The organism is Mycolicibacterium alvei (genome assembly GCF_010727325.1).
Lineage (GTDB): Bacteria > Actinomycetota > Actinomycetes > Mycobacteriales > Mycobacteriaceae > Mycobacterium > Mycobacterium alvei.
The window spans coordinates 3,939,239-3,995,617 of sequence record NZ_AP022565.1 but is presented as its reverse complement, the minus strand read 5'-3'; the positions used below and the strand labels follow the sequence as shown (position 1 = coordinate 3,995,617).

The window sequence follows — 56,379 nt, the reverse complement described above, 5'->3', positions numbered from 1 at the left end:
TGGGCTGCCGGCTCCGGGTGAGGTGCCCATCTCGGCTCCGATCGGACTGGATCCCAGCGCAGGCACCTATCCGCTCCTGGGCGCCGACCCGTCGCTGGCCGCGATGCCGGCCACCAGCAGCGGTGGCGGTGGACTGTTCGGCGACCTGTCCAGCGCAGCTCAGCAGCTCGGTGCCGGCCAGGCCATCGACCTGCTCAAGGGCATGGTCATGCCGGCGATCACCTCGGCGATGAAGCCTCCGGTGCCCGCGCCGGCCCCGCTCCCGGTGCCGCCGCCCGCATAAGTACAGACCTGCTGAGAAGAACGGCACCGCAGAAGCCCACGGCTCTGCGGTGCCGTTGCGTGAATCCGAGTTGCGCAAAAGAAGGCGCACGCGCCGTGTCGAATCATTCGTAACACCAGACCCATACGTAACATCAGTCCGTGCAGTCCCGCCGTTCCGCGCCGTCGATTCTCTTCACCGCACTCGCGGCGACGGTCATGATCGTGCCGTGGGCCATCTCCGGATCCGACTCGGGCGAACAACATGACCCAGCCGACACTGCACCGAAGCTGACACAGCAACCACTCGACAAGCTCGCGGTCGGTGAGAGCATCCGCGAGATCCACCAGGACAGCCCGTTCTCGATGGTCGCGCTCACCTCACCCGACCTGCGCGGCACCTCCGCCCGGGTCCGCGCGCGCCAGGACGACGGCACCTGGGGTCCCTGGTACCAGGCCGAGAACCTCGACGGGGTCGGCGCCGACACTCCCGGCCCGCGAGGCACCGAACCGGTGTTCGTCGGCCGCACCACCACCGTGCAGATCGCCGTCACCCGTGCACCCCAGACGCCCGCCCCGCCACCGCGCGGGAAAACCGGTCCGCCCAAACCGGACCTCGGCTACCTGCCGGCGAACGTCGAAGCACCCATCGGCCAGAACGTCACCGCGGTGCTGATCAGTCCGCCCCAATCCCCCGTCGACGTCGGACCGCTGCCGACGGCCGCGATCAACCCCGGCCAACCACCGACCATCATCGGCCGTGCACAGTGGGGTGCCGACGAATCGATGCGATGCGGAAACACCGTGTACGACAGAGGCATCCGGGCCGGCATCGTGCACCACACGGCAGGTAGCAACGACTACGCCCCCGAGGACTCGGCCGGCATCATCCGGTCGATCTACGAGTACCACACCCGCGAGCTGGGCTGGTGCGACATCGCCTACAACGCCCTGGTCGACAAATACGGCCAGGTGTTCGAGGGCCGAGCCGGAGGCATGGACAAGCCCGTCGAGGGATCGCACACCGGCGGCTTCAACATCGACACCTGGGGTGTGGCGATGCTGGGCGACTTCGACGTCGTGCCACCCACCGAGATCCAGGTGCGCAACACCGCACGCCTGCTGGGGTGGCGCCTCGGACTCGATCACATCGACCCGCACGGCACCGTCGTACTCACCTCCGCCGGCGGGTCGTTCACCCATTTCCCCCGCGGCGCCACCCCGACGCTGCCTGCGATCTTCACCCACCGCGATGTCGGCATCACCGACTGTCCCGGCAACGCGGCCTACGCCCAGATGGACCGCATCCGCGACATCGCCGCGCGTTTCAACCGGCCCCCCGGCCCCGAGGATCTGGCCGACCAGATGCGCGGCGGCGCGATCTATGCCCGCTGGCAGGCGGCGGGCGGACCGGCCGGGCTGCTCGGAAACCCGACCTCACCCGAGACCCCCGGCGAAGGGGCCGCCCGCTACGCCACCTTCGAACGCGGCGCCGTGTACTGGTCACCGGTCAGCGGTGCACAACCGGTCACCGGCGCCATCTACGAGGCCTGGGGAACCCTGGGCTTCGAGCGCGGAGTCCTGGGCCTGCCGACCAGTTCGGAGATCCCCGAGCCCCAGTGGATCGTGCAGAACTTCCAGCACGGAACATTGAATTTCGACCGCGAGAAGGGCACCGTCACCCGCGTCGTCGACGGCGTGCCGGTGGAACTGGCCCCGCCGTCACCCGAACAGCAGCCGGTGCAATTGGAGCGTTTCACCCCGATCACCTGATCGGTCAGGACCACCAGCGTTCGAGCACCCGGGCCACCCCGTCCTCGGCGTTGGTCACGGTGACCTCGTCGGCGGCGGCCAACGCCTCGTCGTGGGCATTGCCCATCGCCACACCGCGCCCGGCCCAGCTCAGCATCGGTACGTCATTGGGCATGTCGCCGAACGTGACGACGTCGGCCGCGGTGAGCCCCAGCGGGGCGGCCAGTTCCTGCACACCGGTGGCCTTGCTGATTCCCAGCGGCAGCACCTCGAGCAGGCCATTGTTGGTCGAATAGGTGATATCACCTTGCAAACCAACATGTTTGAGCAACTCCACAGCCATATCGGCGCTGCGCGCACCGGGCATTCGGATGAGCAGCTTGACCGCAGGAGCGCTCAGGAGATCCTCGACCGACACCTCGGTGTTGTCCGGGTTGAGCCAGGCGTGCTCGTAGCCCGGCGAGCTGACGAACTGCGGGGTCGCCGCGTCGTGCGCCGAGGCGCCCACCCGTTCCACTGCCAGCCCCGCGCCCGGGATCACCCGCGTGGCGATCTCGGCGAGCTCACCGAGCGCCTCGGGTGAGAGCGTGCGCGTCGACACGATGCGGTCGGTGGCCGGGTCGTAGATCACCGCGCCGTTGGCGCACACCGCCATCGGCGCCATGCCCAGTCCGTCGACTACCGGCGCGATCCACCGGGGCGGCCGTCCGGTGGCCAGGACGAACGTCGCCCCTGCCTCCACCGCGGCCCGTACCGCCGCCCGCGTGCGCGGCGTGACCTTCTCGTCGTCGTCGAGCAGCGTTCCGTCCACGTCGGTGGCGATCAGCCCCGGCGTCCGCTCGGTACCCGTCACGTTCTCCCCGTCGCTTCACGCTCGGCACGCTTGCGCGCACGTTCGGCCAGTTCGGCCTCGTCGAGTTGCTTGGCCTGCGCCGGCGTCGGCGCGCTTCCACCCAGTCGCTGGGGAACCCAGTACGCCCCGGCCGGCGCGGGGTAGTCCCGCTGAGCCCGGTCCAGCATCGTCGACATCCGGGCCCGCAACAAGGCATCGACCTCGACCACCGAACCGGTCGCCACCAGCGGCTCGCCCACCACCACCGTCACCGGAATTTTCTTGTGCCCCAGCGACTTCGGATGATCCTTGGTCCAGATGCGCTGGGCGCCCCAGACGATCAGCGGGACGATCGGCACCCCGGCCTCCTGCGCCATGCGCGCCGCACCGGTCTTGAACTCCTTGAGCTCGAAGCTACGACTGATCGTGGCCTCCGGATACACCCCGACCAGCTCGCCGTGGCGCAACGAGTCCACCGCCACGGAGTAGGCGCCGGCTCCGGCTTTGCGGTCCACCGGAATCGCACCGGTGTGCTTGATCAGGTAGTTGACGATCTTCACCCGCCCCATCTCGGCCTTCAACATGAAGCGCATCCGACGGCCACGTTCGGTCGCAGCCAGCGCGGCGGGCAGGAAGTCGACGTAGCCGGTGTGATTGATGGCGACGACGGCGCCGCCCGTGGCCGGAATGTTGTCCAACCCACGAAAGGTGATCCGGGTTCCGGTGACCCTGACCGCGAGCCCTGCGGCAATCTCCAAACTTCGGAAAACCGGTTCCATCCGACGGCTTACCCCGGTGCCCCGGTGGGGTCAGAAGACTCAGAAGGCCCGGCGGGTCCCGCCTCAGCTCGCCTGGCCGCCTTCTCCGCGGCCTCCTCGGCATCCATCCGGTTGGCCTCGGCCAGTGTCGGAGCCGAACCACCGAGCCGGTGCGGCACCCAGAACTCACCGGGCGGGTACGGCCCATAGGCGTCCTGCACCTCCGCCAGCAGATGCTGCATGCGGGAATGCAGCAGCGCCGTGAGCTCGGGTGCGGGCAGCGTCGGCTGGATCGGCTCGCCCACCGCGATCGTGATCGGCACCTTGGGCCGGTACAGCGTCTTCGGGTGCCCCTTGGTCCAGATGCGCTGCGCACCCCACACGATGTGCGGCACGATCGGCACGCCGGCCTCGATCGCCATCCGCGCCGCGCCGGACTTGAAGTCCTTGATCTCGAAGCTGCGGCTGATCGTCGCCTCGGGGTACACCCCGACCAGTTCACCGGCCTTGAGGTAGTCGACTGCCGCCTCGAACGAGGCCGCCCCGCTGCCCCGGTCCACCTCGATGTGGCGCAGGCTGCGCATGATCGGCCCGCCGAACTTGTTGTCGAAGACCTCCTTCTTTGCCATGAACCGCACCTTGCGGCCCCGCTTCTGCAGGTAGGCAGGTAGGCCGGCAAAGGTGAAGTCGAAGTAGCCGGTGTGGTTGATGGCCACCACCGCACCGCCGGTGACGGGGATGTTCTCCACCCCGGTCACGGTGAACTTCAGCCCCTGAAGACGCCAGGTCAGCCGAGCGAGTTGTATGACAGTCCCGTACACCGGTTCCACGTGGCCAGCCTAATCCCAGCCCCGATCAGCACGTCACCCAACTCGGGCTAGGCTGGGCGGGCATCAAAGCACTCCGTCGAAAGGCCGTTTGTGCAGGTCACCAGTGTCGGGCATGCCGGCTTCCTGATCGAGACCAAGTCCGGCAGCATTCTGTGCGACCCCTGGGTCAACCCCGCGTACTTCGCCTCGTGGTTCCCGTTCCCCGATAACACGCAGTTGGACTGGGCGGCTCTCGGAAATGTCGACTACCTTTACGTCTCACACCTGCACAAGGACCACTTCGACCCGGAGAACCTGCGCCGCCACGTCAACAAGGACGCCGTGGTGCTGCTGCCCGACTTCCCGGTGCCCGATCTGCAGCGTGAACTCGAGGCGCTGGGCTTCCACCGTTTCTTCGAGACCACCGATTCGGTGAAACACACCGTCAGCGGCCCCAAGGGCGATCTCGATGTGATGATCATCGCGCTGCGCGCACCGGCCGACGGCCCGATCGGCGACTCCGGCCTGGTCGTCGACGACGGTGAGACCGTCGCCTTCAACATGAACGACGCGCGCCCCGTAGATCTAGAGGTCCTGGATTCAGATTTCGGCCAGATCGACGTGCACATGCTGCAGTACTCCGGGGCCATCTGGTACCCGATGGTCTACGACATGCCGGCCCGGGCCAAGGAGGCCTTCGGCATCCAGAAGCGGCAGCGCCAGATGGACCGCTGCCGCCAGTACATCGCCCAGGTCGGCGCGACCTGGGTGATCCCGTCGGCCGGCCCCCCGTGCTTCCTGGACCCCGAACTGCGTGATCTCAACGACGACCACGGCGATCCGGCCAACATCTTCCCTGATCAGGTGGTGTTCCTGCACCAGATGCAGAGCCACGGCCACGACGGCGGGCTGCTGATGATCCCCGGCAGCACCGCCGATTTCACCGGCTCCCAACTCAATTCACTGGCCCACCCGGTCGAGGACCCCGAGACGATCTTCACCACCGGCAAGGCCGCCTACATCGAGGATTTCGCGCGGCGCATGGCTCCGGTGCTGGCCGCGGAGAAGGCCTCGTGGGCGCCTGCGGCGGGCGTAGCGCTGCTCCCCGGACTACGAGCGCTGTTCGAGCCGATCATGGGCCAGAGCGACCAGATCTGCGACGGCATCGGCTACCCGGTGGAATTGCAGCTGTCCGGCCCCGACCACAGCGAGACCGTGGTCCTGGACTTCCCGAAACGCCTTGTCCGCGAACCGATCGCAGATGAGAAGTTCCGCTACGGCTTCGCGATCCCGCCCGAGTTGGTGCGGACCGTGCTACGCGACAACGAACCGGACTGGGTGAACACCATCTTCCTGTCCACACGCTTCAAGGCGTGGCGCGTGGGCGGCTACAACGAATACCTGTACACGTTCTTCAAATGCCTCACTGATGAGCGCATCGCCTATGCCGACGGTTGGTTCGCCGAAGCCCACGACGACACCTCGTCGATCACCCTGGACGGCTGGGAGATCCAGCGCCGCTGCCCCCACCTGAAGGCTGATCTGTCGAAATTCGGTGTGGTGGAGGGCAACACCCTGACCTGCAACCTGCACGGCTGGCAGTGGAACCTGGAGAACGGCAAGTGCCTGACCACCAAGGGGCACGAGTTGAGGTGTGAGAAGGCATGAACGCACCCCGCCAGTACTACGACGACGGCCTGGTCCAGCTGGATCGCGAGGCGATCACGTTGCGCCGCTACCACTTCCCGTCGGGCACCTCAAAAGTGATCCCGTTGCGGTCGATTTCCGGCTATGAGGCCACCCCGCTGGGCCTGTGGATGCAGCGCTTCCGACTGTGGGGTAGCACCGACCTGCGTCGCTGGCTTCCGTTGGATGTGCACCGTCCGCTGCGCTCGACGCTGATCACCCTGGAGGTGCACGGAACCTACCCGAAGCCGGCGTTCACCCCCGCCCGCCCGGAGGAGTTCGTCGCCCGACTCGACGAGCTGCTCGGCGGCTAGCGCGCCGAGACCACCTGCCGCAGTTCGGAAGCCGCGCTGGAGGCGCTGTCGTACACACGCACGATGGCCTCGTCCCCGGGCTTGAGGTAGGTGGACTCACCCAGCGGCGTGTACCGGGTGGCACCGATGCCGATCAGCACGTTCTCGGGATGACCGCTGGCCACCATCAGCGCGCCGACGTCCTCCAGCGGCGTATCGGACGAGCCCTTCTGGTTGGCCAGCCGTTCGACGATCCAGTCCAGCAGCACCTCGCCGTAGTACGAATAGCCGACCAGGGGTGAATCCACCCCGTAAGCGTGCTGCTGACCGCCGTCCTCCCTCAGGTAGCAGACCAGCCGCATGCTGGCGGTCGGACCGTCCGGGGTGAGGTCACTGATCTCGAAGAATTGCGGTGCAACACCTTTGGAGGCCGGGCCCCAGTTCTTCTTGTAGCTGATCTTGGGTGCGCCCGGCCTGCGGATCGAGCAGTCGTTGAAGGCACCGAGGGCGAACGGTTCGAGCCGTACCACGGTGTCGCCGTTCCACACCACCCGGCAGGCCACGCCGACCTCGGGCTCGATCTGGAGGTTGAGCGGGCCGTCAACCGCGCCGGCCTCCGGCAGCACGAGGGCATCGCTGGACAGCGGGAACTCGCCCAGAAAATCGTCCCGACCGGGGGCGTACCACGGGAAGATACCTTTGGGCGCATAACCTTCGGTCACGACCTTGACGAAATCTCCGGCCTCACCGGCCTGTTCGAGGTGCCCCGCGAAGTTACCGGCCACGCCGAAGCCGAACCAGTTGCGCAATTCGGCAAGGTCGATGTCGATCATGGCTGCAACCCTACTGTGGCCGCGACAAGCCGGTGACAAGTCGCGCTTAAGTCGCCAGGACCAAGCTGTGCTCCGCGAGTGCCGATCCCGCCGGATCGGCCGAACCCGAGGAGTATCCCGTGCCGACAACCACTTCAACCACCAACGCCTCACCTCGTCGTGCGGGCGATCCCGCCCCGGACCTGCTGGGCATCACCTCGGCACACCGCGTGATGCTGGCCGACTTGCTCCGCCTGAGTGACCTGGCCGCCGCGGTGCGCGACCGGGATGTGATCTGCACACCCGGCCGGGCCCGGGCCATCTCCCGATACGTCGAGTTGTTGTGCGATTCCATCCACCATCACCACACCATCGAGGACGCGGTGCTGTGGCCGGTGATCCTGGCCGCCGCCGGCGACCATGTGGATCTGAGCGAGCTGATCGAGGACCACGCTGCGCTGGCCCCCCGGTTGGATCAGCTGCGGGCCCGCGCCGCGGCGTTCCGGCTGTCGATGGGTGACCGTCATATCGCCGGCCTGATGGCCGTCGAACTGACCGAACTGGCGGCCTGGGTGACCGAGCACATCAACGACGAGGAGATGGAGGTGTTCCCGCTGATCACCGAACACGTGTCGGTGGCCGACTGGGCGACGGTGGAGAAAGCCGCCCGGGCCGGCCGGATGTCGTTCGACGCTCCGCGCGTGGTGGCGGTGATGACCGACGACGAGCGAGCAGTGTCGGCACAGCACACCGGAATCGGACAGCGGGTCCTGCTGGCCGGGTTGACGCTGCTGCACCGGCGCCGGGAGCGGGCGGTGTTCGGTAGGCGCGGTGTCAGTCGATGAAGCGCTGCGCTTCGTCCGCCAGTCGGTCCCGCAACACCGCGGCGGCCTCCCGGTAATCACGCGCCTGGTCCGGCCGGCCCAGCACGTCGGCAGCGGCGGCCAGCGCCTCGTCGACCGGGCCCATCATCAGCCCGTCGACACCGAGCCCGGCGATACGCCCGGAATACGGATACAGGTCGGCCGCCCGCGCCTCGGCCTCCGCGACATCCCCGAGCGCCACGGCCGCGTTGACGCGCAGCACGGTGAACGGCAGCCAGAAGTACGCCCGCTCGATCGGCTGCCGATCCCGCCACAGTTCGCGGGCTTCGGCCTCGCGGCCCCGCGCGATCAGCGCGAGCACTGCGGCGTCGAGTGCGGCCACCGACACCTCCCGGTAGAAGAACACCAGCTCGTCGGCCAGGACGCCGAGGTCTCCGAGGCAGAACTCGCCAGTCACCCGGCCCACCATCGCCAGCTTGGCCCCATTGGCGGCCCCGTTCTCGACCATCCGCGCCGCCAGGTCGGTGTAGGCGCCCACCGCCTCGTCCAATCGCGCGGCCAGCAGATACATCCGGGCCCGGAACAATCCCAGCACCCCGAGAAGGTGGACGAGCTGCCCGGTTCCGGCCCGGGCCACCGCGATGTCGACGTGCCGTTTCGCGGTGGCCAGATCAGACCGGTGACCGGCCGCCAGCGACAGCATCCAGTGCGCCACCGCCTGATAGTCGGCCTGCTCGGTGGCCTCCGCGGTCTGCAGCAGTTCGGCGGCGGTTGCGTCCCGTTCGGCGTCGAGGTCCGGTCCCAGTGCGCAGTAGGCCCGCACATTGAGCGCGGTACACAGCAACCGGCCCGACGATGCCGGGTCCTCGGCGTAGGCGCGTCGCGCCAATTCGAGCAGTTCCGTACTGGCGGTCAGTGCCCCTTCCGGATCGGTGCCCTCCAACTCCACATACAGCGCCTTGAGCAGCCTGATCCGTTCGGCCACAGAGACGTTCACCGAACTGCCGTCCAGCAACCGGCGCAGCAGGCCGATCATCTGCGCATCGGATTCGTCGTACTCACGGTCCCGCCACACCAGCGGTGTGTCCCACGCCGTGAGCACCTGAACCAGCAGATCGTCCCGCGACGTCCCGGGCGGCAACTGCAGCGCAGCCTTCAACTCGATGCGCGCGGCGACGGCGTCTCCGGACTGGGCCAGTGCTGAGATCAGCCCGCACCGGGCGTCGATCTCGCGTTCCAGGTTCCCGGCACTGGACCGCAATCGGCGACTGGCCGCCAACTCCAGCATCTGCACGGCGGCACGCCATTGCCTGGCGGCTTCGGTGTAAGCACCCACCGAGTCCGCGTCGCGAGCCGCCACTGTCGCGAAATCCGCTGCGGCCAAGGCAGTTTCTGCCGTCGCCGACGCGACTGCATGGTGCGCAAGGGCGGCCGGGTCGACCGACCGACCGGGTGCGCTCAGCAGTTCCAACGCGGCGCCGTGCAACCGGGACCGCCGCAGCTTTGAGATGTCCTCGTAGAGGGTGTCGCGAACCAGCGAATGGGCGAACCTCAAACGGCCCGGCGCGGGCTCGTCGAGCAGACCGAGCAGGACGGCCGGTTCCAGCGCGTCGAGCAAATCCTCGGGGTCGTTGCGCCCCAGTTCTGCCAGCAGGTCGACGTCGATGTCACGGCCCAGCACGGCGGCTTGACGCAACGCGGTAACCGTCGGGCCGGGCAACCGGGCTACCCTGCGGCGCAATACATCTCGAACCCCAACCGGTACCGATGCCCACACCGCATCCGACCCCTCGGCGACCATCAGCCGGGCCAGTTCGCGGACGAACAAGGGGTTGCCGCCAGTCCGCTCACGCAGCAGCCGCAGCGCCTCGCCGCTGGCGGCAGTCAGTCCGCAGTCGGCCGCCAGTGCGGTCGTGGCCGCCGCGTCGAGACCGTCGAGGATGAGATGGGCCGCGGTGTGCACCGTCAGCGCCGCCCGGGCCACCTCGAGTTCGCCGCGGTCCTCCGACGGGCGATAGGTGCCGATGACCAACACCGGAAGATCCTTGATCCGGTCGGCGACCAGTCGCAGGAGCTCCAACGTCAGGCCGTCGGTGCGGTGCAGGTCGTCGAGGACGACGGCCAGCGGTTGACTGCCGGCGACCGCGCTCAATACGTCGGCCACCGCATGCCCCAACCAGAACGTCCCCGGCTCGACCGCGGCGACGTCGTGCAGCAGCGGCGCCAGCGCCTGCCTGCCGTCGTCGTCCACCGTGGCTCCGGCGTCCAGCAACTCGCGCAGCACCTCGGTCCACGCCCACCCCGCCGGCGCACCGTGGACCTCCGGGCAACGGCCGAGCACGGTGCGCCAGCCCGCGGCGCGCAAGCGCGCCGTCGCGGCAGCAGCCAGGGTGGACTTGCCAGATCCCGCTTCTCCGCCGATCCACAGCACCGCGCTGCCGCCGACCGATGCGACAGTGCTTGCCGCAAGGTCGATTTCGGCAAGTTCCTCGGCCCGGCCGTGGGCCGCCGTCGCGCCCCGGTCGCGGATGGCCAATTCAGCACCGTCGGGCCCGGCCACCTCCGGTATCACCGGCTGCAGCGGTCGGGACGGCTCCAGATGGTCAGCCTGACGCAGGATGTCGCGTTCGAGGTCGCGCAGCGCCCGGCCCGGCTCCAGACCAAGCTCGTCGACGAGATGATCCCGGGTGCGGCGCAACACCTCCAGCGCGTCGGTCTGGCGTCCGGTCCGATACAGCGCCGTCGCCAGTACCGCGGCGGCGCCCTCCCGGTCCGGACGCCCACCGACGTGTCGTTCCAGCGAGGCGATGGCGGTGCTGTACCGCCCCAGCTCCACCAGCGCCGCCGCCCGCGCTTCCACGGCAGCCAAACGTAATTCGGTCAGCCGGGCGACCTCCGGTGCCGCCCACAACACATCGCCCGCCCCGGCGAACGGATCTCCCGACCAGTCGGCCAGCGCCTCGTCGAGCAGAAACACGCGCCGCTGTGGATCCGATTCCTCGTACGCTGCAGTGACTTTCGCATCGAACCGCCAGGAATCGACGGCATCCACCGGTAGTCGCAGACAATATCCGGGTGCCGCACTGACCAGGATCCGCGCCGGGGCCCGACGCTGCCGCCCCGGCTCCAGCGCCCGACGCAGATGCGAGACGTAGACCTGCAGGGCCGACAGCGCCTTGGGCGGTGGCTCGCCCTCCCACAGATCGTCGATGAGTCGGTCGACCGACACCGTATGGCCATGTGCGGCAACCAGACGCGCCAGCAGGGCGCGCTGCAGCCGCGCACCCAGATCCACCGGATCGTCACCGATCCACGCCTGTACCGGGCCGAGCACCCTCACCCGTACCGGGTCATCCGCAGTCATGGCCGCGGGCGTTACTTACCGGGGTTCCAGCACCGGGGTGCCGACGAACGGCACCAGCGCTTCGGGAACCCGCACACTGCCGTCGGGTTGCTGATGGTTCTCGAGAATCGCGACCAGCCAGCGGGTCGTGGCCAGCGTGCCGTTGAGCGTGGCCGCGATCTGCGGCTTGCCGTTCTCGTCGCGATAGCGGGTGGACAACCGCCGCGCCTGGAACGTCGTGCAGTTGGAGGTGGAGGTGAGTTCCCGGTAGGTCTGCTGGGTGGGCACCCACGCCTCGCAGTCGTACTTGCGCGCCGCCGAGGAACCGAGATCGCCTGCGGCGACGTCGATCACCCGGTAGGGCACGTCGATCGCCGCCAGCATCTCGCGCTGCCAGCCGAGCAGCTTCTGGTGCTCGGACTCGGCGTCCTCGGGTTTGCAGTAGATGAACCCCTCGACCTTGTCGAACTGATGCACCCGAATGATGCCGCGGGTGTCCTTGCCGTAGCTGCCTGCCTCGCGCCGGAAGCACGACGACCAGCCCGCATACCGCTTCGGACCCGCGGACAGGTCCAGGATCTCGTCGGAGTGGTAGCCCGCCAGCGGCACTTCCGAGGTGCCGACCAGGTACAGGTCATCGGCTTCCAGTCGGTAGATCTCGTCGGCGTGCGTACCGAGGAATCCGGTGCCCGCCATGACTTCCGGGCGCACCAGCACCGGCGGGATCATCAGCGTGAATCCGTTTCGGACGGCCACCTGGGTGGCCAGCTGCAGCAGGCCCAGCTGCAGCAGGGCCCCGGCGCCGGTGAGGAAGTAGAAGCGCGAACCCGACACCTTGGCGCCGCGCTCCATGTCGATCAGCCCGAGCGCCTCGCCCAGCTCGAGGTGGTCCTTGGGGTCCTCGATCGCCGGCGGCGTCCCGACGGTGTCGAGCACCACGAAGTCGTCCTCGCCGCCGGCCGGCACACCGTCGATGATCACGTTGCCGATCGCCATGTGGGCAGCGACGAAGGCACTCTCGGCCTCGGTCTGGGCCGCCTCGGCGGACTTGACCTGTTCGGCCAGGTCCTTCGCCTGTTGCAGCAGCGCCGGACGTTCCTCGGGGGTCGCCTTGCCCACAAGCTTGCTGGCGGACTTCTGGTCGGCACGCAGGTTGTCGGCCGTCGAGATCGCGGCCCGCCGCGCCGTATCGGCCTGCAACAGGGCATCGACGCGCGCCGGGTCCTCTCCGCGGGCCCATTGCGACGCACGGACGGAGTCGGGATTCTCACGCAGCAGCTTGAGGTCGATCACGGGCGCAACCCTACTTTTTGAAGTGCGGCGACGTACATCTGAGGTGGTCGATCAGGTGGTGCCGACCGAGGACGACAGCCGTCGGGCACAACCTCGCAACTTTACAACTGCATCACTTGTCACAGAGCCTGACACGCCTGTCACAATGGAGGGCAATGTTGGAAGCACCCGAGCACCCCGAAGACCCCGAACACGGGGGCCTGCTCGCCGAGCCTCTGCCCGACGAACAACCCGGGCAGGAACGGTGGTGGCAGAGTCTGGCGGCCGCGTCGACGCGGCGCGCGCTGCTGCTGACCGCGCTCGGTGCGCTGCTCATTGCCGGCCTGATCACCGCCTTGCCCCGGAGCGAGGGATCCAGCTCCGCGCCGGGCGCGATCGCCCTCGGTCCCCGCGGCAACGACACCTTCAACCACGTCAAACGTGGCGACTGCCTGAACTGGCCCGGGCGCAACCCCGACGCCGCACGCATCGTGGACTGCAAGGACAACCATCGCTTCGAGGTCGCCCAGGCCGTCGACATGCGCACCTTCCCCGGCAGCGAGTACGGACCGGGCGCGCCGCCGCCGTCGGTGGAGCGCATCAAGCAGATCAGCCAGGAGCAGTGCACGCCCTCGGCCCGCGGCTACCTGGGCCCCAAGTACGACCCGAACGGTAAATACACCATCGGTCTGCTGTGGTCCGGTGAGAAGGCCTGGAAGCAGTCCGGTGAGCGACGCATGCTGTGCGGGCTGCAACTCCTCGGCCCAGGCGACAGCCAGTTGGAGTCGGCGGGCAAGGTGGCCGATGTCGACCAATCGAAGGTCTGGGCCGCGGGCACCTGCCTCGGTATCGACGCCGCCACCAACCAGCCCACCGATGTCCCGGTCGATTGCGCGGCGCCGCACGCCATGGAGGTCACCGGAGCGGTCAACCTCGCCGAGAAGTTCCCCGGCGGGCTGCCGTCGGAAGGCGATCAGGACAACTTCATCAAGGATGCGTGCACTGCGCAGACCGACGCCTACCTGGCCCCCGTCCAGTTGCGCACCACCACACTGGCGCTGAGCTACAGCACGATCTCACTGCCGAGCTGGTCGGCCGGCAGCCGCCAGGTGTCGTGCAGCATCGGTGCCACACTGGGCAACGGCGGCTGGTCGACGTTGGTCGACAGCGCCAAGGGACCGCTGATGATCAACGGTCAGCCCCCGGTCGCACCGCCCGACATCCCGGAGGAGCGGCTGAACATGCCGCCCATCCCGATGCCCGACGTCGACGAGTCCTCGTCGTCTGGTTCGTCCTCGTCCTCGTCGTCGGGATCCGGTTCGTCCGGATCGGGCTCCTCGAGTTCGTCGGGGTCCGGATCCTCCGGTTCCTCGGGGTCCTCCGGGTCCTCCGGGTCCTCGTCGAACGGTCAGCACCTGCCGCAGGCCTCGACCACCGAGGCGCCGGCTCCCGCGCAGTCCAATACCTTCAACCCGCCGCCGCCCGAGCAGGCCCCGGCCCCGGCGCCCGAGCAGGCTCCTGGTCCGGCTCCGGCCCCCGACGGCGCGGCGCCACCGGCCGGGCCGCCGCCGGGTGAGCCGGCCCCCATACCGCCGGCGCCGTAACCGTGCCGGTGCGGATGAGCTCGCAGCGTTTCGACGAGTTGGTATCCGATGCGCTCGACCTGATCCCCCCGCGGTTGGCGGCCGCGCTCGACAACGTCGTGATCCTGGTGGAGGACCGTGATCCCGACGAACCCGAGATCCTGGGCCTCTACCGGGGCATCGCGCTGACCGAGCGGGATTCCTGGTACGCCGGCTCATTGCCGGACACCATCACGATCTACCGCGGGGCCCTGCTGGATTTCTGCAACAGCGACGCCGAGGTGGTCGACGAGGTGGCGATCACCGTGATCCACGAGATCGCGCACCATTTCGGGATTGATGATGAGCGGCTGCACGAGCTTGGCTGGGGATGAGCCGCGCGGCAACCGGGTTTTGTCGGCCCGCAGTGCTATCAACGGGTTATGACCATCCAGTGCCGGGAGTGCGCAGCCGGTCTGGAGCATTGCCACGGCACCGTGATCCACCACGTCCGGTTCCGCACGGAATGCACCGACGACACCTGCACCACTCCGGAAGCCGCGCATACGTTCAGCCTCGATTGTGAGGCCGTGGGCTGCCCGTGTGCGCAGGACGGTGCGCTCTCGATCCAGCGGGCCGGTTAACCCATCGGGTCGGTCTCGGACTCCACCGCGTCGACGACCGGTGTGGCACCGGGCTCCGGGTAGAAGGGCGGTGCCGCCGCCGCCCATTGCACACAGCTCCAGCGCCCGTCGGTAATCGGCGCCAGTACCACCGATTCGGTGTTGGCCAGGTGATGGTCAAGGGCGAAACTGCCGTCGACGCCGCCCAGTACGGCACCCACCAGCCGGATCGCTGCGCCATGGCTCACCAGCACGATGTCGCTGTCGAAGTCGTGGTCGTCCAGGTAGCGGAGCCGCAGGTCGGTGAGCACCGGCACGTATCGGTCCAGTACCGCCTCGGCGCTTTCGCCACCGGGCATCGGCACGTCCAGTTCGCCCCGATGCCAGCGTTCGTAGATCCGGTTGAACTCTGCGACGGCGTCATCGTCGCTGCGGTCTTCGAGTTCACCGACCTGGACTTCGTGGATCCCTTCGAATTCGAATGGGACAAGGCCGGTTTCGACACCGATACCGGCGGCGGTCTGCGCCGCGCGCCGGGCCACCGAGTGCGCAAGGATCGACGGACGCTGGCGAAGTGTTCCGGCGAACCTCCGGGCCTGGTCGTGGCCGAGGTCGGTCAGCTCGGCGCCGGGAGGCAGGGTGTCCAGGCGCCGGGCGACGTTGCCGTGGGACTGCCCGTGCCGGACGAGGACCAGCCGACCGCTCATGAGTCGTCCGTTCCCACGCGCAAGCCCGCCAACCACCGTGAGGCCTCATCGAGGCGGGGCGGTGGTGCACCCGCGCTCGATCCGGTCGGCCAGGAACCTAGATATCGCACATCGGTACAACGTCGATATAGCGCTTTGAGTGCCTCGGCCACCGGATCGTCGTCGATGTGGCCGACACAGTCCAGGAAGAACATGTAGGTGCCCAGCTCGGTTCGGGTGGGCCGGGATTCGATCCGGGTGAGGTCGATGTCGCGGATCGAGAATTCGGTCATCGCCGCGACCAGGGCGCCCGGGGTGTTGTCCAGCCGCAGCACCACCGAGGTGCGATCGGCGCCGGTGGCTGCCGGCGGTGCGCCGGCCGGCCCGGCCAGGACGAAGCGGGTGCGGGCGTTGGCCTCGTCGACCACGTCGGCGGCAAGGATGTCCAAGCCGCAACGCTCGGCGGCCAGTCGCGTGCTCACCCCGGCATCGGCGCGGCCCTCGGCCACCTCGTGGGCGGCGGCGGCATTGGACGTGGCCGGGACGATGTCCGCGTCAGGCAGGTTGGCGGCCAGCCACTGGCGCACCTGCGCTAGTGCGACCGGGAAAGCGGCGACGGTCCGCACGGGCCCGGTGTGTCCGGGCCGGGTCACGATGGTGAAGGCGACATCGAGGGTCAGTTCGGCATAGATCTGTAGTGGCTTCCCGACGGCCAGGCTGTCCAGCGTCGGCAGCACCGATCCCTCGATCGAATTCTCGATCGGCACGCACGCGTAATCGGCCCGGCCGTCGCGCACGGCGGTCAACGCGCCCGGGGTGCTGTCGGTCAGAACCGGGGTGAACCGAGCGTGGCCGTCGCCGGGCGCCGAAGACAGTCCGGGCACCAACTCATGGGCCACCATCTGCAGTAACGCCACTTCGGTAAAGGTTCCCTCGGGCCCGAGGTAGGCGATGCGCGGCACATACCAACACTATCGGGTCGGTGGCGGCGCCATCGGACGTCTTGCCCACCGGATACCTTCCAGTTAAGTTAGGCTTACCTCACTTAATCAGCTCCCCTAGTTTCGAAGGCGGCGAGATGGCCATAACGACACCGACGACAGCCGAGCGGATCCGTAGCGCATGCGCACGAGGCGGCGGCGCCATGGTCGCGGTCGAGGGCATCGAACCCGTCGTGTCCCCCGTTCATCACCTGCTCGACGACGGGTCGTTCGCGATCACCGTCCCCGAGGCGGGGCCGTTGGCCGGCATCGCGGTGACCGCCGGTTCGGCCGGCGTGCAGGCAGTGTTGGAGATGACCGATTACGCCCCGCTCCCACTGCGCGAACCGGTGCGCTCCCTGGTGTGGATCCGGGGCCGCCTGCAGCACGTGCCGAGCGACGAGGTTCCGGCGCTGCTCGACGTGATCGCCTCCGAGAACCCGGATCCGGCTCTACTGCAGGTGAATTCCAGTACCCACGACCAGAACGACGACAACCACACCCTGATGCGCTTGGAGATCGAGTCCGTCGTGGTGGCCGACGCCACCGGCGCCGAGTCGGTCGGCCTCGGGGCTCTACTGCAGGCTCGCCCCGATCCGTTCTGCGCGCTGGAATCCGGTTGGCTGCAGCACATGGAGTCCGCGCACCGCGACGTGGTGGAACGCCTGGCCACCCGGTTGCCGATGACGCTGCGCCAGGGGCGGGTACGGCCGCTGGGACTGGACCGCTACGGCGTGCAGCTGCGCGTGGAGAATGAACACGGCGACCACGACGTACGGTTGCCGTTCCCCAAGCCGGTCGACGACATCACCGGCCTGAGCCAGGCGATCCGGATACTGATGGGCTGCCCGTTCCTCAACGGCCTGCGCGCGCGCAGGATCTGAACCGCACGATCGGCCACGCCGACCGGGCGCCGCTACCGTAGCTTCGGTGAACGGGCCCCACGACCAACTCGAGCCGCAACGCCGGACGCTCAAGATCGAGATCGCCGTCGTGCTCGCGGTGACCTTCGGGCTCAGCGCCTACACCGCGGGGCTGCGGCTCGTCGAGGCGGTGCTGCTCGGTCTGTCCGGACAGACCGTCGCTCTCAACCCGAAACGCTCCCCGTTCGACCTGATCGACCTCGGCTTGCATCTGGCCGTCGTCCTGCAGCTGCTGGCGTGGGGCGCACTGGCCCTGTACCTGTTGTGGCGCAGCGGTTTCGGACCATCCGCGATCGGGCTGTCCCGCCCGCAGTGGCGCACCGACGGTGTGGGCGGGCTCGGCCTGGCCCTGCTCATCGGCCTGCCCGGGCTGGGGTTCTACCTGCTGGCCCGGGTGCTCGGCCTGAGCGCCGACGTGGAACCGGCCGAGCTGTACGACACCTGGTGGCGCATCCCGATGCTGCTCGGCGTGGCGTTCGCCAACGGATGGGCCGAGGAGATCATCGTGGTGGGGTTCCTGCTGACCCGGCTGCGTCAACTCGACGTCAGTCCCGGACGGGCCCTGGTCATCTCCAGTCTGCTGCGCGGCGCCTATCACCTGTACCAGGGCTACAGCGCGGGTCTGGGCAATGTGGTGATGGGCCTGGTGTTCGGCTACGCATGGCAGCGCACCGGGCGGTTGTGGCCGCTGATCATCGCCCACACCCTGATCGACGCGGTGGCGTTCGTCGGCTACGCGCTGGTGGCAGATCATCTCGGTTGGCTGCGATAACGCCTCCGGCACGTACATTTCTGCTGTGGACGACATCACCGGTTCCGGCGGATCGCGCGACCCGCGCTCGCGGCGTCCGGGACCGCGCCGCCGTGACGCCGAGCCGTCGCAGGTGATCCGACGCGACCCGAACTACCGTCCGGCCTGGCCGCCGAATCCGCCCACGCCGCCACGACAACCCCCGAGACAACCCCCGCCACCCAGGCAGCCGCCGCCCAGATCCGCCCCACCGCCACCGCCACCTGCACCGCGTTCCCGCCGGGTGTCGCACCCGCCCAGGCCCGCCGCGACCCGTCCGTCGGCACCTGCACCCGCGCCGGTGCGCATGCCGCGCCGACGACGCCACTGGGGACGTCTGGTGTTGGTGGTGCTGCTGGTAGGTGTCCTGGCCCTGATCGGCGGCGGTGCGTGGGTCGACTCGTCGCTGCACCGGATTCCGGCGCTGGCCGACTATCCCGAGCGGCCCGGGGTGGCACACGGCACCACCTGGCTGCTGGTCGGATCGGACAGTCGCCAGCATCTCAGCCCGGAGCAGCAGGCCGAGCTGGCCACCGGCGGGGACATCGGCACCGGCCGCACCGACACGATCCTGTTGGTGCACATCCCCGGGATCGGCTCAGGCGCACCGGCCACCATGGTCTCCATCCCCCGGGATTCCTACCTGCCGATTCCGGGCTACGGCGAGGACAAGGTCAACGCCGCGTTCTCACTGGGCGGGGCGCCGTTGCTGGCGCAGACCGTCGAGCTGGCCACCGGCCTGCGACTCGACCACTACGCCGAGATCGGTTTCGACGGTTTCGCCGCGCTCGTCGACGCCGTCGGCGGGGTGACGATGTGCCCGGCCGAGCCGATCAGCGACCCGTTGGCCGGGATCGACCTGCCGGCCGGTTGCCAGGAGTTCGACGGCCGCAACGCGCTCGGATACGTCCGCAGCCGCGCCACGCCACGTGCCGATCTGGACCGGATGATCAACCAACGGGCGTTCATGTCCGCACTGCTGCACCGGGCCACCAGCCCGGCGGTGCTCCTCAACCCGCTGCGGTGGCAGCCGATGGCCCGCGCGGCCACCAACTCGGTGGCCGTCGACCAGGACGCCCACGTCTGGGACCTGGGTCGACTGGCCTGGGCGATGCACGGCGACATGGTGACCACGACGGTGCCGATCGGCGAGTTCACCGGAAGCGATTCGGGTGCGGTGGTGGTGTGGGACAGCGACGCGGCCAGCCGGTTGTTCAGCGCCCTGGCCAACGACACAGCCGTTCCGGACGATGTCATCGAACAGCCCGAACCTTGAACTCAGGCGACGCTAAACAAAGCAATAGCAAATTACGGATGGCAAATGTAATGCCCGCCACACGACTAAGGTAAAGCTGGCCTCAATGAGGTCTACCTTCGATGACAATGCACTCTGACCTGCTATATCCTCGCGATCATGACCATGACCGGTGAGCACGACACCAAATTCCATGCACTCGTTCAGGATCAGATTCGCAGCGAGTTCACCGCGTCACAGCAATACGTCGCCATTGCGGTTTATTTCGACGGTGCCGATCTCCCGCAACTCGCCAAGCACTTCTATGCGCAGGCGGTCGAAGAGCGCAACCACGCCATGATGCTGGTCCAGTACCTGCTCGATCGGGATATCGACGCCGAGATCCCGGGGGTCGACGCGGTGTGCAACCGTTTCGAAGCGCCCCGTGACGCACTGGCGCTGGCTCTGAACCAGGAACGCACCGTGACCGAACAGATCAGCCGGCTCGCCAGCGTCGCCCGCGAGGAGGGCGACTACCTCGGCGAGCAGTTCATGCAGTGGTTCCTCAAGGAGCAGATCGAAGAGGTCGCGTCGATGGCGACGCTGGTGCGCATCGCCGACCGCGCCGGTACCAACCTGTTTCACATCGAGGACTTCGTGGCGCGGGAACTGGCCGGTAGCGCCGGCGTCGACGCCGCGGCACCGAAGGCCGCGGGCGGCAACCTCTAGCCCTCAGTCCCGGCCCGCACCGGTCAGGCCGTTCTGCAGCCAACTCTTGGTGCGGCCGGGATGATTCGTGGCCACCCACCCCACGCCGATGTCGCGGCAGAACTGGACGTCCTCGTAGTGGTCCACCGTCCAGCAGTACAGGGCGCGTCCCTGCGCGGCGGCTCGGTCCACCAACTCTGGGTGCTCACGCAGGGTTGCAATGGACGGACCGACCGCGGTGGCCCCGACCGTCGTGGCGGCACTGCCGCCCAGGTAACGCGACGTCTCCCCGAGCAGCACCGTCGGAAGCATCGGGGCGGCCCGCCGAATCCGCCACACGGCTGCCGCCGAAAAGGACATCACCACCGCGCGTGACAGATCGGCCGAGGCCGGGGCCGCGATTCCGTACCGGTGCAGCAGTGCCAGCACCTTGTTCTCCACCAGCGCGCCGTAGCGCACGGGATGTTTGGTCTCGATGAACAACTTGACCGGCCGGTTCCAATCCAGCACCAGCGAGACGAGATCGTCGAGCGTCAGCAGCCCGGTGTCGCCGACGGCGCCCTCGACATCTGGGGCGGCTTCGTCTGCGTCGTCATCGTCGGAGCGTCCACCGGCATGCCACGACCCATAGTCCAGCCTGCGCAACTCGGCCAGCGTCATCTCACTGACGAGACCGCTGCCCGTCGAGGTCCGGTCCACCCGGCGATCGTGCACGCACACCAGGTGTCCGTCGCGGGTCAGCCGCACATCGCATTCCACGCCGTCGGCACCCTCACGGAGCGCCAGGTCGTATGCGGCGAGCGTGTGTTCGGGCTTCGCGGCGGATGCTCCCCGGTGGGCCACCACGAACGGATGCCCCGGCCCCGGTGTCGCCTGCGCAGCAGCGCCGCCGTCGCCCGTTTCCATACGGCCTATGCTGCCGGGTTCTGCCCTTGGGGCTCAACCGGAACGGCGGATTCAGCGGAATCCTCACGATTCTGCGACGTATCGGCCGCGTCGGTTCCGGTTGGACCGGACTGCTCGGGCTCGATCACCACCCAGCGCCGGACACTGCGCTCAGCCGTCGCACCGCTGCCCTCGAACCCGACGAACACCTTGGCGGTCAACAGGAATGCCGCCAGCGCCAGCAGGTATCCGACGATCACGGTCACGGTGTTGTTCGCGATGTTCTGCGGGGCGCCGTTGAAGAACGTCACGTACACGGTGCTCACCATCGACGCGAACGCGACCACTGCGCTGAACACCCAGACGATCCACCACACCACGATCTGGCGACGCAGGTGCGAGAGGCGCCCTTCCAGAGCGGCCAGTTCCCACACGAACACCGGCGCCATCACGACGTTCACCCCGGGCAGCAGGCAGCACAGCCACAGTGTCCTGGTGCTGCGCGGATCCACCTCGCCGTGGACGGCGTAACCGGCGGCCCGCCGCGTGATGAGCCACCGAACCAACGTCACCACCGCGACGACTACGACGCCCATCGCCACCACGCTGGCCAGCAGCCCGATAACCACACCACCGGTCGCGATCAGCGGATGCAGCAGCACGCTGCGGTTTATCAGCAGCAGCACATAACGAATCACGTGGGCGAAGGCGGCGATTCCCAGCACCACCATGGCCACGACGAGCATGGCGCGCACGTTGCCGACATCGGTCTCGCGGTCGGTTTTCTGAGGCTGCTCCTCGAGATCGAACTGCTGGTGCAGCCCCCAACTCGGAATCGAGCGGTAGTGCGGGGTCGGGCCGAGCGGATGTCGCTGCCGGCGCTGGTGTGGCGGAGGGCCGGGGCGCAGGGCGACCCAGCGATAGCCGGGGGCGCGATGCGGTGGAGTGCGCTGCGCCGCCGCCGAACCCGGCGCCGAAGGCCGGGCAGTGGGTCCCCACTGGGGCTGAGACACCGCGGGTACTGCGGGCGCCAACAAAGAACCGCCGCACCGGGGACACCACGACCGCTGCCGGTCGCGCACATTCCAGCGCGTCTCGCACTGCGAACACACCTGGATCATCCGACCAGCCTAGTCACGATCTCCGGACAGGTACCCGCGCTCAGACGGTTCCCGGGCCGCCGGTGTCGGTGATGACCGGGCGCCCGGCTCCGGCCCAGGCCAACATTCCGCCTTCGACATTGGTCGGGGTGTATCCATTACGGGCCAGATAGTTCGCCACCCGCAGGGAACGCCCACCCGAGTGGCAGATCACGTACAGCTCGGCGTCGGGGTCGATCTCGGCGATTCGCGTCGGCACATCACCCATCGGGATGTGCTGGGCTCCTTCGGCATGACCGCGTTGCCATTCGTCGTCCTCGCGGACGTCGAGCAGCACGACAGCCCCATCGAACGCGGCGGGTACCGCGGCGATATCTGCCTGCCCGACTTCCACATCGTCCATGCGATCAATGCTCGCATGCTGACTCAGCAACGCAAAGCTATCCACAGTTTCCACAGGTTCATCCACAGGCCCGGCACCTGCGGAAAAGCCTCCGAGATGCACGTTACTGTGCGGTAGCTGTCCATCACTGTGGATAAACCTGGGGCTTTCACGGCAGCGATCAACAGCTGCCACCTACGCGGAGCGAAATTAAGCACTCGGCTAAACCGCGGCCACCGGGACCGATCGGACCGGTTGGGATCAGCCCGATTCCGAGCGCTGCGCGGGCCGGCCCCAATTTTCCCCCGGCCATTACACGGGCTATGATCGGCGTCACACCAGCTGTTGTGACAGATCTCACTGCGGGGAACATTGATCGTGCAGGTCAGGAGGGTTTGATGGCGTCACATCCGATCGGATCGGGATCAGCCTTTCCGCAGCCCGAATGGCAGTCATCGGGATATCTGCACACCCGCAATCAGTCGATGTCCTTCCTTCGCGCCGGCGTGATCGCCCTGCTGCTACTCGGCGTCCTGGCCGTGATCGTCTTGTTCTGACCAACGCCCGATCGGGTATACGTGAGGTCGGCGCGCGCGTCCTTGCGGTGCGCCTTGCGATGGAGCAATGTTGGCAGCGATCTTGAGCGTCGAACTACACGATCCGAAGATCACGCTTTGCTCCAACGATCGATAATGAGGAAGGAATCTCGTGGCTGAATACACCTTGCCGGACCTGGATTACGACTACGGAGCGCTGGAGCCCCACATCTCCGGGCAGATCAACGAACTCCACCACAGCAAGCACCACGCGGCGTACGTCAAGGGTGTCAACGACGCCGTCGGCAAGCTCGACGAGGCGCGGGCCAACGGTGACCACGCGGCGATCTTCCTCAACGAGAAGAACCTGGCCTTCCACCTCGGCGGCCACGTGAACCACTCGATCTGGTGGAAGAACCTGTCCCCCAACGGCGGCGACAAGCCGACCGGCGACCTCGCAGCGGCGATCGATGACCAGTTCGGCTCGTTCGACAAGTTCCGGGCGCAGTTCACCGCCGCAGCCAACGGGCTGCAGGGTTCAGGTTGGGCCGTGCTCGGCTACGACAGCCTCGGCGACCGGTTGCTGACCTTCCAGCTCTACGACCAGCAGGCCAACGTGCCGCTGGGCATCATCCCGCTGCTGCAGGTCGACATGTGGGAGCACGCCTTCTACCTGCAGTACAAGAACGTCAAGGCCGACTATGTCAAGGCGTTCTGGAATGTCGTGAATTGGGAGGACGTGCAGAACCGCTACGCGGCGGCCACCTCCAAGACCAACGGCCTGATCTTCGGCTAGCTCTGGTCTCGATCCGAGTTCGAGGGCTGGATCGGTTTCTGATCTCTCATCAAGGGGCGTCGCGCACACTGCGTGACGCCCCGCCCTCGTTTCTTGGCCGACTCGTTATCGGGTCGGAGCCCCGTGTCGCCTTGCACCTCCCCCGCTGCTGCCGCATTCTGAACTGATCGACCCACAGACGTGTCGGAGTTGCCGGCCAGCCGGCGAGCCAACATCGATGTCCCGGAGGCGATATGGATACGACGGGGTCCGGCCGGGCCATAGAGATCGCCCCCTTCCATTCCGGCGGTGCACTCAAAGGGTTCGTGGTGCTCGGCCGATGGCCCGACTCCACCAAAGAATGGGCGCAGCTGCTCATGGTCACCGTCAGAGTCGCCTCGTTACCTGGATTGCTCTCCACCACAACCATTTTCGGTGTCCGCGAGGAATTGCCCGAGACGCCCCGCCCCGGCACGGTCGGCATCGTCATCGCAGAGGGACCGGTGGTCGGCGAGTCTGCGGTTCCGCCCGGGTATTTCGCCGACCATCAACCCCCGGCACTACTGATGCTGCATCCGCCCTCGGAGACAACTCCGTCACTTCCCGAATGCACCGGCGCCGCTTCGGGCTGCGTGTTGCTGCCCGGACTTCCACATCTCGGATTGGAACACCGCGCGGCCTGGGTGGAAGCCGAATCCGACGGCACCGTCACGTCGATGGTCAGCAGGGTGGGCGTCGACCCGATCAGTCATCCCGACACCGCGATCCTGGCGATGCTGTTGGCGGCGTGAGCGCACCAGCAGCGGCCGCCCTCTCCGGCACGGAGAATACGGCTACCGGAAAAGGGGAAGAAACCTAGCGCACCGGGCGGACAACGGTTAGTGTGCTCTTGATCAGCGGAGGGCGGAAGCCCGCAATCGTCGCGTCGACACGCTGGCTTTGAGCCCGGCCGACAGCCTGCGATGCGGTGGGCGACACCTTCGACCGTATGTAAGTAAGCCGCGCAAGCGGCAGGTATCGCGGTGTGTCGAAAGGTCGCCATGTCCGCAGACGCAGACATCAGCGTCTCAGCAGGATCGCCGAGATCGGCGACCCGATGTGGGCTCCAGATTGCCGTGACAGCCCGCCGCAACCGTCGCCGTCGCTGCATTTGTACCGGCGATTGTCCGGCGGCTCCGAAAGACTCCACCCGTTTCCACCCCGTAGTCGCCGTCCGGAATCGGAGTCAGATCCCACCCAGGCCCGTCTGGCTATCGCGGTCGAGGGGGTCGACGGGCATTCCCCCGCCCCACCTGTAACGTGTTCCAACGTACTCCGACGACGGCGTCGCGCGCCATCCTGCGCGACCCGGATTCCGCACCCTAGCAAATGCCTGATTCTGCTAGTCACGGCACCGTCTCAGTTGCCGGTCAAGACGTTACTCACAATCGAGCGCACCTGTGCCCGCAGCTCATCGCCTCCAATACAACGCAGGCGTCACCTTTTGCATTGTCGGACGGCACAATCCCGCCACCCCCCTACGGCGAAGGCTGCTGCATCCGCAGCCGGAGCGCTCTAAACGCAAAGCCCGTTTAACTTTTGTGGCGTTTGCACTTGGTTGTCGTCACAACACTCGCTACGATAGTCAGCAAATACGCCGCCTATTCGTACCGCTCAAGATCATGTGGAGGTCAAATCCATGAGCAAGACGTTCGCCGCCCGCCTAAACCGCCTGTTCGATACGGTTTATCCACCCGGCCGGGGACCCCACACCTCTGCCGAGGTGATCGCAGCGCTGAAGTCCGAGGGCGTCACCATGTCGGCCCCGTACCTGTCCCAGCTCCGTTCGGGCAACCGGACCAATCCGTCAGCGGCAACCATGACCGCACTTGCCAACTTCTTCCGGATCAAGCCGGCGTACTTCACCGACGATGAGTACTACGAGAAGCTCGACAAGGAACTGACCTGGCTCGATAGTGCCCCTTGGGGTGGTGGACTTCGGATCGGCGTGGGTTCACGCGTGGTGATCAACGAGTCGTGGTGAATGCTAGGCGATTTGGCGTTGTTCGGGAACCGGTTCGGTCTCTGTTTGGGCGGCGGCGTGTTTGGCGGCGATGACTTTGCGCAGTTCAGCCATGGAGACCTCGGATAGGTAGCGGCGGGTGACTTGCCATTCGTCGTGGGCTTCGATGACCACGGCGGTGGCCAACCGCAGGAATGCTGCGGGGTTGGGGAAGATTTCCACGACATCGGCGCGGCGTTTGATCTCCTTGTTGAGGCGTTCGATGGGGTTGTTCGACCAGATCTTTGCCAGTGTCCGCGTGGGAACGCCGTGAACGCCAGCACGTCAGTTTTCGCTTCGTCCATCATTGTGGCCACTTTCGGGAAGCTCGACGACAGCGTGTCGGCGACCTGGTCCCATTGGGCGGCGACGTCGGCGGGTCGGTGTGGGCGAAGATGGTCTTGACCGCCGCGGTCACCGCCGGGCGTGTTTGGCGGCCACCGCGCCGTGCAGGTTGCGCATGAAATGGACCCGGCACCGCTGCCAGGAGGATCCGGCGAACTGCTGGGCGACGGCGGCCTTGAGCCCGGCGTGGGCATCGGAGATCACCAGGTGCACCCCGGCCAACCCGCGGGCCTTGAGGGAAGCCAGGAACTCCCGCCAGAACTCGAAGGACTCGCTGTCACCAACGGCGGTGCCCAGCACCTCGCGGGTGCCGTCGATGGACACCCCGGTGGCCACCACCAAAGCGTGGGATACCACATGAGCCCCGATACGGACCTTGCAGAACGTCGCGTCGCAGAAGACGTACGGGAACTGGGTGTGGGTCAGGTTGCGGGTGCGAAAGGCCTCGATCTCCTTGTCAGGCCGGCGCAGATGCGTGAGACCTCCGACTTCGAGACCCCGAACCGACACCGAGCGCTGCGACGAGGTCATCGACGTTGCGGGTCGACACCCCGTGCACGTAGGCCTCCATGATCACCGCGTGCAAGGCCTTGTCGATACGGCGTCGCCGCTCGAGCAGCGACGGGAAGAACGATCCGGCCCGCAGTTTGGGGATCTGGACTTCGATATCCCCGGCGGTGGTCGACACCGTCTTGGGACGGTGCCCGTTGCGATGCGTACTGCGATCGCCGCTGCGTTCGTAGCGGCCGGCGCCGATCGCCTCGGTGGCCTCGGCCTCGATCAACGCCTGCAGCCCGGCGCGGATCAGCTCGGCGAACACCGCCCCGGCATCAGCGGACTTGAGCGCATCGAGCTGGGCGAGCAAGGCAGAATGGTCCTGGGTCATCGCGTGGTGCGTCCTTTGCTTGAGTCACTTTGGTCGGTAACTCAATGACCACTACGCGATGCCCCACCCCAAAGCCCTCAACGACACACCGAACAGAGTCCGGCCGGGTCAGCCTCAGGCCCGAAACCCCACCACCCCAGGGGACTTACCCCCTGGCTCGCCAGCATGCGCGACGAGGGAATCCGCCGGATCGCCGCCCGCACCGTCGGACTGTCCAACGAAGCTCAGCAGGATCTGGTGCAGAAGGTCGATGAACTGCGCCGCCGGGAACACCTCGACGGATAAGTCGTCGGTTTCGGCCGGCACCTTCGCGCGCTGAAGCCCACTCGCGCGGGCTTCAGTTGCGCGTCGCCGCGCGGTCCAATTCCCGGTACTGCTCGGCAATCGCCAGAATCCATTCCCGGTCGGAATACGACTCGGGTTGACTCAACCAGGCCAACCCCGGGAACGCCGAATTCTTGTCACCCTCGCGGGTGTCGTAGATCCACTCAGCGACCGCCTGGGCCTGGTCCCGGGGTGGTACCTGAGGTCGCTCGGTATCCCCCGATTGTGTTGTGTCGCTTGATCCTCCGGATCTGTGACGCGCATCGGCAGCCGTGGCCTCCAGATACAGTGCATCGGAAATCAGCGACATCCGTTCGGCGACGCGGAACACCAATGGTCCGCGCGGACGCACACCGATCCCCACGTCGGGTTGACGCTGGGCCAATTCGCCCAGAAGCGGTTTGATGGTCCGCAGCTCGTGGTGCGCACCGAACCAGTCTTCGACACTCGGCAGCAGCGATCCGGCGGCAACGACCACCATCGCGCAACCGAGGAGGGTGGCCGCGGCGCCGACGCCGGCGGGTTCGGTCTGTCCCGCTGCCCGGAGCAGGACGAAGCCGGTGGCAGCCACGATCAGCACCATGCCGGTGGTGAACAGGAACAGCGCCCGCCCCCGCCGACTGCGGTTCGAATAGCGCAGGCCGGCCCAGACCACCAAGGTGAGCGCCAGAAACACGTAGAGCAGTGGGAGCAGCCACGAGCCACCGTGCGGTCCCAGACCCCGCCTCAGATACTCAGCGGGCGCCATCTCCGGTTGCCGCCCGGCGCGGAAGAAGATCACCAGGCTGACGACGATGACGACACCCGCGATGCCGTATTGGATCAGCGCGATACGCCGGGTGAGGGCGGCCGAATGGCCCGAGGACGCGGTCGTGATCATGACGCAACTGCCTGCCGCACAGGCGATCAGCGCCACCTGGCTCAGGCCGGCCGCGATGTTGGGCCAGTGCACCACCGTGTCGATCAACAGGGCGAGCGGTTGCCAGTTCAGCGCGGCCACCACGCCGAGGCTGCCCAATGACAGGATCATCGCGGAGCTCACCAGGGATTGTTTGTTGACCAGAGCCCAACCGATACGCACGCCGGTAGCCAGGCCGAGCAGGCCGGCGATCACCCAGACGATCAACCAAATGCCTCTCCGAGGCGAACCTGGACGATCGACGACCGGTCGGAGGGCAGCCGGCCGAGGCGGTACAGCAGCAGCGCGGCGAAGTCCTCGGCTTCCTGCTCGATGTCCTCACCGTTGGGTCCCATGCAACCGGTGCGCTGATTGAGCATGTAGCTGATCAGGTCGGAGGTCGCCACCTCGGCTGTTGCCGCGGCCGCGTCGACGATCGATATGCCCTCGTGGCCAAGGACCAGATGACCGAGCTCGTGGGCCAGCGTGCGATCCCAGGCCGGTAACCCCTGCTGGATGAGGAACACGTCGCGGTCGGTGTATTGGCGCCACTGGCCGCAGACACCTGTCGGAAGCTCGGCCATGCTCAACTCGATCGGCCTGCCGCGGTCCTCGGCCACCGCGTCGACCAGGCAGGTCAACGTGATTTCACCCCTTCGCGGAGCGAGGTCGAGCACCTCGTTGACAGCACGCGTGACGCTTCGACTGGCGGACATGTCCCCCCTTCACCCTTTCCTAGCCACGCTGGACAACTCCAGCCATCTGGATTCTCCCAGGCCACCCCTAACGCATGAACCTGGTGGCGTCGATTGGGACCGTACGGCCGGCTTTCGCCTGCCGGAAACCGACGAGCCCACCCAGGCCGGTCAGGGCCATCATCCCGGTGACGCCGGGCAGCGTCACGGCCACGAGCTCCTTTATGCTCGCCACACGCAGGTAGTCCGCGTATCCGGCCCTGAAGTCCACCGACGTCGACGCGTCCAAGCCGACAGCGGCCGGAGGCCGCGACTCGGTGCGCATCTTGGTATTGGGTTGCACGTCAGGTCCCGACCGTGGCCCGTACTGCGGCCCGTGGTCGTCAGAGCCTGGAGCGCTCAATGGCACCGCGACCGGCGGCACGATCACCGGCAGGGCGACGACCGGAAGTGCGATCGGCGGCACCCCGGCCGCTGCGGCCAGGCCCGGTGGAGGTGGTACGGCCTCGTCGGGCAACTGCATGTCCGGTGGGCGCGGGGAGTTGAACATGCCCCGGGCTCCGCCTCCCCCGCCACCACCGCCGGCAGCGTCGCCGACGAAGGGCCCGATGGTCTCGGACGTTCCAGAGGTCGTCTCGGTGGTGGTCTCGGTCGTCTCGGTCGGCTTGGTCGTCTCGGTCGGCTTCGTGGTCTCGGTCGGCTTCGTGGTCTCGGTCGGCTTCGTGGTCTCGGTCGGCTTGGTCGTCTCTGTGGGCTTGGTCGTCTCAGTCGGCTTCGTCGGCCTGGTCGTTTCGGACCTGGTCGGCGACGGCGTCTGAGAGCCCGACGGTTGCCCGGTGTGGGTCGGTTCTCCGGTTCCAGAAGGTTTGCCGGTTGTCTTGGTCGGCTGGCCCGTGGTCTTGGTCGGCTTGGTGGTCGGACGGTCGGTGGTCTTACGGGACGTCCGCGTGCCCGTCGAGCCGCTGCCGTCCCCATTTTCGCCTTGGTCGTCGCCATCCTGGGAATGGCCTTGACCGTGGTCCTTGCCGTCGCGCCCATCGTGGCCGCTGCCGACACTGCTCGACGATCCCTGACCGGTGTCAGGCCGACCCCGATCGGGGTCGGCAAATGCCAATGCCCCTCCGACACCGGCGATGATCAGGCCCGTTAACACCAAACCGGTCGAGGCGGCGACGCGCAACCGCGAACGCACGTTTTCACCACCCTTTCGCGCACCGCCCAACAGCTCCAACTGATGAATCTAATTCTTACACAACCGGTCAGTTCAAATTTGCTAGCTGGCCCGATTGCCCGTGCTCATCGCGGGGAGCCGCAGCGGAGCAAATCCGCCGGACGATACTGTGGGTCTGCAGCAGTTCTGCGGTGACCACGAACACACGACGAATTGACCGGGAGGCAACCGGAATGGGCCTGTTCACGCGACGAAAAAGCCGCGCCACCCGCCGCGCCGAAGCTCGCGCCATCAAGGCCAAGGCCAAGCTGGAAGCCCGGCTCACCGCAAAGAACGATGCCCGTCGCATCAAGGCTGATCAAAAATCAGCGCAGCGGGCCCTCAAAGCTCAGGTCAAAGCGCAGCGGGACACCGACCGCAACACCCTCAAAGTGGCCGAAACCGAGTTGAAGGCAGCCCGAGAGGGGCGTCTGCTCGCCCCCGCTCGGATCCGCCGCCTGCTCACCGTCACACGTTTGCTGGCGCCAGTGCTCGTGCCGTTGATCTACCGTGCCGCCACGGCCGCCCGGGGCGCGCTGGACGAGCGTCGTGCCGATCGTCTCGGCGTCCCGCTGGCCCAGCTGGGTCAGTTCTCCGGGCACGGCGCTGAGCTGTCCGCACGGATTTCCGGGGCCGAGCAGACGCTGCGACAGGTGGCCGAGAAGAAGCCCAAGGACGCTGAGACCAAGCAGTTCGTCTCGGCGATCAGCGAGCGGCTCACCGATCTGGCCGCAGCAGTGACTGCCGCCGAGAACATGCCGACCCCACGTCGCCGAGGTGCCCACGCGGCGATCGCCGCCCAACTCGACGGCATCGATGCCGATCTGATGGCTCGGCTCGGGTTGGTCTAGCTCAGTTCCATGACCGTCGACCGTATCGACTCCGCAGCCTCGCTGCGTGGTACGGCCGTCGGCTCACTCACGGCCGCATTGGCCATCGCCGCTCACGGCGTCGCCGGCGGTGCAGTGCCGGGCGGGGCCGTCGCCGTCCAACTCGTGGTCCTTGCGGCGACGTTGGGAACGGTGGCTGCAACCCTGACCGGCGCACACCGCGTGCCGGTGTTGTGGGGCCTGCTGAGCACCGGCCAGCTGCTGGCGCACGGGGTGTTGTCCACGGCCGGTCACGCGCACGGCGCGCCCGGTCTGGCGATGTTCGGCGCGCATGTGGCGGCGGTATCGCTCGGCGCGGGTCTGATCGCATGCGGCACCCGCCTCTCGGCAGCGGTCTCCCGGGTAGTGCGGGTAATGGCCAGGGTGTGCCGGGTCGCGCCGGGATCGACGGCCTGCGTCACGGCACGCAGCGCTGATCAGCCGTTGCACTCAGCCCTTCTCCTGGCCGTTTCGGTGTCTCATCGAGGACCGCCGGTCCGCGTCGCAGCCTGACCATCCGACCCGACCAACTCCAGAAAGACACTCCCGAATGCAACCCTTCAACGGGGCGTCGTCGCGCGCCCTCTTCGCGACCGCCGCGGTAGCCGCCACCGGTCTGCTCACCGCCGCGCCGGCCTGGGCCCATGTCCACGTCGACGCCGATAATCCGACTCCGGGGACCACCTCGGTACTCACCTTCCGGGTGCCTGGCGAGTCCGAAACCGGCGCGCTGACAACACAGTTGACGGTCGACCTGCCCGACGTGGCCTCGGCCCGCGCCGAGCTGATGCCCGGCTGGACCGCCAAGCTGGACCGCGACACCTCGGCGGGCACAGTCCGGTCGGTGACGTGGACCGCGGCACCCGGGGTCGGCATCTCGCCCGAACAGTTCGCCCTGTTCCGGGTGTCGGTCAAGCTTCCCGACGCCGCGACGGTGAGCTTTCCGGTCACCCAGACCGACTCCGACGGTTCAGTGGTCCGCTGGGATCAGCCGCCTCTGCCCGACGGCAGCGAGCCTGAGCATCCGGCTCCGCAGGTGACGCTGACCGGCGCGCCTCCCGCAGCGGGCGCCACCGAGCACGGCACCGACGTGCCCCCTGCGCCCACCGCTGCGCCCACCGCGGCCGCCGCGGAGTCCGCGGCCGGCGCGGATAACTCGGCCCGGTGGCTGGCCGGCGGGGCGCTGGTCCTGGCAGCCGTCGCTGTGGTCGTAAGCCTGCTGAACCGGCGCCGATCATGAGTCGGCTGTTGGCTGCCACGCTGACCGGGCTGATCCTGGCCGCCTCCGCCTTGCTCGGGGCGCCTGCGGCGTCCGCGCATGCGGCCCGGGTCGCCGCCGATCCGGCCGAACATTCCGAGTTGACCAGCTCCCCGCCGCGGGTGAGCGCCACGTTCAACGAGGCAATGCAGCCCGCCTTCGCCAACATGACGGTGGTCGGGCCGGATAACAACCTGTGGTCCGAGGGCGATCCTTCGGTGGCCGGCGCAGTGCTCAGCGTCGGGGTCCGTCCGCTGGGCCCGGCCGGCACATACACGGTCAACTACCGGGCGACCTCGGCCGACGGGCACGTGGTGTCGGGATCGTGGTCGTTCAACCTGACGGTCGCCGGCCCCGGCACACCGGGAGCAGCCGTGTCGGAGCCGGCGCGGTCCGACGGCGGCATCATGGTGTGGCCGTTCGTGGTGGTCGCCGTGGTGCTCATCGGCGGCGGAGCCTGGTGGGCGGTCCGGCGTCAACGGTGATCGGAGCACTGGTCCGGGCACTGGCCGACTGCGCCGCCATCGTCACCCTCGGGCTGGCCGCCGTGCCACTGCTCGAATCAGACCGCTACCGCGCCGAGTTGCGCCGCCGGGCCGCCGGGCCGCTCGGATTGGTCGCGACGATCTGGCTGCTCACCGAGGTCGTGCGACTGACGGCGGAGGCGGCGCAGACCGCGGGTGTCGGGTTCTGGCAGGTCGGCATCCACACCCTGACTGACTTCGCTCTCCTTACCACCGCGGGTCGTTCGGGGCTGGTCGGTATCGCGGCCGCGCTGATCGTGGTCAGCGTGGCAATCCTGGCCCCACGGGGCGCGACCACCACCGTTGCGTCGGTCGGTCTCGCCGCGGTCGGTATGGCGGCCAGGACGCTGGCCGGTCATCTCTCGGAGAGCCCGGTCGGGGGCATGGCCGTGGCGGTGCACGCACTGGCCGCCGCAGTGTGGTGCGGCGTGCTGGCCGCGCTGGTGCTCACGGTGACGCACCGCGGTCATTGGGCCAGGGTATTGCCCCGGTTCTCGCAGTTGTCACTGTCGTGCGTGGGGGTGCTGTTGGTCGCCGGCGTGGCCGGAGCGGCGATCAAGTTGGACTCGGCGGCCGATCTGTGGGCGACCGGCTACGGCCGGGTATTGACGGCCAAGGTCGTCGTGACCGCGGCCCTGTTGGTGTTGGCCTGGCACAACCGGGCACAGTGGCTGCCCGCGGCGCGGGCGCACCGCAGTAGCGCCGCGCTGTCGCAGAACCGGTCGTTGGCAGAGTTGGGGATCATGGCCGTGGCGGTCACCCTGGCCGCGACTTTGGCCGTCACGGGTTGACCTCCGCGGCGCCTGGCATGATGGGAAACACTGCCGGCCCCCGACCAGCGCGCTGGCGTGGAACACCAGATACTGCAAAGGAGCAGCTTGATGGCAGAGCAGCAGGACCAACCCGCCGACAAGCCCGAACTCGCAGCTCAGCCGGCTGCGGCCGACGTGTCAGCGGCCGGCGCGGATCCTGCTCCGCCCAAGCCCGGCCCTCCGCCGGCCAAGAAAACTCCTGCGAAGAAGGCACCCGCCAAGAAGGCAGCGGCGAAGAAGGCTCCCGCTAAGGCCACCAAGAAGGCCCCGGCCAAGAAAGCTCCGGCCAAGAAAGCCCCACCCGCCCCGCCTGCCGCCGCGCAGACCACCGAGTCGGCACCTGCTCCTGTCATCCCGTTGCCGGACGTCGCCAAGGCAGCCAAAGAGACTGCCGCGCAAGCCAAGTCGACCGTCACATCGGCCGCAAACCCGGTGTCGGGTCCGGTGCCGACCCCGCTGGCCGACAGCCCATCGTCCAAACTGCCACTGGTGGTGGCGGTGTCCGTCGGCGTCTTGGCCCTGATTCTGGTTTTGCTCAGCCGCCGAAATTCCGAGGACAGCTGAGGCTGCGATAATCGCCGGGTGAGTATCGAACCGCGCGCCACCGCTGATCTGGTCGACGAGATCTACCCGGACGTCCGTAGCTGTGATCTGCAGTTGCAGAACTACGGCGGCAAGACCATGTTCGCCGGGCCGATCACCACGGTGCGCTGCTTCCAGGACAACGCGCTGCTCAAGTCGATCCTGTCCACCCCGGGTAACGGCGGGGTGCTGGTGGTCGACGGCAGCGGCTCGCTGCACACCGCGCTGGTCGGTGACATCATCGCCGGGTTGGCCGCCGACAACGGCTGGTCCGGAGTGATCGTGCACGGTGCGGTACGCGATGCCGCCGCGCTGCGCACCATCGACGTCGGGATCAAGGCGTTGGGCACCAACCCGCGCAAGGGCACCAAGACCGGCGAGGGTGAACGCGACGTGCCCGTGGAGTTCGGCGGCGTGACCTTCGTCCCGGGCGAGATCGCCTACGGCGACGCCGACGGCATCGTGGTGGTCACCCCTTAGCGCGAGTTAAACCGTTACGGCGGCACGGTGTTTGGTGAACAGCAGCGACTCCTCGTCGACCTTGCCGTACCGGATCGTGCGCATGTCGAAGAAGTAGTTCTGCTTGAGCTTCCACGGGGCTGCCGAGCCCGACTTGGGCAGCGTGTCCATGGCCCGCCGGAAGTAGCCCGGGGTGAAGTCCATGAACGGCAGCTCGTCGACACTGCCACCGGGGTGTTGCGGCTCGACGCGGTCGAAACCGTTGGCGTCCATGTAGTTCAGCACACGGCAGATGAACTCGGACACCAGGTCGGCCTTGAGGGTCCAGGACGCGTTGGTGTACCCGAAGGTGATAGCCATGTTCGGCACGCCCGAGAGCATGAGGCCCTTGTAGGTCATGGACCCGGTCAGGTCGATCGGCTCGCCGTTGCGGTACGCGACCGCGCCACCGAACAACTGCATGTTCAAACCGGTCGCGGTGACGATGATGTCGGCCTGCAGTTCCTCACCGGAGGTGAGTTTGATGCCGGTCTCGGTGAAGGTGTCGATGGTGTCGGTCACGACGCCGGCCTTGCCCGAGCGGATGGCCTTGAACAGATCACCGTTGGGGGCCAGACAGACTCGCTCGTCCCACGGGGCGTAGCTGGGGCTGAAGTGCGTGTCGTAGTCGAAGCCCTCCGGCAGGCGGCGGGTTCCCATCTTGCGCAGGAACTGCTTGAAGATCGACGGGAAACGGCGCGCGACCTGGTACTGGCCGGTGCTGTAACCGATCTGCTTCCAACGGTTGACGAAGTGCGCCAGATTCTTCGGCAGGTATTTGTTGGTCTTCACGGCCACCGGATCGACCAGTGGCAGGGATCCGACGTAGGTGGGTGACCGCTGCAGCATCGTGACGTGCCCGACGCCGCCGTCGACCAGCGACGGGATGAGCGTGATGGCGGTGGCACCGGAGCCGATGACCACGACGTTCTTGCCCGCGTAGTCCAGGTCCTCGGGCCAGTGCTGCGGGTGGATGATCTGGCCCTTGAAGTTCTCGGACCCCGGGAACTCGGGCGAGTACCCCTCGTCGTAGTTGTAGTAGCCGCTGCACACCGACAGGAACGACGCGGTGATCTGCTTGGCTTCGCCGTCCACCTCGGCATTGATGGTCCAGCGATTGTCAGTGTCGGACCAATCCACCGACACGACGCGGTGGCCCGTGCGGATGTGGTTGCGGATGCCGTTCTCGTCGGCGGCCTCGTTGATGTAGTTCCAGATCGACTGGCCGTCGGCAATCGACTTGGCCGACTCCCACGGCTTGAACCGGAACCCGAGCGTGAACATGTCCGAGTCGGAGCGGATACCCGGGTATTTGAACAGGTCCCAGGTGCCGCCGATGTTCTCCCGGCGCTCAAGGATCACGTAGCTCTTGGTGGGGCAACGGTCCTGCAGGTGCCAGGCCGTGCTGATGCCGGAGATACCGGCGCCGACGATCACAACATCGAAATGTTCGGTCATGGGACCGACGGTATCAACACGGTGTTGAGTCGGTCAACAGTACGTTGAGAAACTCAACGCAGTGTTAGGCTTCTTGCTTGTGACCAGCTCCAGCACGACCCGCGCCCCGCGCGGTCGACGTGCCGCCCGTCCGTCGGGCGACGACCGCGAGGCGGCGATCCTCGCGACCGCCAGGCAGCTGCTGGAGACCAAGAAGTTCGCCGACATCTCGGTCGACGACCTGGCCAAAGGCGCCGGAATCTCGCGGCCGACGTTCTATTTCTACTTCCCGTCCAAGGATGCGGTCGTGCTGTCGTTGCTCGATCCATTGATCAAGCGCGCGGACACCGGCTTCGACAGCGCGCTGGAGGCCATGCCCGCCGATCCCGAGCGGGCGATCCGCCGGGGCATCGAGATCTTTTTCAGCTCGTTCGGGTCGGATCCGGCCACCGCCCGCGCCGGCACCGAGGCACTCAACAGCATCCCGGAGGTCCGTGCGTTCTGGGCCGGGCTCATGCAGAAGTGGATCAACCTGACCGCAGCCCTGATCGCCGCCGAACGGGAACGCGGTGCCGCCCCGGAGACCATTCCGGCGATGGACCTCGCGACGTCACTCAACCTGATGAACGAGCGGACGATGATGGCGGCCCTGAGCGCCGAACAACCCGGGGTCGCGTCCGACAAGGTGGTCGACACCCTCGCCCACATCTGGCTGACCAGTATCTACGGCGAGGCCCGCTGACCCGTCCGCCGACTATGCGAACATATGTTCGTGTCGGGTTCTCACACCGTGTCGGCCGCTATCCTGCACGCCGATCTCGATTCGTTCTACGCATCGGTCGAGCAGCGCGACGATCCGAAGCTGCGCGGCCGCCCGGTGATCGTCGGCGGCGGTGTGGTGCTGGCGGCCAGTTACGAGGCCAAGGCCTTCGGGGTTCGTACGGCGATGAGCGGTGGCCAGGCCCGGGCGCTGTGCCCGCAGGCCATCGTCGTGCCGCCACGGATGTCGGCGTATTCGGAGGCCAGCGGGCACGTGTTCGAGGTCTTCCACGACACCACGCCGGTGGTGGAGCCCCTGTCGGTGGACGAGGCGTTTCTCGACGTGTCCGGGTTGGGCCGGGTGTCGGGCACGCCGGTGGAGATCGCCCGACGGCTACGCGAGCAGGTCAGCGAGCAGGTGGGCCTGCCCATCACTGTCGGCATCGCACGCACCAAGTTCCTGGCCAAGGTGGCCAGCCAGGTCGCCAAGCCGGACGGCCTGCTGCTGGTGCCACCCGATCGCGAGTTGGCTTTCCTGCATCCGCTGCCGGTGCGCCGGCTGTGGGGCGTGGGCGCCAAGACCGCCGAGAAGCTCCACGCCCACGGGATCGAGACCGTCGCCGATGTGGCCGAGCTGCCCGAGTCGGCCCTGCGTTCCATGGTCGGCAGCGCGATGGCACGGCAGCTGTATGCGTTGTCGCGCAACATCGATCGACGGCGGGTGACGACGGGAGTGCGGCGCAGTTCGATCGGAGCCCAACGTGCGCTGGGGCGGCGCGGCAACACCATGTCGGCTGCGGAGGTGGATGTCGTGGTGATCAACCTCGTCGACCGCATCACCCGCCGATTGCGTGCGGTCGGACGGACCGGGCGGACCGTCGTATTGCGCTTGCGCTTCGATGATTTCGGCCGGGCGAGTCGGTCGCACACCATGCCCCGGGCCACCGCCTCGACTGACGCGGTCCTGGCCGCGGCCCGAGCGCTGGTGACAGCCGCGGCGCCCTTGATCGCCGAACGCGGACTGACGCTGATCGGTTTCGCGGTCTCGAATATCGACCACCAGGGCAGTCAGCAGTTGGAGTTGCCCTTCGAGTCAGAACCGGATCCGGTGGCCGTCGACGGCGCGATCGACCAGATACGTCAGCGGTTCGGCAATGCGATGTTGACCCGTGGCGTGCTGGTCGGCCGCGATCCAGGTGTGGAGATGCCGACATTGCCTTACTAGAACAGCTGCCCTACTAGAGCAGCTGCCCTGCTAAACGAGTTGCCCGGCAACGAATCCGGCCAGCAGGACCGCGAATCCGCCGACCTCACCCACGATCAGCGCCACCATGCCGGCGTGCAGGGCCCCGGTGGGGTGTTCGAACTGGTTCGTGGTGTCTCGCTTGGCGCCGTGCTCGATGTAGCTTCCGATCGCGACGACGAAGAAGAACACGAGCACCATCGCGGCGGTGAGGTTCACCCAGGTGGGCCAGGCGCTGAGTTCGACGAACACCGCGATCAGCAGTGTTGCGAAGGAGTACAGCAGGGCGGCCCGGTGGGCGATGTCGACGTACGGGTGGGCCAGGTGGTTCTCGCTGGTCGCCATCTGCCGGTACTTCCATACCCCGAGCACCAGGGCCAGCAGGAAGATCAGGCCGGCGGAGAGGAGGGTGATGACGGTGTCGATGCCGAGTTCCGCATGCATCGCGTGAGTGTACGAGCTTGTCGAATACCGCCAGTCACCCGCAGTGCGGTATTGCGCGCCAGCACACCGGACGCGGTGGCCGGGACGAGCATGCGGGAACCCGGACCCATCCAGCGCTGCCGCGGCATGACGAGGCGGCGGTGTCGCCGCTCATATTCGCGCAGTGCCGTCGCGGGGTCATCACGGCTGGCCGCCACACACTGGGAAAGTGTTGCCGCACCGGCGATTGCCAGGCTTGATCCGTCCCCGAGCAGCGATACGCAGGAGGCGGCGTCACCGAGCAGACCGATCCGCCCACACGACCAGGTATCCATGCGGACACGACTGACCGAGTCGAAGTAGATGTCGGTGGCTGCCCGCATCTGCCGCAGCAGGTCGGGCACCCGCCACCCCATGTCCGCGTATGTGTCGGCGACGACGTCCTTGTGCGCCGACGAGTCGCGATGGTCGAAGTCCGGCAGGCCCGGGTGACGGAAGATGAACGCGGCGATGCCGCGACCGGTGGCCGGATGCACCGCGGCCAGGCGTCCGGGCTCGTTGTACATCAGGACGGTGTCGCCGTCCGCCGCCTCGGCCAGGTCGACGGTGGCGACGTACATGCCGAGGTGCTCGATGAAGCCCGTCCCGAACACCAATTCCCTTACCCGCGAATGCAACCCGTCGGCGCCCACCACCAGGTCGAATTCCTGCGGGCCGGCATGCTCGAAGGTGACCTCGACCCCGGCTCCGCCCTGGTGCAGTGAGGTGACGGTGTCGCCGTACCGGTATTCGGCGGCGTCGCGCCCGGCGTCGGCGAGGATGGCGGCCAGATCGCTACGGGGAATCTCGATTGCGTTCCCCAGCTGCATCGGCGCCCACCCGATGCGCCGGTCGCGCCGGTCTACGGCACTGAGCCCGGTGACCCGGGTCGACGCAGACCTCAGCGCAGGCAGCACTCCCATCCGCTCCGCGACGCTGTAGGCCGCGCCCCGCACGTCGACCGGACTACCGCTGGAGCGGTCCTGACCGGCGCGTTCGACGACGGTGACGGTCATTCCGAGGCGGGCCAGCCAGTACGCTGCCGACGAGCCGGCCACCCCTGCACCCACGATGAGCACTGTCTTCATCTCAGCGCCTTTCTTGCAGTCAGTGCAATATTGCACTGATTGCAGTTATACACTCGATTCATGCCCGCCGATACCGCCGCCGCCTCGCTACGCGAGCGCAAGCGTGAGCGCACCCGTGCCGCCATCGTCGACGCCGCGCTCACGCTGTTCGCCGCCAACGGATACGACGGCACGACGGTGGCGGATATCGCGGCGGCCGCCGATATCGCGCCACGCACGTTCTTCAGCTATTTCGCCAGCAAGGACGATGTGTTGTTGCCCGGTGCCGATGCCCGGGTGCAGGCTGCCATCGACGCCATCGCCGGGCGCAGCCCCGAGGATCGTCCGGCCGATGTGCTGCTGCGGGCCCTCGGCTCGGTGATCGAAGGTGGCCACGACTTCGCCGACAAGCAGGGCGCGCTGCAATTCAGGCTGATTCAAACCATTCCGTCGATTCGGGGCCGCGCACTGCAGTACCAGCTCGACGCTCAGCGGGAGATCGCGCAGCACCTGCAGGCGGCGTACGCGGACGAGCTGGACACCGTCGCCGCGGGTGCCATCGTCGGGGCCTTCGTCGGCGCGGTAACCGGCGCCGTCCAGGCGATGGTCGACAGCGGCATACCTGCGGCCCACGAGGCCCGCGCCCTCGCCTTGCAGCGGGCCATCGCGATCGCGTTGCGGCCGTGGCAGCGCAATTGAGCGCGAGATCTGAGTAGTCTCACGCATCCGGGGAATCCCGTTGTCCGCCAGGCTTTCGCACATGATCGCACTCAACGACAGCTCGAAAGTCACCGCGGCATTCTCTCTTCAGGCCGCCATCGCCTTCGGAGTGAGTTTCCTCGGCGCGCTCGGCGGAATCTTCTTCCTACCGATCGACACCTGGCAGCGGATGTTCCTGGGAATGTCGGTCCTGTTCCTCGTCACCAGCAGCTTCACCCTGGCGAAGGTGATCCGCGATCAGCAGGAGGCGACCACCGTTCGGGTTCGACTGGACGAGGCACGCATGGAAAGGCTTCTTGCCGAGCATGATCCGTTCACCTCGGGAACCTGAGCCTCAGCCGGCAGCCCACTCAGACAGCCGCGTGGCCGGCCAGGTGTTGACGATCCGTTCGATCGGCACCTCCGCGTCCAGGGCCCGCTGGGCTCCGTAGCCGAGGAACTCCAGCTGGCCGGGCGCGTGGGAATCGGTGGCGATGCTGAACAGGCAGCCGATCTCCAGCGCCAGCTTCAGCAGCCGGGTCGGTGGGTCACGCCGCTCCGGTCGTGAATTGATCTCGACGGCGGTGCCGTGGTCGAGGCAGGCGGTGAAGACCTTCTCGGCGTCGAACTTCGATTCGGGCCGCACCCCGCGCCCACCGGTGACCAGGCGTCCGGTGCAGTGCCCGAGAACATCGGTGTGCGGGTTCGAGACGGCCTTGACCATGCGCCGGGTCATGGCCGCCGAATCCATGGCGAGTTTGGAGTGCACACTGGCCACCACGACGTCGAGCCGCTCCAGCAGCTCGGGTTCCTGGTCCAGAGCCCCGTCTTCGAGGATGTCGACCTCGATCCCGGTGAGAATGTGCATCGGTGCCACGAGTTCGCGCAGCTCGTCGATGACGTCGAGTTGCTCGCGCAACCGTTCCGGGGACAACCCGTTGGCCACTCGGAGCCGCGGTGAGTGGTCGGTCAGCGCACAGTACTCATGGCCGAGATCGCGCGCGGCCAGCATCATTTCCTCGATCGGGGCGGATCCGTCCGACCAGTTCGAGTGCACATGCAAGTCGCCACGCAGCGCGGCACGCACCTCGCCGCCACCGAGATCCTCGGCCGCCGAACGTAATTCGACGAGCGTGTCGGGCTCCCGGCCGGCCCAGGCCTGAGCGATCACCTTCGCGGTCTTGGGTCCCACCCTCGGCAGCGACTGCCAACCGTTCGACGCCCCCAGCCGCTCCCGTTGCGCATCGGTCAGCGCTTCGACGACGTCGGCGGCATTGCGGTAGGCCATCACCCGTCGCGGATCTTCGCGGGCACGGTCCTTGTAGTACGCGATCTGGCGTAGCGCGGTCACCGGATCCATGGGTCCAGTGTGCCGGTTGCAGCATGCCCGGGCATCCGGCTACAGTGGTTTGAATATTTCTTCAATCCATCAAGCCATCAGGTGGAATCGTGCCCAGTTTCCTCGGCAGCCCCGAACAACCCCTGTATGAGATCAAGGCCAACCTGTTCAAAGCGCTGGCCCATCCGGCGCGGATCAGGGTCCTCGAAATCCTTTCGGCCACTAATGACCCCACTCCGGTCAGCGAGATCCTCGCCGAGACGGGGATCGAGCCGACGCTGCTGTCCCAGCACCTGGCGGTCCTCAAGCGGCACCATGTGGTCAACGGCCGGCGCATCGGTAACGCGGTGTTCTACGAACTCGCACACCCCAAGATCTCCGAGTTGCTGGTGATCGCCCGGACCTTCCTGGCCGATACCCTCGGTGCGCAGCGTGATCAGTTGGAGACGCTGCAGACCCTGCCTCCGATCAGGCAACAATCGTGATAACCACCGGGACGATCGCTCGGTTGCTGCCGCAGCGCGACGACTATGCGGACCTGCCGCGCTCCTGGCGCCGCGACGTCCTCGCCGGCGTGACGGTCGGGGTGGTGGCTCTGCCGTTGGCGTTGGCGTTCGGCATCAGCTCGGGGGTCGGGGCCGCGGCAGGGTTGGTCACGGCCGTGGTGGCCGGGTTGGTGGCAGCCGTGTTCGGCGGCTCGCGTGTGCAGGTATCGGGGCCAACGGGCGCCATGGCGGTGGTGCTTGCCCCGATCGTTGCGCAACACGGACTCGGCAGCATCGCAGTGGTGACGGTGGTCGCAGGCCTGATCGTGTTGGCCGCCGGCGTCACCGGACTGGGCCGGGCGGTGACGTTCATCCCGTGGCCGGTGATCGAGGGGTTCACCCTCGGTATCGCGACCATCATCTTCCTGCAGCAGGTGCCCGCAGCCTTCGCACAGCAGGCGCCGGCCGGTGAACGCACGCTACCCGCCGCGATCAACGTCGTCGTCCACGCCGACTGGTCCGCCGCCGCGAAAACCCTTGGCGTGGTGGCTGTTGTCGCGCTGCTCATGGTGATGCTTCCCCGGTTGCACCGCTCGATCCCCGAGTCGTTGACGGCGGTGATCGTCGCCACGGTCGCGGTCAGCGTGCTGCACCTCCCCGTCGTCGCGATCGGTGAGTTGCCGTCGCATCTGCCCACCCCGGTGCTCCCCCACGCCGACCTGAGCGCGGTGCGCACCCTGCTCGGCGCCGCGCTGGCCATTGCCGCCCTGGCGGCCATCGAATCGCTGCTCTCGGCGCGGGTCGCGGCAACGATGTCGCCGACCGGGCCGTACGATCCCGACCGCGAGTTGGTCGGGCAGGGGCTGGCTTCGGTGGCCTCAGGGGTGTTCGGCGGCATGCCCGCGACCGGCGCGATCGCCAGAACCGCGGTCAACGTGCGGTCCGGTGCGAAGACCCGGCTCGCGGCCATCGTGCACTCGCTGGTGCTGCTGGCCGTGGTGTATCTGGCGACCGGACCGGTTTCGACCATCCCGCTCGCCGCGCTGTCCGGCGTGCTGATGGTGACGTCGTTCCGGATGATCTCGGCCACCACGATCCGGAAGATCCTGCACTCCACTCGATCCGACGCCCTGATCTTCGTGCTGACCGCCGCGGTGACCGTGTGCTTCGACCTGATCGAGGCCGTCGAGATCGGCATCGTGGTGGCCGCGTTCTTCGCGTTGCGCACGGTGGCTCGGCGCAGCAGCGTCGTGCGCGAGCAGCTACCCGGCCCGAGGCTGCCCGGTGATGATCAGATCGCACTGCTACGACTTGACGGTGCGATGTTCTTCGGTGCGGCCGAACGCATTTCGAATACAATCACGGATACCGAGCATCCGCAGACCTCGGTCGTCATCATCCGGATGTCACAGCTGGGCATGCTCGACGCCACCGGTGCGCACACCCTCGCCGAGATCGCGACCGAACTGGAGTCGCGCGGTATCACGGTGATCATCAAGGGTGTTCGCCCCGAACACGCCGAGTTGCTGACCAACGTCGGCGTGTTCGAGTCACTGCGACACGAAAACCATCTGCTCGATTCGCTCGATGAAGCGATCGAGCATGCCCGCTCACACGTCAGCTGACCGTGCGGATCAGCTTCTTGTTCACGAACTCGTCCATGCCGAACTTGCCCAGCTCCCGCCCGAAGCCGGACCGCTTGATACCGCCGAACGGCAACTCGACCCCTTCGGCGCCGACGGCGTTGACGAACACCATGCCCGCATCGATCCGATCGGCCACCCGGGCGGCCTGATCCGCGTCGGTGGTGAAGACGTAGGACCCCAACCCGAACGGGGTGTCGTTGGCGATGGCGATGGCCTCATCTTCGGAACCCGCCTTGTACACGACGGCCACCGGACCGAACAGTTCCTGACGGTAGGCATCATTGTCCTCGGTGACTCCGGTGAGCACGGCCGGCGGGTAGAAGGCACCGCGACGCTCACCCGCCGAGGTCAGCTTCGCTCCCTGCTCGACGGCGGCCCTGACCTGCTGCTCAAGCCTGTCGGCGGCCAACTCCGAAGAGAGCGGCGCAATTCCGTCGGCGGCGGCCAGCAGCTTGTCGGTGAACTTGGTCAGGAAGTCGTCGTAGATGTCCTCCGCGACGATGAACCGCTTGGCGGCGTTGCAGGCCTGTCCGGTGTTCTCCATCCGTCCCTCGACCGCAGATTGCACGGTCGCGTCGAGATCGTCGGTGGACAGCAGGATGAACGGATCGGAGCCGCCGAGTTCCAGCACGCACTTCTTGAGGTTGCGGCCGGCGATCTCGGCCACCGCGGCGCCCGCCCGCTCGGAACCCGTCAGGGACACCGCCGCCACCCGGGGGTCGGCGATGATCTCGGCGACCTGGTCGTTGGTGGCACGGATGTCGACATAGGCGCCTTGCGGCAATCCGGCCTCCAGGAAGATCAGCTGCAGCAGCTCGGCGGATTCGGGGCACTGCGGGGCATGCTTGAGCAGAATTGTGTTGCCCACGATCAGGTTTGGACCGGCGAAGCGGGCGACCTGGTAGTAGGGATAGTTCCACGGCATGATGCCGAGCAGCACACCGACCGGGCCTCGCTTGACCACTGCGGTGCCTTCGCCGTCGAGCAGGGTGATCTCCTCGTCGGCGAGGAACGTCTCCGCGTTGTCGGCGTAGTACTGGTAGATGGCGGCGCTGAATTCGACCTCGCCCAGTGCCTGGTCGCGCGGCTTGCCCATTTCGCGGACGATGACGTCGGCGAGTTGTTCGCGGCGCTGCTCGTGCAGGGCGGCGACCTTCCCGATCAGCGCGGCCCGCTCGGCCACCGTGGTCGTGCGCGCCCAGGTGCGGCCGGTCTTGGCGGCAGCCTCGATCGCGGCCTGGATCTCGGCGTCGGTCGAGGTCGGGTAGGTGGCGACTACCTTTGCGGTCGCCGGATCGGTGACAGCGTATTCGCTCATGTTCACTCCCAGATGGATCGCGGATTCCGCATCGTTCCCTGCCCGACACTACCGATTGCAGTGGCCAGGCGGCTCCGAAGATGTGTAATCAGTGCAGTGCGGATTGTCCGGAATGAATTCTTCGGGGCGACTAGTTTGTGAAGACGTGCGCTTCGCCTTCAAAACCTCCCCGCAGAACACCACCTGGGCCGACATGCTGGCCATCTGGAAAGCAGCCGATCCGATCGAGGTCTTCGAATCCGGCTGGACGTTCGACCACTTCTATCCGATCTTCTCCGACCCCGCCGGCCCCTGCCTGGAAGGCTGGACGACGCTGACCGCGCTGGCCCAGGCCACCGAGCGGTTGCGCGTCGGCGTGCTCGTCACCGGTATTCACTACCGCCATCCCGCCGTGCTGGCGAATATGGCTTCGGCACTCGACATTGTCTCGGGCGGTCGCCTCGAGTTCGGCATCGGCGCCGGCTGGAACGAGGAGGAGTCGGACGCTTACGGAATCGAACTGGGCTCGATCAAGGAGCGCTTCGACCGGTTCGAGGAGGCCTGCGAGGTTCTCAAGGGACTGCTGACGCAGGAGACGACGACGTTCGACGGCAAGTTCTATCAACTCAAGGATGCCCGCAACGAGCCCAAGGGCCCCCAGCAACCGCATCCGCCGTTCTGTATCGGCGGTAGCGGTGAGAAGCGGACGCTGCGGATCACCGCGAAGTACGCCGATCACTGGAACTTCGTCGGCGGTCCGCCTGAGGAGTTCGCCCGCAAGCGCGATGTGCTTGCCGCGCACTGCGCCGATATCGGCCGCGATCCCAAGGAGATCACCCTGTCGGCGCACGTGCGCCTCGGTGCGGATCGCGATTACGCGAAGGTGGTTGCCGAGGCCGCGGCCCTCGGCGCCGAGGGCCTGGATCTGGCGATCATCTACCTGCCGTTGCCCTACGATCCGGCCGTGCTGGAACCGTTGGCGGAGGCGATCAGGGATTCTGGTCAGCTGACCCACTGACCAGCGAACAGCAACGGGGTGCGGGTCCACCGGACCCGAGGGGACGGATACCCGTCAGAACCCGAAGCGAAGTAGCTCGTCGGCCGTGACCAGGCGCTCGTTCTTGGCCGGGAATTCACGGCATTTCATTGGATGACGGAACAATGACCAGGCAATACGACTCATCCGTGACCGATTGATCGGGTTGATGTACACGGCGATCACTCCTGCGAATTACTAGTTGCTGTACCCGTGGTTGTACGTTACCGCAGCGTTCTCACCACGTCATTAGATACCCGACATCCGGCAAACCGCGCGAGGCACGCCGGGCAAAGATCAGATGTTTTTTGTGGGGCGGATGTGTCTAGAGTGACGACTTTTCCCGCCCAATGCCACGCCAGCGCAACGCCCGACAACGAGAGCCACTCTGACGTGACGAAGTGGGAGCAGCTCTACCTACACGGTCAATGTTGGATCAGGTGGCGTAGCCGAGTGCCCCTCGGATCGCCAACGCCTGGTCGAGCGAAGGCTCTTGCGGGGTCCCCGAGAGCGTCAGGTACCGCCCACCGTCACCCGCCTCGATGTGCACTTCCTCCGGCACGAGGGAGGTATCCAATGTGACGTTGTCTCGGATGTACGTCATCCAACCGACACGTACCTGCGGAGTTTTGTGGCGCTGCGCCTTGAGAAAAGTGAGCGGGGACACCGAGACATGGTCTGCCTCCCACGCCCGCACTAGGGCACTGAGATAGTCGCGCACCACCTGGTGCTCATCGGAAGGACCGCTTGCGGCGGGGTCCAGCTGAAAAAGTACATGGTTGCGCGGCGCACGCGGGCCCTCGAAGCCGCACCGCACGTCGTACGAGAAGAGCGGCCCACCCGCGGTAACAACAGGCGCATCCAGCTGTTCCCGCACGAATTGGAGATAAAATCCGGGCGCGGTTCGTGGACCCTCGTTGATCCTCTCAGTGACCAACCGGACGGCGTCGACGATCGCGCCGAGGTCGTCTGCGGGCACGGGTTGCAGCCGCAACTCGCCTTCTGGGTACAACTGCAACGACCACGGCGTGTAGACGCCGCACTCCTGAGGGAACGCCTCCCACGACCGCTGCATACGCTCGGCCGATTCTGACTCGGACTCGAGCCGCTCACCCCAGGAGCCGATGAAACTCAACGTCATGCTCCCCATCCTTCCTCGCTAAGCCGGTGGTACGTGTTCGACGTGCGGGCACGAGGCTCAGACGGTGTAGTACTGGACGGGTCCGGCGAACTTGCCCAATGCAGACCTGCGAGGGCCGTGCCACTCGATGCCAGCGGCTGGCCCACGGACATGGGTCAGCACCGGTGGATTCACTCGAAGCGTCGGTGGCACTCAGCAATCTCAATCGACCCTGATAGCAGGCCGATTCACCAAAATCAGCGCTGCGGTGCAGCAGTCGGCTTGATCACGGCCGGCAGGGCGGTCTTGCCCATCAGGAAGCGGTCCACACCCGCGGCGGCGGCCCGGCCTTCCGCGATCGCCCACACGATCAACGACTGTCCGCGACCCATGTCGCCGGCAACGAACACGCCGGGCACCGAGGTCTGGAAGTTGTTGTCGCGGGAGACATTTCCGCGGTCGGTCAGCTCGACGCCGAGCTTGGTCAGCAGCCCTTCCTTCTCCGGGCCGACGAATCCCATGGCGAGCAGCACCAGGTCGGCCTTGAGCTCGAAGTCGCTCCCTTCGACCTTCTCGAACTTGCCGCCGTTCATCTTGACCTCGTGCGCACGCAGGCCGGTCACATGACCGTCGGCGCCGGTGAATTCCTCGGTGTTGACCGAGAACACGCGATCGCCGCCCTCTTCGTGGGCCGAGGACACCCGGAACATCAGCGGGTAGGTCGGCCACGGGGTCGAGTCGGCACGGGTCTCCGGCGGGCGCGGCATGATCTCGAACTGGTGGATGCTGGCCGCACCCTGACGGTGCGAGGTGCCGAGGCAGTCCGCGCCGGTGTCGCCACCGCCGATGATGATGACGTGCTTGTCCTTGGCGGTGATCGGCGGCTGGCCGTTCTCGTCGAGGACGTCATCGCCGAGCTGCACGCGGTTGGCCCAGGGCAGGAACTCCATCGCCTGGTGGATGCCGTCGAGCTCGCGGCCCGGGACCGGCAGGTCGCGCCATGCGGTGGCACCGCCGGCCAGCACGACCGCGTCATAGTTCAGCCGCAGCTGCGCCACGGTGATGTCGACGCCGACGTTGACGCCGGGGCGGAACTGGGTACCTTCGGCCGCCATCTGCTCCAGACGCCGGTCGATGTGGCGCTTTTCCATCTTGAACTCGGGGATGCCGTAGCGCAGCAGGCCGCCGATGCGGTCGGCACGCTCGAACACGGTGACGGTGTGGCCGGCGCGGGTGAGCTGCTGGGCGGCGGCCAGTCCGGCCGGTCCGGACCCGACGACGGCGACCTTCTTGCCGGTCTGCACGTCGGGCATCTTCGGAACAACCCAGCCCTGGTCGTAGGCGTTGTCGATGAGCTCGACCTCGACCTGCTTGATGGTCACCGGGTCCTGGTTGATGCCCAGGACGCACGACGCCTCACACGGGGCGGGGCAGAGCCGTCCGGTGAACTCCGGGAAGTTGTTGGTGGCGTGCAGCCGCTCGATCGCGTCGCGCCACCGGTCCTTGTACACCAGGTCGTTCCACTCGGGGATCAGGTTCCCCAGGGGACAGCCGTTGTGGCAGAACGGGATACCGCAGTCCATGCACCGTGATGCCTGGTCCTGCAGCTTTTCGTGGGAGAAGTCCTCGTAGACCTCTTTCCAGTCCTTCAGCCGCAGCGGAACCGGCCTGCGGGTCGGGAGTTCCTTCGAGGTGTGCTTGAGGAAACCGCGCGGATCAGCCATTTGCGGCCGCCATGATCGCTTCGTTCACGTTCTCGCCGGCCTTTTCGGCCGCGGCGATCGCGGCCAGCACACGCTTGTAGTCGCGCGGCATGACCTTCACAAAGTGCTTCAACGCCCCATCCGTTCCATCCCAGGAGTCCAGGATCCGTTGCCCCACAGCAGAATCGGTCGCGTCGACGTGGGCGGTGAGAATGCCCTGCAGCCATTCGGCGTCCGAGGCCTCCAAAGCTTCCAGCTCCACCATCTCGGTGTTCAGGTTCTGGCCCAGCACGCCGGCCGGGTCGTAGACGTAGGCGACACCACCGGACATGCCCGCCGCGAAGTTACGGCCGGTGGGTCCGAGGATGACGACCTTTCCGCCGGTCATGTACTCGCAGCCGTGGTCGCCCACACCCTCGACGACCGCGTGGGCGCCGGAGTTACGGACCGCGAACCGCTCGCCGACCTGACCGCGCAGGAACGCCTCGCCGCTGGTAGCACCGAACAGCGCCACGTTGCCGGCGATGATGTTGTCCTCGGCGGCGAAGTCGGCCGGTGCCGCGTCGTCCGGGCGGACCACGATCCGGCCACCCGACAGGCCCTTGCCGACGTAGTCGTTGGCGTCGCCGTAGACCCGCAGCGTGATGCCCTTGGGCACGAACGCACCGAAGCTGTTGCCCGCCGACCCGTCGAACGTGATGTCGATGGTGCCGTCCGGAAGCCCTTGTCCGCCATAGGCCTTGGTGACCTCGTGGCCGAGCATGGTGCCCACCGTGCGGTTGACGTTGGTGATCTTGGTCGAGAATCGGACGGGCGAAGCGGAATCCAGGGCTTCGCGGCTCTGGGTGATCAGCTGCTGATCCAGCGCCTTGTCCAGACCGTGGTCCTGACGCGAGCTGCAGTACAGGTCCTGGTTCATGAACGCCGACTCTGGCTCGTACAACACCGGCGTCAGATCCAGCTTGTGGGCCTTCCAGTGCTCGGCGGCCTGGGTGGTGTCCAGCGCGCCGACCTGGCCGACCATCTCGTTGACCGTACGGAAGCCCAACTGCGCCATGAGTTCCCGGACTTCTTCGGCGATGAACATGAAGAAGTTCTCGACGAACTCGGGCTTGCCGTTGAACCGCTCACGCAGCAAGGGGTTCTGGGTGGCCACACCCACCGGGCAGGTGTCGAGGTGGCAGACGCGCATCATGATGCAGCCCGAGACCACCAGCGGCGCAGTGGCGAAACCGAATTCCTCGGCGCCCAGCAGCGCGGCGACCACGACATCGCGACCGGTCTTGAGCTGACCGTCGACCTGGACCACGATGCGGTCACGCAGTCCGTTGAGTAGCAGGGTCTGCTGCGTCTCGGCCAGGCCCAGCTCCCACGGGGCGCCGGCGTGCTTCATCGAGGTGAGCGGGGTGGCGCCGGTTCCGCCGTCGTGGCCGGAGATCAGCACCACGTCGGCGTGTGCCTTCGAGACACCCGCGGCGACGGTTCCGACACCGTTTTCCGAAACCAGCTTCACGTGCACACGTGCGACCGGGTTGGCGTTCTTCAGATCGTGGATCAGCTGTGCCAGATCCTCGATCGAGTAGATGTCGTGGTGCGGCGGCGGGGAGATCAGGCCGACACCCGGGGTCGAGTGCCGAACCTCGGCCACCCACGGGTACACCTTGTGCCCCGGAAGCTGCCCACCCTCACCAGGCTTCGCACCCTGGGCCATCTTGATCTGGATGTCGGAGCAGTTGGTCAGGTAGTGGCTGGTCACCCCGAACCGGCCGGAGGCCACCTGCTTGATTGCGCTGCGACGCCAGTCACCGTTGGCCTCGGGCTCGAAGCGGTGCACGCTTTCGCCGCCCTCACCCGAGTTCGACCGGGCGCCGAGGCGGTTCATCGCGATGGCCAGGGTCTCGTGCGCCTCGGCCGAGATCGAGCCGTAGCTCATGGCGCCCGTCGAGAAGCGCTTGACGATCTCGGAGGCCGGCTCGACCTCGTCGAGCGGTATCGCCTGACGCCCGGTGTCGTTGAGGTCCTTGAACTTCAACAGGCCGCGTAGCGAGGCCATCCGCTCGCTCTGGTCGTCGACCAGGGCGGTGTACTCCTTGAAGATCGAGTACTGCCCGGTCCGAGTCGAATGTTGGAGCTTGAACACCGTGTCCGGGTTGAACAGGTGGTACTCGCCCTCGCGGCGCCACTGGTATTCGCCGCCGACCTCGAGCTCGCGGTGGGCGCGCTCGTCGGGGCGGTCCAAGAACGCCAGTGCATGGCGGGTGGCGACGTCGGCGGCGATGTCGTCGAGGTCGATACCGCCGACCGGGCAGCTCAGCCCGGTGAAGTACTGGTCGAGCACCCCCTGGGAGATGCCGATCGCCTGGAACAGCTGGGCGCCGGTGTAGGAGGCCAGGGTGGAGATGCCCATCTTGGACATCACCTTCAGCACGCCCTTGCCTGCGGCCTTGACGTAGTTGGCCTTGGCCTTATCGCTGCTGATTCCGGCGATCAGACCCCGGTCGACCATGTCCTCGATCGACTCGAAGGCCATGTACGGATTGACCGCGGCCGCACCGAAGCCGCACAGCATGGCCATGTGGTGCACCTCGCGGGCGTCACCGGCCTCGGCCACCAGGCCGACCTTGGTACGGGTGCGCTCGCGGACCAGGTGGTGGTGCACCGCGGCCACGGACAGCAACGACGGGATCGGCGCCATCGTCTCGTTGGATTCGCGGTCGGACAGCACGATGATGCGGGCGCCCTCGCGGATCGCCTCCGAGACCTTGGCGCGGACGTTGTCCAGCGCCTCTTTGAGTCCCTGGCCGCCCCGGTTGACCGGGTACAGGCAGCGGACCACCGCGGCGCGCATGCCGTGCTTGTGGCCCCGGACTTCGTGGTCGGGGTCGACGCAGACCAGCTTGGACAGGTCGGCGTTGCGCAGGATCGGCTGCGAGAGCACGATCTGGCGGCACGATTCGGGACCCGGGTTGAGCAGGTCGCCTTCGGGCCCGATCACGCCCTGCAGGCTGGTGACCACCTCTTCGCGGATGGCGTCCAGCGGCGGGTTGGTGACCTGGGCGAACAGCTGCTGGAAGTAGTCGAACAGCATCCGCGGCCGCGCCGAGAGGATGGCGACCGGGGTGTCGGTGCCCATCGAGCCCAGCGCCTCGGCGCCGGTGCGCGCCATCGGCGCCACCAGCAGGTTCAGCTCCTCGTAGGTGTAGCCGAAGATCTGTTGGCGTAGCACCACGCGGTGGTGGGGCATCCGGACGTAGTCGCCGGGCGGCAGCTCGTCGAGCGGGAACAGGCCGGCCTCGACCCACTCCTGGTAGGGCAACTCGGCAGCCAGTTCCGCCTTGATCTCCTCGTCGGAGACGATGCGGCCCTGGGCGGTGTCCACCAGGAACATCCGGCCGGGCTGCAGGCGCATCTTCTTGACGACGGTGGACGGGTCGAGCGGCAGCACGCCGGCCTCCGACGCCATCACGACCAGGCCGTCGTCGGTCACCCAGATGCGCGACGGGCGCAGACCGTTGCGGTCCAGCACGGCGCCGATGACGGTGCCGTCGGTGAAGCACACCGAGGCCGGGCCGTCCCACGGCTCCATCAGCGAGTCGTGGAACTCGTAAAAGGCCCGGCGGGCGGGATCCATCGACTCGGCGCGTTCCCACGCCTCGGGGATCATCATCAGCACGGCGTGCGGCAGGCTGCGGCCACCGAGGTGCAGCAGCTCGAGCACCTCGTCGAAGCGCGCGGTGTCCGAGGCGCCCGGCGTGCAGACCGGCACGATCTTGTCGAGCCCGTCGGTGCCGAACACGTCGGTGCGGATCAGCGCCTCACGGGCGCGCATCCAGTTCTCGTTACCGGTGACGGTGTTGATCTCGCCGTTGTGGGCGATCCGCCGGAAAGGATGGGCCAGCGGCCACGACGGGAAGGTGTTGGTGGAGAAGCGGGAGTGCACGATGCCCAGCGCGCTGGTCATCCGTTCGTCCTGCAGGTCCAGGTAGAACGCCTTGAGCTGCGGGGTGGTCAGCATGCCCTTGTAGACGAAGGTCTGACCGGACAGGCTCGGGAAGTACACCGTCTCGCGACCGGGGCCGTCCTGGCCGGGTCCCTTGGTGCCCAGTTCGTGTTCGGCACGCTTGCGCACGACGTACGCCTTGCGCTCCAGGTCCATGCCGGAGGCGCCACCGATGAACAGCTGCCGGAAACTCGGCATCGCGTCGCGCGCCAGGGCACCGAGCGAGGAGTCGTCGATCGGCACCTGACGCCAGCCCAGCACCGTCAGGCCCTCGGCCTCGACGATCTTCTCCACGGCTTCGGCTGCCGCGGAAGCGTCGCGCGAGGACTGCGGCAGGAAGGCGATGCCCGTGGCATAGCTTCCAGCCTCCGGCAGGGTGAACTCGACCACCTCGCGCAGGAACGAATCGGGGACCTGCAGCAGGATTCCTGCGCCGTCGCCGGTGTTCGGTTCTGCGCCCTGGGCACCGCGGTGCTCCAGGTTCACCAGAGCTGTGATCGCCTTGTCCACGATGTCCCGGCTGCGACGACCTTGGATGTCCGCCACCATTGCCACGCCACACGCATCATGCTCGTATGCGGGGTTGTACAGCCCGACCTTGCTGGGCGCCATTCCCACCTTGCCCTTCAACACGCTTCTACGAAGCTTTACCGTGCCGGCTGCCTGACAGGCAGTCTCTGGCTGACAATCAGCCGGCTCGGCGTTGGTGGCCTCCGTGCAGCACTGGACGACGGCTATGTTCCACACGCCATAAGTGAAGAAAACGATAAGGCAAAAACCGTGCCAGATGCCAACTAAGCCGAACCTAACTAGGCTTGATCGGCCTCTCCCGGGCGCACAAGTCGATCGGCCGGGCGATCAGTGAATTTCATTGCCGCCCTTGCGGTTCCACCCAGGCGCGACCAGGGGCGACCCACCCCCCGCCCTGGCCGGTCGTCGCCCTGGCCGCCAATGTAGTTTGCTACATATATCACACTCCGGCGTTATAGTGCCGTTATCTGCAACGGATCTATTTGCGGGAAAGCTTAGTCAGATTCTTAGAATTGCCTTGTCGACGCCCCGAGACCCGCACAACGCTGCGCACGCCGGCCTCAGGGCGCAGGTCGAGTCGGCGCAGCGACTGCGCGTCGCGTGCCACGACGGCCCCCACCAGAGGTCCAACTGGTGGTGCAGTACACCGAGGCCCGCACCCCACGACGCCACGAAGGACACGGTGATCGCCAGGCCGATCGACAACTCCATTACCGTTGTGCACGAACGCATTTCACTGACCGCACCGGCCAGGAACGATCGACCGCCCCAGGAGTGCATCACGGTGCCGAGTAGCGGCGGGATCCACGTCGCACCGGGGAAATCCGGGATCGAGTAACCGAGGAGCATCGCGGACATCGGTGGATGTGCCACCGTCGGTACGGCCGGCACCGTCATGACCCACAACAGCCTCCGGAACGGCGTGACGCGGTCGCCGTGACCCTCGTGCATCGCATGTTGAGGCGTGGCCAGATCGTCACTTCATACCCCCAAAGGGTATCTAGCCACTGTGATGGGCGTAACTGTTGTCGGCGATGCACTATCCACTGAATACCCCGTTGGGCCGCATGGGCGTACACACCCTTGAAGAGGGCCCGGACCGCTGCGTGGCCTCGATACCCGTCGGGGGCCTGCTCAATCCCCTCACCCGGATGTCGACCATCGCTCCGCTGGCGATGCTGGTCGACCACGTAGGCGGCCTGATCAATCACCTCCGCCGCGATGAGGACGAGTGGACGGTGACCAGCGAGCTGGCCATCGAGCTCGCCCCGCATGCGATAGACCTCGTCACAGCGGCACCGAAGATTCCGGTGGTGGCAACCGCCCGACCCTTCGGCCCGAAGGGAACCGCGCCGTTGGGACTGTGCGAGCTGACCCACGGCGACCATCTACTGGGGACGGCGACGGTGCGGTCCTTCCATATCCACGCGCCGGGCCACCTCGTCGCGTGGCCCACCGACACTGCCGAGGGCACACCGCCCGCCACGCTGGGGGACCGCATGTCGGTCGAGGTCGCCGAGACGGGCAGTCGCACCGCGGTGCTGCGGCAGCTGTCCGATCCCGTCATCAACAACAGCATCGGCATCGTGCATGGCGGGGTATCGGCGGCGGCACTCGAACTCGTCGGCTCCGCGGCGCTCGGTGACGGGGACGATAAGCCCTGGCGGACGGCTTCATTGCGGGTCAACTACCTGCGCCAGTTCCGTGCCGGACACGAATCCCGTTACGAGGCACGCACGTTACGAGCCGGACGCAGCTCCGGCGTCGCTGACGCGCAGGCCATCGGCGATGACGGCGCGGTGGCGCTGGTGGCCCGGTTGACCGCTTACCGCTGATCGGCCACGATACGGAAACGTAAATTTCGCTATGCAATCAATTTCGCAACAACGACTCTGCCACCAGCTACTGGCGTGAAACGCTCGCCGACGAATCACATCTAGAGATGGAGATCGCCATGAGTACGCCGACCATGTCACATCGATTGGCAGCCGAGTTCATCGGGACGTTCTGGCTGGTCCTGGGCGGTTGCGGTAGCGCGGTATTCGCCGCGAAGTTTCTCTCCGACGGCTTCTCCGTGGGGATCGGTTTCCTCGGTGTGGCCCTCGCGTTCGGCCTGACGGTTCTGACCGGCGTGTACGCCTTCGGCACGATTTCCGGCGGGCACTTCAACCCGGCCGTCACGCTGGGCGCCGCACTGGCCCGCCGCGTCGAGTGGGCAGCCGTTGTGCCGTACTGGATTTCACAGGTTGTCGGCGGTCTGCTCGCCGGCCTGGTGATCTACGTGATCGCCAGCGGCAAGGACGGTTGGTCGGCCGCCGGGAACATGGCCGCCAATGGCTACGGCGAGCACTCCCCCGGCGGGTATTCACTGATGGCGGTGCTTCTCGCCGAGGTGATCCTCACCGCGGTCTTCCTCCTGGTCATCCTGGGTTCCACCGATGACCGCGCACCGAAGGGCTTCGCCGGGCTGTCGATCGGTCTCACCCTGACGCTGATCCACCTGATCTCGATCCCGATCTCGAACACCTCGGTCAACCCGGCCCGTTCTACCGCGGTCGCGTTCTTCAACGGAAACGGTGCGCCGGCGCAGCTGTGGGCGTTCTGGCTGGCCCCGCTGGTCGGTGCGGCGATCGCCGGGGTGGCCTACCCGTTGCTGTTCGGCGCGCCCGAGAGACTGGCCGAGCGTCCGGTCCGCGAAGATGCACTCGACCGGCAGCGCGGCCGCTAGATCAGGTCAGATGATCGAATTCTCCACTGACCCAACGGATATGGGTCTCAGCTGATCTG

Annotated in this window: 55 protein-coding genes and 4 pseudogenes (2 of these 59 only partly in view); 34 read left to right on the top strand and 25 right to left on the bottom strand. The window is 67.1% G+C overall.

What is annotated here, in order from left to right; genetic code table 11:
- Both G6N44_RS19055 and G6N44_RS19050 read left to right on the top strand, forming a co-directional pair.
- A protein-coding gene (locus G6N44_RS19055) for a hypothetical protein (protein ID WP_163666570.1) crosses the window boundary here: on the top strand, positions 1-283 show its 3' end. The gene continues 611 nt to the left of window position 1, outside the view; the window shows 283 of its 894 coding nt (coding positions 612-894); its start codon lies off the left edge, out of view; the stop codon is at positions 281-283.
- A gap of 140 nt (positions 284-423) precedes the next feature.
- Complete coding sequence (locus tag G6N44_RS19050; RefSeq protein ID WP_163666568.1) at positions 424-2,034, top strand: N-acetylmuramoyl-L-alanine amidase; 1,611 nt, start codon at positions 424-426, stop codon at positions 2,032-2,034.
- A 4-nt stretch (positions 2,035-2,038) separates the two neighbouring features.
- On the opposite strand, the gene G6N44_RS19045 is transcribed toward G6N44_RS19050, so the two are convergent.
- From G6N44_RS19045 to G6N44_RS19035, 3 genes are read right to left on the bottom strand one after another with little or no spacing between them, the layout of a single operon-like run.
- The gene (locus G6N44_RS19045) at positions 2,039-2,866 is read right to left on the bottom strand and encodes an HAD family hydrolase (protein ID WP_163666566.1); all 828 of its coding nucleotides are present in this window, start codon (positions 2,864-2,866) and stop codon (positions 2,039-2,041) included.
- Positions 2,863-3,624 (bottom strand): lysophospholipid acyltransferase family protein, encoded by a 762-nt coding sequence (locus tag G6N44_RS19040; protein ID WP_163666564.1) that lies wholly within the window; start codon positions 3,622-3,624, stop codon positions 2,863-2,865. Before G6N44_RS19040 ends, G6N44_RS19045 begins: the two co-directional genes overlap by 4 nt.
- 8 nt (positions 3,625-3,632) lie before the next feature.
- A complete protein-coding gene (locus tag G6N44_RS19035; RefSeq protein ID WP_163666562.1) occupies positions 3,633-4,433 on the bottom strand; it encodes a lysophospholipid acyltransferase family protein in 801 nt (266 codons plus the stop codon).
- A gap of 90 nt (positions 4,434-4,523) precedes the next feature.
- Here G6N44_RS19035 and G6N44_RS19030 point away from each other — a divergent pair, with 90 nt between their 5' ends.
- Together G6N44_RS19030 and G6N44_RS19025 are read left to right on the top strand one after the other, a co-directional pair.
- A complete protein-coding gene (locus G6N44_RS19030; RefSeq protein ID WP_163666560.1) occupies positions 4,524-6,080 on the top strand; it encodes a Rieske 2Fe-2S domain-containing protein in 1,557 nt (518 codons plus the stop codon).
- Positions 6,077-6,412 (top strand): hypothetical protein, encoded by a 336-nt coding sequence (locus G6N44_RS19025; RefSeq protein ID WP_163666558.1) that lies wholly within the window; start codon positions 6,077-6,079, stop codon positions 6,410-6,412. The genes G6N44_RS19030 and G6N44_RS19025 overlap by 4 nt, the downstream gene beginning before the upstream one ends.
- Here the strand turns inward: G6N44_RS19025 and G6N44_RS19020 are convergent.
- A complete protein-coding gene (locus G6N44_RS19020) occupies positions 6,409-7,224 on the bottom strand; it encodes a DUF5718 family protein (protein WP_163666556.1) in 816 nt (271 codons plus the stop codon). The genes G6N44_RS19025 and G6N44_RS19020 overlap by 4 nt on opposite strands.
- A 119-nt stretch (positions 7,225-7,343) precedes the next feature.
- Here G6N44_RS19020 and G6N44_RS19015 point away from each other — a divergent pair, with 119 nt between their 5' ends.
- Positions 7,344-8,048, top strand: coding sequence for a hemerythrin domain-containing protein (locus G6N44_RS19015; RefSeq protein ID WP_163666554.1), 705 nt, complete (start codon positions 7,344-7,346; stop codon positions 8,046-8,048).
- Here the strand turns inward: G6N44_RS19015 and G6N44_RS19010 are convergent.
- Together G6N44_RS19010 and serS are read right to left on the bottom strand one after the other, a co-directional pair.
- Positions 8,038-11,391, bottom strand: a complete 3,354-nt coding sequence (locus G6N44_RS19010; RefSeq protein WP_163666552.1) for an ATP-binding protein — start codon at positions 11,389-11,391, stop codon at positions 8,038-8,040. The two genes, G6N44_RS19015 and G6N44_RS19010, sit on opposite strands and share 11 nt — an antisense overlap.
- A 15-nt stretch (positions 11,392-11,406) precedes the next feature.
- The gene (serS, locus tag G6N44_RS19005; protein ID WP_163666550.1) at positions 11,407-12,663 is read right to left on the bottom strand and encodes a serine--tRNA ligase; all 1,257 of its coding nucleotides are present in this window, start codon (positions 12,661-12,663) and stop codon (positions 11,407-11,409) included.
- Between the two features lie 155 nt (positions 12,664-12,818).
- Here serS and G6N44_RS19000 point away from each other — a divergent pair, with 155 nt between their 5' ends.
- The 3 genes from G6N44_RS19000 to G6N44_RS18990 are packed head-to-tail and all read left to right on the top strand — an operon-like array spanning position 12,819 to position 14,848.
- The gene (locus G6N44_RS19000) at positions 12,819-14,246 is read left to right on the top strand and encodes a septum formation family protein (RefSeq protein WP_163666548.1); all 1,428 of its coding nucleotides are present in this window, start codon (positions 12,819-12,821) and stop codon (positions 14,244-14,246) included.
- A 2-nt stretch (positions 14,247-14,248) separates the two neighbouring features.
- Complete coding sequence (locus G6N44_RS18995) at positions 14,249-14,599, top strand: metallopeptidase family protein (protein WP_163666546.1); 351 nt, start codon at positions 14,249-14,251, stop codon at positions 14,597-14,599.
- A 48-nt stretch (positions 14,600-14,647) separates the two neighbouring features.
- The gene (locus G6N44_RS18990; protein WP_163666545.1) at positions 14,648-14,848 is read left to right on the top strand and encodes a hypothetical protein; all 201 of its coding nucleotides are present in this window, start codon (positions 14,648-14,650) and stop codon (positions 14,846-14,848) included.
- Here G6N44_RS18990 and G6N44_RS18985 read toward each other — a convergent pair.
- A complete protein-coding gene (locus G6N44_RS18985; RefSeq protein ID WP_163666543.1) occupies positions 14,845-15,534 on the bottom strand; it encodes a histidine phosphatase family protein in 690 nt (229 codons plus the stop codon). The two genes, G6N44_RS18990 and G6N44_RS18985, sit on opposite strands and share 4 nt — an antisense overlap.
- Positions 15,531-16,475: a prephenate dehydratase gene (gene pheA / locus G6N44_RS18980; RefSeq protein WP_163666540.1), complete on the bottom strand. Its 945-nt coding sequence runs from the start codon at positions 16,473-16,475 to the stop codon at positions 15,531-15,533. Before pheA ends, G6N44_RS18985 begins: the two co-directional genes overlap by 4 nt.
- A gap of 116 nt (positions 16,476-16,591) precedes the next feature.
- Between pheA and G6N44_RS18975 the strand changes: the two genes are divergently transcribed.
- From G6N44_RS18975 to G6N44_RS18960, 4 genes are all read left to right on the top strand, one after another.
- The gene (locus G6N44_RS18975; protein ID WP_163666538.1) at positions 16,592-17,377 is read left to right on the top strand and encodes a DUF2470 domain-containing protein; all 786 of its coding nucleotides are present in this window, start codon (positions 16,592-16,594) and stop codon (positions 17,375-17,377) included.
- Positions 17,378-17,423: 46 nt separating this feature from the next.
- Positions 17,424-18,188 carry a CPBP family intramembrane glutamic endopeptidase gene (locus G6N44_RS18970; RefSeq protein WP_163666536.1) on the top strand — a complete coding sequence of 255 codons (765 nt, stop codon included), beginning with the start codon at positions 17,424-17,426 and terminating at the stop codon, positions 18,186-18,188.
- Positions 18,189-18,213: 25 nt separating this feature from the next.
- Complete coding sequence (locus G6N44_RS18965; protein WP_170309410.1) at positions 18,214-19,482, top strand: LCP family protein; 1,269 nt, start codon at positions 18,214-18,216, stop codon at positions 19,480-19,482.
- 138 nt (positions 19,483-19,620) lie between these two features.
- Positions 19,621-20,169: a ferritin gene (locus tag G6N44_RS18960; protein ID WP_163666532.1), complete on the top strand. Its 549-nt coding sequence runs from the start codon at positions 19,621-19,623 to the stop codon at positions 20,167-20,169.
- 3 nt (positions 20,170-20,172) lie between these two features.
- On the opposite strand, the gene G6N44_RS18955 is transcribed toward G6N44_RS18960, so the two are convergent.
- The 3 genes from G6N44_RS18955 to G6N44_RS18945 form a co-directional block, all read right to left on the bottom strand.
- The gene (locus G6N44_RS18955; protein ID WP_163666530.1) at positions 20,173-21,054 is read right to left on the bottom strand and encodes a glycerophosphodiester phosphodiesterase; all 882 of its coding nucleotides are present in this window, start codon (positions 21,052-21,054) and stop codon (positions 20,173-20,175) included.
- 5 nt (positions 21,055-21,059) lie between these two features.
- Positions 21,060-22,046: a DUF4328 domain-containing protein gene (locus G6N44_RS18950; RefSeq protein WP_308213800.1), complete on the bottom strand. Its 987-nt coding sequence runs from the start codon at positions 22,044-22,046 to the stop codon at positions 21,060-21,062.
- 148 nt (positions 22,047-22,194) lie between these two features.
- The gene (locus tag G6N44_RS18945; RefSeq protein ID WP_163666526.1) at positions 22,195-22,536 is read right to left on the bottom strand and encodes a rhodanese-like domain-containing protein; all 342 of its coding nucleotides are present in this window, start codon (positions 22,534-22,536) and stop codon (positions 22,195-22,197) included.
- A 377-nt stretch (positions 22,537-22,913) separates the two neighbouring features.
- Between G6N44_RS18945 and G6N44_RS29090 the strand changes: the two genes are divergently transcribed.
- The 4 genes and pseudogenes from G6N44_RS29090 to G6N44_RS18930 all read left to right on the top strand — a co-directional run.
- Entirely contained in the window at positions 22,914-23,072 is a 159-nt protein-coding gene (locus G6N44_RS29090) for a hypothetical protein (RefSeq protein ID WP_170309409.1), read from the top strand.
- 151 nt (positions 23,073-23,223) lie between these two features.
- A complete protein-coding gene (locus G6N44_RS18940) occupies positions 23,224-23,847 on the top strand; it encodes a superoxide dismutase (protein ID WP_163666523.1) in 624 nt (207 codons plus the stop codon).
- A gap of 233 nt (positions 23,848-24,080) precedes the next feature.
- A complete protein-coding gene (locus G6N44_RS18935) occupies positions 24,081-24,617 on the top strand; it encodes a peptidase (protein ID WP_163666521.1) in 537 nt (178 codons plus the stop codon).
- Between the two features lie 887 nt (positions 24,618-25,504).
- Positions 25,505-25,777 (top strand): annotated as a pseudogene (locus G6N44_RS18930) (transcriptional regulator); the annotation flags it as partial.
- 75 nt (positions 25,778-25,852) lie between these two features.
- Here the strand turns inward: G6N44_RS18930 and G6N44_RS18925 are convergent.
- Positions 25,853-27,098, bottom strand: a pseudogene (locus G6N44_RS18925) (IS256 family transposase).
- Positions 27,099-27,251: 153 nt separating this feature from the next.
- On the opposite strand from G6N44_RS18925, the pseudogene G6N44_RS29900 reads away from it, so the two are divergent.
- Positions 27,252-27,383, top strand: a pseudogene (locus G6N44_RS29900) (transcriptional regulator); the annotation flags it as partial.
- A 52-nt stretch (positions 27,384-27,435) separates the two neighbouring features.
- Here the strand turns inward: G6N44_RS29900 and G6N44_RS18915 are convergent.
- From G6N44_RS18915 to G6N44_RS18905, 3 genes are all read right to left on the bottom strand, one after another.
- On the bottom strand, positions 27,436-28,548 hold the full coding sequence (locus G6N44_RS18915; protein WP_163666520.1) for a hypothetical protein: 1,113 nt from the start codon (positions 28,546-28,548) through the stop codon (positions 27,436-27,438).
- Positions 28,545-29,036, bottom strand: coding sequence for an ImmA/IrrE family metallo-endopeptidase (locus G6N44_RS18910; RefSeq protein ID WP_163666518.1), 492 nt, complete (start codon positions 29,034-29,036; stop codon positions 28,545-28,547). Before G6N44_RS18910 ends, G6N44_RS18915 begins: the two co-directional genes overlap by 4 nt.
- Positions 29,037-29,103: 67 nt before the next feature.
- Positions 29,104-29,565: a hypothetical protein gene (locus G6N44_RS18905; RefSeq protein ID WP_163666516.1), complete on the bottom strand. Its 462-nt coding sequence runs from the start codon at positions 29,563-29,565 to the stop codon at positions 29,104-29,106.
- Between G6N44_RS18905 and G6N44_RS18900 the strand changes: the two genes are divergently transcribed.
- The 8 genes from G6N44_RS18900 (at position 29,564) to rraA (ending at position 34,750) form a co-directional block, all read left to right on the top strand.
- Positions 29,564-29,833: a hypothetical protein gene (locus tag G6N44_RS18900; protein ID WP_163666514.1), complete on the top strand. Its 270-nt coding sequence runs from the start codon at positions 29,564-29,566 to the stop codon at positions 29,831-29,833. The two genes, G6N44_RS18905 and G6N44_RS18900, sit on opposite strands and share 2 nt — an antisense overlap.
- Positions 29,834-30,419: 586 nt before the next feature.
- Positions 30,420-31,076, top strand: a complete 657-nt coding sequence (locus G6N44_RS18895) for a DUF6474 family protein (RefSeq protein WP_163670147.1) — start codon at positions 30,420-30,422, stop codon at positions 31,074-31,076.
- Positions 31,077-31,085: 9 nt separating this feature from the next.
- A complete protein-coding gene (locus tag G6N44_RS18890) occupies positions 31,086-31,607 on the top strand; it encodes a hypothetical protein (RefSeq protein ID WP_163666512.1) in 522 nt (173 codons plus the stop codon).
- 37 nt (positions 31,608-31,644) lie between these two features.
- Positions 31,645-32,334 (top strand): YcnI family copper-binding membrane protein, encoded by a 690-nt coding sequence (locus tag G6N44_RS18885; protein WP_163666510.1) that lies wholly within the window; start codon positions 31,645-31,647, stop codon positions 32,332-32,334.
- On the top strand, positions 32,331-32,837 hold the full coding sequence (locus tag G6N44_RS18880; RefSeq protein WP_163666507.1) for a copper resistance CopC family protein: 507 nt from the start codon (positions 32,331-32,333) through the stop codon (positions 32,835-32,837). Before G6N44_RS18885 ends, G6N44_RS18880 begins: the two co-directional genes overlap by 4 nt.
- Positions 32,813-33,667 (top strand): CopD family protein, encoded by an 855-nt coding sequence (locus G6N44_RS18875; protein WP_235682811.1) that lies wholly within the window; start codon positions 32,813-32,815, stop codon positions 33,665-33,667. Before G6N44_RS18880 ends, G6N44_RS18875 begins: the two co-directional genes overlap by 25 nt.
- Positions 33,668-33,757: 90 nt before the next feature.
- Positions 33,758-34,252 (top strand): hypothetical protein, encoded by a 495-nt coding sequence (locus G6N44_RS18870; RefSeq protein ID WP_163666504.1) that lies wholly within the window; start codon positions 33,758-33,760, stop codon positions 34,250-34,252.
- 18 nt (positions 34,253-34,270) lie between these two features.
- Positions 34,271-34,750: a ribonuclease E activity regulator RraA gene (gene rraA, locus G6N44_RS18865; RefSeq protein ID WP_163666502.1), complete on the top strand. Its 480-nt coding sequence runs from the start codon at positions 34,271-34,273 to the stop codon at positions 34,748-34,750.
- Between the two features lie 6 nt (positions 34,751-34,756).
- Here rraA and G6N44_RS18860 read toward each other — a convergent pair whose 3' ends face one another.
- Positions 34,757-36,226, bottom strand: coding sequence for a flavin-containing monooxygenase (locus G6N44_RS18860; protein ID WP_163666500.1), 1,470 nt, complete (start codon positions 36,224-36,226; stop codon positions 34,757-34,759).
- A gap of 79 nt (positions 36,227-36,305) precedes the next feature.
- Between G6N44_RS18860 and G6N44_RS18855 the strand changes: the two genes are divergently transcribed.
- On the top strand, positions 36,306-36,947 hold the full coding sequence (locus G6N44_RS18855) for a TetR/AcrR family transcriptional regulator (RefSeq protein ID WP_163666498.1): 642 nt from the start codon (positions 36,306-36,308) through the stop codon (positions 36,945-36,947).
- A 24-nt stretch (positions 36,948-36,971) separates the two neighbouring features.
- Positions 36,972-38,189, top strand: coding sequence for a DNA polymerase IV (gene dinB, locus G6N44_RS18850; RefSeq protein WP_163666496.1), 1,218 nt, complete (start codon positions 36,972-36,974; stop codon positions 38,187-38,189).
- A 30-nt stretch (positions 38,190-38,219) separates the two neighbouring features.
- On the opposite strand, the gene G6N44_RS18845 is transcribed toward dinB, so the two are convergent.
- Positions 38,220-38,651 (bottom strand): hypothetical protein, encoded by a 432-nt coding sequence (locus tag G6N44_RS18845; RefSeq protein ID WP_163666494.1) that lies wholly within the window; start codon positions 38,649-38,651, stop codon positions 38,220-38,222.
- Entirely contained in the window at positions 38,597-39,757 is a 1,161-nt protein-coding gene (locus G6N44_RS18840) for an FAD-dependent oxidoreductase (protein ID WP_163666492.1), read from the bottom strand. Before G6N44_RS18840 ends, G6N44_RS18845 begins: the two co-directional genes overlap by 55 nt.
- A 60-nt stretch (positions 39,758-39,817) precedes the next feature.
- Here G6N44_RS18840 and G6N44_RS18835 point away from each other — a divergent pair, with 60 nt between their 5' ends.
- On the top strand, positions 39,818-40,435 hold the full coding sequence (locus G6N44_RS18835) for a TetR/AcrR family transcriptional regulator (RefSeq protein WP_163666490.1): 618 nt from the start codon (positions 39,818-39,820) through the stop codon (positions 40,433-40,435).
- A gap of 61 nt (positions 40,436-40,496) precedes the next feature.
- The gene (locus G6N44_RS18830) at positions 40,497-40,787 is read left to right on the top strand and encodes a YiaA/YiaB family inner membrane protein (RefSeq protein ID WP_163666488.1); all 291 of its coding nucleotides are present in this window, start codon (positions 40,497-40,499) and stop codon (positions 40,785-40,787) included.
- Positions 40,788-40,790: 3 nt separating this feature from the next.
- Here G6N44_RS18830 and G6N44_RS18825 read toward each other — a convergent pair whose 3' ends face one another.
- The gene (locus G6N44_RS18825; RefSeq protein WP_163666486.1) at positions 40,791-41,795 is read right to left on the bottom strand and encodes a PHP domain-containing protein; all 1,005 of its coding nucleotides are present in this window, start codon (positions 41,793-41,795) and stop codon (positions 40,791-40,793) included.
- Positions 41,796-41,881: 86 nt separating this feature from the next.
- On the opposite strand from G6N44_RS18825, the gene G6N44_RS18820 reads away from it, so the two are divergent.
- Both G6N44_RS18820 and G6N44_RS18815 read left to right on the top strand, forming a co-directional pair.
- Positions 41,882-42,259 carry an ArsR/SmtB family transcription factor gene (locus tag G6N44_RS18820; protein WP_163670143.1) on the top strand — a complete coding sequence of 126 codons (378 nt, stop codon included), beginning with the start codon at positions 41,882-41,884 and terminating at the stop codon, positions 42,257-42,259.
- On the top strand, positions 42,256-43,884 hold the full coding sequence (locus G6N44_RS18815; protein ID WP_235682810.1) for a SulP family inorganic anion transporter: 1,629 nt from the start codon (positions 42,256-42,258) through the stop codon (positions 43,882-43,884). The genes G6N44_RS18820 and G6N44_RS18815 overlap by 4 nt, the downstream gene beginning before the upstream one ends.
- On the opposite strand, the gene G6N44_RS18810 is transcribed toward G6N44_RS18815, so the two are convergent.
- Entirely contained in the window at positions 43,877-45,223 is a 1,347-nt protein-coding gene (locus G6N44_RS18810; RefSeq protein ID WP_163666484.1) for an NAD-dependent succinate-semialdehyde dehydrogenase, read from the bottom strand. The two genes, G6N44_RS18815 and G6N44_RS18810, sit on opposite strands and share 8 nt — an antisense overlap.
- Before the next feature lie 145 nt (positions 45,224-45,368).
- On the opposite strand from G6N44_RS18810, the gene G6N44_RS18805 reads away from it, so the two are divergent.
- Entirely contained in the window at positions 45,369-46,220 is an 852-nt protein-coding gene (locus tag G6N44_RS18805) for an LLM class F420-dependent oxidoreductase (protein WP_163666482.1), read from the top strand.
- A 454-nt stretch (positions 46,221-46,674) separates the two neighbouring features.
- On the opposite strand, the gene G6N44_RS18800 is transcribed toward G6N44_RS18805, so the two are convergent.
- The 4 genes and pseudogenes from G6N44_RS18800 to G6N44_RS18785 form a co-directional block, all read right to left on the bottom strand.
- Positions 46,675-47,379 carry a hypothetical protein gene (locus tag G6N44_RS18800; RefSeq protein ID WP_163666480.1) on the bottom strand — a complete coding sequence of 235 codons (705 nt, stop codon included), beginning with the start codon at positions 47,377-47,379 and terminating at the stop codon, positions 46,675-46,677.
- Between the two features lie 236 nt (positions 47,380-47,615).
- Positions 47,616-49,082, bottom strand: coding sequence for a glutamate synthase subunit beta (locus tag G6N44_RS18795; RefSeq protein WP_163666478.1), 1,467 nt, complete (start codon positions 49,080-49,082; stop codon positions 47,616-47,618).
- Entirely contained in the window at positions 49,075-53,673 is a 4,599-nt protein-coding gene (gene gltB, locus G6N44_RS18790; RefSeq protein ID WP_163666476.1) for a glutamate synthase large subunit, read from the bottom strand. Before gltB ends, G6N44_RS18795 begins: the two co-directional genes overlap by 8 nt.
- A 534-nt stretch (positions 53,674-54,207) precedes the next feature.
- A pseudogene (locus G6N44_RS18785) lies at positions 54,208-54,543 on the bottom strand (heavy metal translocating P-type ATPase); the annotation flags it as partial.
- An 83-nt stretch (positions 54,544-54,626) separates the two neighbouring features.
- Here G6N44_RS18785 and G6N44_RS18780 point away from each other — a divergent pair.
- Both G6N44_RS18780 and aqpZ read left to right on the top strand, forming a co-directional pair.
- Positions 54,627-55,427 (top strand): PaaI family thioesterase, encoded by an 801-nt coding sequence (locus tag G6N44_RS18780; RefSeq protein WP_163666474.1) that lies wholly within the window; start codon positions 54,627-54,629, stop codon positions 55,425-55,427.
- A 119-nt stretch (positions 55,428-55,546) separates the two neighbouring features.
- On the top strand, positions 55,547-56,320 hold the full coding sequence (aqpZ, locus tag G6N44_RS18775) for an aquaporin Z (protein WP_163666472.1): 774 nt from the start codon (positions 55,547-55,549) through the stop codon (positions 56,318-56,320).
- 1 nt (position 56,321) lies between these two features.
- Here the strand turns inward: aqpZ and G6N44_RS18770 are convergent, their stop codons facing one another.
- On the bottom strand, positions 56,322-56,379 hold the final stretch of the coding sequence (locus tag G6N44_RS18770) for an MBL fold metallo-hydrolase (RefSeq protein ID WP_179964407.1). The gene runs 767 nt beyond the window's last position; the window shows 58 of its 825 coding nt (coding positions 768-825); its start codon lies beyond the right edge, outside the window; it ends in the stop codon at positions 56,322-56,324.

What these genes read in the sequence shown, in the direction of transcription:
- G6N44_RS18800 (WP_163666480.1), bottom strand. Translation starts at nt 47,379, where the DNA reads ATGACGTTGAGTTTCATCGGCTCCTGGGGTGAGCGGCTCGAGTCCGAG.
- G6N44_RS19040 (WP_163666564.1), bottom strand. Translation starts at nt 3,624, where the DNA reads ATGGAACCGGTTTTCCGAAGTTTGGAGATTGCCGCAGGGCTCGCGGTC.
- G6N44_RS18825 (WP_163666486.1), bottom strand. Translation starts at nt 41,795, where the DNA reads ATGGATCCGGTGACCGCGCTACGCCAGATCGCGTACTACAAGGACCGT.
- G6N44_RS18975 (WP_163666538.1), top strand. Translation starts at nt 16,592, where the DNA reads ATGGCCATAACGACACCGACGACAGCCGAGCGGATCCGTAGCGCATGC.
- G6N44_RS18880 (WP_163666507.1), top strand. Translation starts at nt 32,331, where the DNA reads ATGAGTCGGCTGTTGGCTGCCACGCTGACCGGGCTGATCCTGGCCGCC.
- G6N44_RS18905 (WP_163666516.1), bottom strand. Translation starts at nt 29,565, where the DNA reads ATGTTCAACTCCCCGCGCCCACCGGACATGCAGTTGCCCGACGAGGCC.
- G6N44_RS18810 (WP_163666484.1), bottom strand. Translation starts at nt 45,223, where the DNA reads ATGAGCGAATACGCTGTCACCGATCCGGCGACCGCAAAGGTAGTCGCC.
- aqpZ (WP_163666472.1), top strand. Translation starts at nt 55,547, where the DNA reads ATGAGTACGCCGACCATGTCACATCGATTGGCAGCCGAGTTCATCGGG.
- G6N44_RS18860 (WP_163666500.1), bottom strand. Translation starts at nt 36,226, where the DNA reads ATGACCGAACATTTCGATGTTGTGATCGTCGGCGCCGGTATCTCCGGC.
- G6N44_RS18910 (WP_163666518.1), bottom strand. Translation starts at nt 29,036, where the DNA reads ATGTCCGCCAGTCGAAGCGTCACGCGTGCTGTCAACGAGGTGCTCGAC.
- G6N44_RS18945 (WP_163666526.1), bottom strand. Translation starts at nt 22,536, where the DNA reads ATGGACGATGTGGAAGTCGGGCAGGCAGATATCGCCGCGGTACCCGCC.
- G6N44_RS18840 (WP_163666492.1), bottom strand. Translation starts at nt 39,757, where the DNA reads ATGAAGACAGTGCTCATCGTGGGTGCAGGGGTGGCCGGCTCGTCGGCA.
- G6N44_RS19020 (WP_163666556.1), bottom strand. Translation starts at nt 7,224, where the DNA reads ATGATCGACATCGACCTTGCCGAATTGCGCAACTGGTTCGGCTTCGGC.
- G6N44_RS19010 (WP_163666552.1), bottom strand. Translation starts at nt 11,391, where the DNA reads ATGACTGCGGATGACCCGGTACGGGTGAGGGTGCTCGGCCCGGTACAG.
- G6N44_RS18845 (WP_163666494.1), bottom strand. Translation starts at nt 38,651, where the DNA reads ATGCATGCGGAACTCGGCATCGACACCGTCATCACCCTCCTCTCCGCC.
- G6N44_RS18835 (WP_163666490.1), top strand. Translation starts at nt 39,818, where the DNA reads ATGCCCGCCGATACCGCCGCCGCCTCGCTACGCGAGCGCAAGCGTGAG.
- G6N44_RS18780 (WP_163666474.1), top strand. Translation starts at nt 54,627, where the DNA reads ATGCACTATCCACTGAATACCCCGTTGGGCCGCATGGGCGTACACACC.
- G6N44_RS19025 (WP_163666558.1), top strand. Translation starts at nt 6,077, where the DNA reads ATGAACGCACCCCGCCAGTACTACGACGACGGCCTGGTCCAGCTGGAT.
- G6N44_RS18885 (WP_163666510.1), top strand. Translation starts at nt 31,645, where the DNA reads ATGCAACCCTTCAACGGGGCGTCGTCGCGCGCCCTCTTCGCGACCGCC.
- G6N44_RS18830 (WP_163666488.1), top strand. Translation starts at nt 40,497, where the DNA reads ATGATCGCACTCAACGACAGCTCGAAAGTCACCGCGGCATTCTCTCTT.
- G6N44_RS29090 (WP_170309409.1), top strand. Translation starts at nt 22,914, where the DNA reads ATGGCGTCACATCCGATCGGATCGGGATCAGCCTTTCCGCAGCCCGAA.
- G6N44_RS18990 (WP_163666545.1), top strand. Translation starts at nt 14,648, where the DNA reads ATGACCATCCAGTGCCGGGAGTGCGCAGCCGGTCTGGAGCATTGCCAC.
- G6N44_RS18985 (WP_163666543.1), bottom strand. Translation starts at nt 15,534, where the DNA reads ATGAGCGGTCGGCTGGTCCTCGTCCGGCACGGGCAGTCCCACGGCAAC.
- G6N44_RS19000 (WP_163666548.1), top strand. Translation starts at nt 12,819, where the DNA reads ATGTTGGAAGCACCCGAGCACCCCGAAGACCCCGAACACGGGGGCCTG.
- G6N44_RS18900 (WP_163666514.1), top strand. Translation starts at nt 29,564, where the DNA reads ATGCCCCGGGCTCCGCCTCCCCCGCCACCACCGCCGGCAGCGTCGCCG.
- G6N44_RS18870 (WP_163666504.1), top strand. Translation starts at nt 33,758, where the DNA reads ATGGCAGAGCAGCAGGACCAACCCGCCGACAAGCCCGAACTCGCAGCT.
- gltB (WP_163666476.1), bottom strand. Translation starts at nt 53,673, where the DNA reads ATGGCGCCCAGCAAGGTCGGGCTGTACAACCCCGCATACGAGCATGAT.
- G6N44_RS18895 (WP_163670147.1), top strand. Translation starts at nt 30,420, where the DNA reads ATGGGCCTGTTCACGCGACGAAAAAGCCGCGCCACCCGCCGCGCCGAA.
- G6N44_RS18960 (WP_163666532.1), top strand. Translation starts at nt 19,621, where the DNA reads ATGACCATGACCGGTGAGCACGACACCAAATTCCATGCACTCGTTCAG.
- G6N44_RS18890 (WP_163666512.1), top strand. Translation starts at nt 31,086, where the DNA reads ATGACCGTCGACCGTATCGACTCCGCAGCCTCGCTGCGTGGTACGGCC.
- G6N44_RS18935 (WP_163666521.1), top strand. Translation starts at nt 24,081, where the DNA reads ATGGATACGACGGGGTCCGGCCGGGCCATAGAGATCGCCCCCTTCCAT.
- G6N44_RS18795 (WP_163666478.1), bottom strand. Translation starts at nt 49,082, where the DNA reads ATGGCTGATCCGCGCGGTTTCCTCAAGCACACCTCGAAGGAACTCCCG.
- G6N44_RS18955 (WP_163666530.1), bottom strand. Translation starts at nt 21,054, where the DNA reads ATGGAAACGGGCGACGGCGGCGCTGCTGCGCAGGCGACACCGGGGCCG.
- dinB (WP_163666496.1), top strand. Translation starts at nt 36,972, where the DNA reads ATGTTCGTGTCGGGTTCTCACACCGTGTCGGCCGCTATCCTGCACGCC.